The sequence below is a fragment of the Pseudoalteromonas holothuriae genome (assembly GCF_945859825.1).
Classification (GTDB): Bacteria; Pseudomonadota; Gammaproteobacteria; order Enterobacterales; family Alteromonadaceae; genus Pseudoalteromonas; species Pseudoalteromonas holothuriae.
In genome coordinates, this window is the sequence record NZ_CAMAPC010000008.1 from 115,343 (window position 1) to 173,013 (window position 57,671).

The window sequence follows — 57,671 nt, forward strand, 5'->3', positions numbered from 1 at the left end:
TGTGTTGGGGGGTTAGGATTTTTAGGCTATTTAGGGTTGATGTCTGATGTGTTATATGGTCAGTGGAGTGCAACGACGGCGAACATATTTTTAGGCATTCTATCATCGGTCATTGATAATATTCCTGTTATGTTTGCTGTACTTTCAATGCAACCTGAGATGTCGCATGGGCAATGGTTATTGATTACTTTAACGGCTGGGGTTGGGGGGAGTTTGTTATCTATAGGCTCTGCTGCTGGTGTGGCGTTAATGGGACAGGCGAGGGGATATTATACTTTTTTTGGTCACTTAAAATGGGCTCCAGTTATTGCGTTAGGCTATTTCGCCAGTGTCCTAACGCATTTGTGGTTAAATTCAGCGTTATTTTAAGTAGTACGTTAACTGTTCTTGATGGGCATTCACCCAGCCAGTGTTTAGCTGTTTTGGTGTGTTTATCACATCATTAAGTGTTGTTTCTACTACTGTGCCTGAACATTTACCAATCATGATATTGTCTTTGCTATTGAGTATTGCGTCAACTGAAGCAAGGCCTAGTTCAGTTGCAAGGTTTCTATCTTCTGGGGTCGGGCTTCCACCGCGTTGAATATGGCCAAGAATACACATTGCGCTATTTAACTGACCTTGCTTATTTAAACTTTCTTTTAGTGCCTGAGCGCCACCAGGCCATAAGTTTTCGGCAAGTATAATTAAAAAACTACCATGGGTGCTTGCTTGTTTCTCGATTGCTTTGAGTATTTCATTAACTTTTATATTGGCTTGGTCTTTAGAAAAATTTTCAAAAGAAATAATGGCTTCTGCGCCCGTAGCAATACCTACGTTAAAGGCTATATGACCACTGTGTCTGCCCATGACTTCAACAATAAACACACGTTCAAACGCATTGGCAGTATCACGAATTTTATCAATGGCATGGGTCGCAGTGGTAACTGCGGTTGAAAAACCGATGGTGTTATCTGTGCCGTTTAGATCATTATCTATGGTGCCAGGTAACCCTATCACTTGTCGTTTCCAGTGTTGCTTTATTGCTTGTAATCCTTTGAGCGACCCGTCACCACCAATAACGATTAGGGCATCAATATCATGTTTTCGCAAAGTGTTACAGGCTTGCATAACCCCTTCATTTGATAACATGGAATGGCAACGAGCACTTTTTAAAATAGTGCCACCGTGCTGCAGTGCAGAATTAATATTTAAGTTCTGCATATCAACGTGTTGGTCGTCAATTAATCCATTATAACCGTGATAAAAGCCCACACATTGCAGTTGATGATAACCACAGCTCAAAGTGATTGCTCTGAGTGCTGCATTCATGGCTGGTGAGTCACCACCACTGGTAAGTACTGCGATTTTTTTCATACATAGTTCCTCGTTTGAACGTACTATTTAACCTCAGTTCTGAATAAGCGGATTTGTTCAATAAAGCTATTACTGCACAAAGTGACTTGATATTGAACGAAATATTATCATTGGATGAGAAAAAATGTGCGTTATTACGTATTTACTATTTCAAAGCCCTTCTCCAAACCTGATGTTATTAGGTGAGAAATAGAATTATGAACAGCTTGTTTTATTTTAATACATTTTTATGATTATTAGCGAGGAGAGGTTAGAGAAAAGAATCAGATAAGTGGCCCTCGCTTTTATTGCGAGGGAAACCAAACTTTAGCAAATTAATTATTACCTGCTATTTTAGCAAGCTCTTCTTTTTGTGCTGTCGGCAGATTGTCAACAACGATATCATATGATTTATCGATCATATCTTTGATTTTATCTGCAGGCACAGACCCATCTAAAATAACTGTATTCCACAGCCGCTTGTTCATATGATAACCTGGCACAATAGCTGGAAACTCATCTCGAAGTAACAATGCCTCATCAGGGTCGCACTTTAAATTAAGCCACCAGACTAACTCACCGTTAGCATTTACTTGACCTTCTTTACCCTCAGAAAGGGTAGCAAACATCTTGTGTTGCACTTTGTACACATCGGTATCTTGTGCAAATGGCTGTGTAATAAACGTTGCAGGCTTGCTCTGCAAGTAGTCATGTACGCTTTTATGATCCATTGACCGTATCCTTGACGTAACTAAATAAGTTAAAACAACATGGCCTAATTTTAGCAGCAATTGCAAAAATACTGTAATGGCCGAGTTTTAAAACGGCCAGAAAGTCTAATTTAATTAACGCGTTCACTAAGATTTTTGTAAAAAATAGTTAATTCAACTTAGTTAACTTCAATTAGCTGGTGTAGAAACACTTCTTTGATGTGTTTAGTACCAACAGACTTTCATTAAATATGAGCAATGCATAATTTGTTACGAAAGTGCCTAACGCGAGCCTTAAAAATATTTAAGTAGCGCAACAAACATGCCACTGTAAAAAGCCATACCTCATAGTTTCAATTTACAAGACAGTTTAGTTGATTATTAAATAAATTATTTAATAATCAACTGTATATATAATAAATATGAGTTTTTTCGTTTATTACATACTGAATTGTGCTGCTATTAAATTAAATAATGCAATATTTTGCAACAATTAATGTTTAATTGTACAAAAACCATCCTGTTTGGTATGCTGCGCAACCTTTAAAAAGTTGCGTTAGGCTTGTTGAGTTTATGATATGGTTTTTGTTGTCTTTGTTAGGTGCTGTGGTTTTATATATTGAGGCGGTGCGTAAGGGTATGCCTATTAAACGATGGGTGTTTGCAGGTTTGATGTGTGGTCCTTGTGCTTGGTATCTACTCAGTGTTCATTATCGTAGGTTATGGCTTCGCAACCAAATTTCAGAGTATTGTATGTGGCGAGCTTAATTTTATTTAACGACTTTTAATTGCGGTGTTTGCTCGTTCTCTCGGTGTTTTTGTGCTTTTAAGAATGCTGTAAATTCGCTGGCACAAAGTGGCTTAGAATAAAAGTACCCTTGAATAGTTTGACAGTTGAGTTGCTCTAATGTTGTCAGTTGCTCTGCTTTTTCAACTCCTTCAGCGACTACATGAAGTTCTAGGTTATGTGCGATAGTAACAATAGAGTCAACCATGTTTCGTCCACGCTCAGTGGTCATATCATCCACAAATGCTTTATCTACTTTGAGCGTATTCAAAGGAAATTGTTTTAAATAGGCTAAAGATGAATAACCAGTACCAAAGTCATCAATAGCTAAATGTATCCCACGGGCACTTAATGAACGCATGATTGAAATTGCTTCTTGTGGGTCGTCCATAATTGTCCCTTCTGTGATCTCTAATTCAAGAAAGTAAGAAGGAAGTTGATTTTTTTGCAAGATAATATCTATTCGAGTTGTTAGATCTGGCAAACTAAACTGCTTAGCTGATAAGTTTACAGCCACTCGACCATCGAAGAGGTCTTGATCTATCCAACGCTTTACATCTTTGCAAGCTTTATCTAGAACGACTTCTCCAATTTCGATTATTTGCCCAGTCTCCTCAGCAATAGGGATGAACACGCCAGGGCTAATGATGCCTTTTTTCGGGGTGATAAATCGCACTAATGCTTCCATACCAACCAGGCGACCTGTTTTGATGTCCATTTTAGGTTGGTAGTACACCACGAAATGGTCTTCTTTGAGTCCAAAGCGCATCAGGTTTTCTATTTGTAGCCTTTTTACTGCTTGCTCATTCATAGAGTCATTAAAGAATAAGTAATGGTTGCCTTTTTGCTTGGCATGATACATTGCTGTGTCTGCATTCTTTAATAAGATTTCGGGTGTTGAACCATCTTCAGGAAACAGCACAATGCCCACAGATGATGTAATGACTAGCTCATGATTTGCCATTTTAAATGGTGTCGCTATTGCAGCTAAGAATTGTTTAGCTGTGCGAGTAATTGTGTGAATATCGTTAGTACCTGCCATAACCAATGCAAACTCATCGCCGCCAAGGCGGTACAAGGTATCTTTTTGGCGAACAAGTTTATTTAGTCGCATTGCTAATTTGGCAAGCAAGCTGTCACCAAGTTGATGACCCAGTGAGTCATTTATTTTTTTAAAATTATCTAAGTCAAATACTAAAAGTGCATGGTGGGTATCTTGGCAGGCGAGCTTTTTTAAATTAGTGAAGAACAAGTTACGGTTTGGCAAACCTGTCGTTCGGTCTCTGTTTGATAGATTGTGTAATTGAGACTCGGCTTTTTTACGTTCAGTTAAGTCTGAATAAACGACCACATAGTTAGTGATTTGTCCGTGGCTATTTCTTATTTCATCGATTGTTACTTCAATAGGCAATAAAATGTCTTTGTGATTACGAAGTCGTAATTCCTCTTGCCAATGATCTGCTTCTTTAAGGTTGGTCTTTACTTGATTGATGTATCGCTCATCATAACCGGGCAGGCTAAATGCTTTACTAATATATTGGTTTCTGGTGCCACCAAATAGCCCTAAGTAGCTAGGGTTTAAATCAACAAGACGAAATCTATGATCATAAATAGCGATAGCATCAGTGAGCGATTCTACACACTTAGCAAATAAGTTTAGCCGTTCTTCAGTGCTTTTTAGGTGACTAATATCACGAACAGTTCCCGTCATCCTTAGAGGATTGAGGTTTTCATCCTTTTCAATAATCTTACCTTTATCCAATACCCAGTGGTATTGATCTAAATTGTCTTTGAGTCGATAACTGGCTTCAAAAAATGCAGTTTTTTCAGAGAAGTGCTGTTTTAATAACTTATCGACAAGCGCGAGATCTTGTGGATGAATCCGATCTGCATTTGGAATGAAATGTCCAGCTTCGCTTTTGTGCATCATATATTTGTCATTGATGCGCACGACCGCCCCTGTTGCAATATTCCAATCCCACAGGGTGTCACCACTGCCCTCAACGGTGCTTTTCAATCTTTGCTCTGAATGTTGTAAAGTTGTTTGAGCACGCCTGAGTTTATTATTGCTGTATAGTAAATAAAGGATTGACAGGAAAAATGTCAAACAAATACCCGCCCAGAAAGGATCTAGGTGATTTAGCTGTTGACTTAGGGTAAGTGCTACGAGAGGGGCGCTAAGCACTGAGTTCAACAGCATCATGAAGAGTATAGGTTTAATTATTTGTTTTATTATCATAGATGCATAACTATTTATCGCACGCTCTAATCTAAAGGAAGCGAGAGAGTGAGTCAAAGATAATTATGTACTTTGTTACTTTTTTAGGTCCCAAGTCATGTTGAGCTGTCTTTTTTGCAATAGTCTAATTGCTTATTTACGGACTTTAAACGTATAAAACTGTAGTAAACAGCGTTTAAAATGATAACCACTCATGTTAATTGCACCGCAGTGCTATTTTTGGATGAGATGATGAAAATACCATTTTTATGAAGCTAATGAGCTGTTCTTTGTCTAGCGTGTCAATTTGTTTGACTAATCTTTTTTGCATATTGAATTGATGATCATCATTAGTAATTGCAATCCAAAACCTTTGCGCCCTTAGTCGAAGATTTTTGTCTTTTTCTGCAACTTGTAAGCGTAATGCTTGAGAGGCATCTTGCCATATTGCATCGTCAAACAAGTCTAGTTGTTCAATAAATTGAGAGACAAATTGGTCATGCTTTGTAAGTAGCTGTTGGGCGTTAATGTTGGGAGATTGAATATAAAACGCAATGCCAGCACGAGTATTAAAAGGGGCATATCCTGCGCCAACCAAATAACCCAGCTGCTGCTGCGTTCTTAAGGATTCAAAGTACTGCTGGCTAATGAGTTGATTGAGCATCATTAATGCAACCTTTTCAAATACCTTGTCGGTTTGCGCTTGAATATAGTAAACCAGTGCATATTCACAACCCGGCTTTTCAATATGTTGATGCTGGTAGCTGTCTAACACGATAAGAGGACGTTTTAAGTCTTCTAATATCTCACTTTTTGAAAAGAGTGCTCGTAATTGCTTTTGCATGTCTAGAGCGTGCTGTTGCTGCCAGTTACCATGCAAGAAAGCCTTGATATAGACAGAGTCAAAAAACTGATTTCGAAATTGACAAAACTCATTAAAGCTAATGTTTTTAAGCGCTTTTGCTAATGCTAAAGGTTCAGGGTTCCAAGGCATGAGCTTTGCGCCTAGTACACTAAACAGCTCACTCACAGGTTTGTTGTGATTATGATTTTTCCAGTGCCGAATTAATTGTTTTTTATATTCTGCAAAACGCGGTGCGCTGATCACAGCATGCAACATATGTTCAAGTAATTGCAAGGCCAAAGTAATCTGATTGCCTGATAAGCCCGCTGTGTGCAAAGTCAGGCCCCCCTGATGAGAATTAATATGATAGTTTAAACCAGCAAGCTCAGCGGGGTAATATTGCTCAGCCATACTATCCATCAATAAATCAGCAAATAAGCGTGTTAGTGCCATATGCTTTGTATTTTTTATACCCAGTAAAGAGTCAATTTCGATATAGAAGTGGCCCTTTGTGACGCGAAAAGTAGCATCTTGTTTAAACCAAAATGCAAAGCCCGGTTTATCTTTGAGTAAAGTCGGAGTGTGACTTTTTTGCGTAACGTCATATAATTCGTTTTCAACTTGCAGGTATGGGTTTACCTTAGGTAGTTGCATTTCAGGAAGTGGAGTATCAATGTTCGCTAATGCACTGAGCCACTCTGTACTGAGTTGCTCTACTTGGTATGGCGTATGATACCATCGTGCTTTCAATTGTGCGCTTACATCTGGGTGAATTAATACAACACGCATGTTATCTGGAATTAAGAAGTTGCATATACGAGTATGCAGTTGCTCGTTAAAGCCTTGCATAATGTAATCACCATACAGGTAATCATCGGGTTCATAGTGGTGCATGTTTACGCTAATATTACTTACCCACTCAAGTAAACGGCTTGGTTCTTGGTTATTAAAAGCAATATCTAATAAGGTTTTTTTGTCTTTATATAGCAGCGGTAGCGATGATGTTTTAATTTTGATTAAAGCGATATATTCGAACACCATTTCTATGATGTCTTCGTAATAATCAATCCCTTCATCGGTAAGCGCAAAACTTATGTTAAAGTCTTTAAAGTTACTACCACTGACGCCACCACCTGCAGAAAGCGCATTTATCCAGCCTTGCTGTTTTAAGATAGAGTACAGGGACCCCTCACCTTCATAGCCAAGCAGGTGTGCTAAAAAGCTAACGCTTTTGTGTTTATATAAATCGTCAATGCCACCCATTGCAAAGCTGACAATAAGCTTTTGCATATGCTTACGTGGCGCAATATGTAACAACAGCCTCTGGTCTTGTTTACGATAAAGGGGAGTATTGATTTTACACTTTTGTTGACTAGTCCCTTTTATAGGATTGAATTGCTGTCGAATTTGAGCTTCGAGTTCAACAAGAGAGTGGGGGCCAGCTACAACCAAAGTCATCCACTGAGCTTGATAGTGTTGTTGGAAAAACTCACGAACTTCATCAGCAATACATGCATCTCGATTACTTAATGTCTCACTGTTGCCAACAGAAAATTTTGCAAAAGGGTGTAAGGGGTTAACAGTTTCCTTATGTACTTGATAAATTCGTCTACCGTCATCTTTTATTTTCATTTTAAATTCAGCGTCGATAGCATTTCGCTCGTTTTGAGTTTGTGAGGCATCTAATAAAGGCTCCACAAAAAATTCTGCAAACAGTGCTAAGGCATCAAAAAACTGTTGTTGTGCACAGTCAAAAAAGTAACAGCTATGCTCAGTACCTGTCCATGCGTTACTTTGCCCACCTGCTTGACTGATAAATTGTGAAAACTGTCCAGGCTGAGGGTGTTGCTTAGTACCTAAAAATAACATATGTTCTAAGAAGTGGGCCATTCCTTGACGGTCTATCGGATCATCAAAGTGGCCTGCATTGACGGTGAGCGCCGCGGCAGACTTATCACTAGAGTAATCACTCACTAAGAGGGCTTTTAGACCATTGTCGAGTGTGAGCTGGTGATAGGTGCGATTATCATTATTACTAACTTTCAAATTGTTGCCGCCGATATAGAAAATGTAAGCAAAGCATCCATAAATGTTCTATGAATAACGTACACTTTGCTTTAGGTTTAAGGGTCGTTTGTTTTAATATAGCGAACAAACGCAGTAATTAGCTACTGGTTATCTGGCAAATTTAACAAGAACATTCGAGAGTGTAATGAAAACTATCCTAATTATGCGCCATGGTGAAGCTGAACCGGTTAATGCAAATGATGAATCTCGCCCACTTACAGAGCGAGGAGTTAATCAAGCAAAGGAAATGGCGTGGTGGTTGAAAGGGCATTATAAACCTCAAGCTGTATTGGTTAGCCCATATATAAGAGCACAGCAAACGGCTCAGCAAGTATTGGCAATTAATGATGTAACCTATGTAGAAATATGCAAGGACGTAATCCCAACGGGCAATGCTGCGTTTGCGATTGATTATCTTGAGACGTTGATAAGCTTAAATACTCAGCTGAACATATGGCTGATAGTCGCACATATGCCCATTGTGAGTTATTTAGTGGAACAGTTATGTCCACAGCAATTACCTATTTTTAATACAGCTGCGGTTGCGGTAATTGAGTATGATGAAGTTACTCAAAAAGGTGTGTTCAAAAGTATGAACTCACCCTCTCTATAGTGAGAATGATATTTAATTTACGTAGTTTTTACCGTGGTTCTAAAATATTAACGGGTATGCACTTCTAAAATGAGCTAAAAACTAGTGGTGCACTTTTGGGGTTTTTGAGGAAGGACATATGTCCTCTTTATTTTGGTTTTTTGTTGCTAAAAGCTGTGAACGTCGGGGTAATTGTTGCTAAAAATTAAAAAAACTCTGTTTTTTATTGTTGGCTTAGCAGTAATATTTTATTTTGCTGCTATAATGTTTGCGTCACGTTCAGCCTTACAAACTCGCTTTGCACTCTCGATTGTAAGGTCCGCGTAAATATAAACGCGAAAAATTGAACGTACCACGCCAAGTGATACGGCGACCATACATACCGTTGAACAAAAAGAGTGCACATAAAAGGTTAAGCCCCAACATGAATGCAATGAAAAGATCTACGTTAGCGACTTTAATTAATGCAGCGTTGCTCTCTACTGTAGCAGGTACTTCATTTTCTACTCTCGCTGCTGAACAAACCCCTGATGCAAAAAGCAACCAGCTTGAGGTTATCCAGATCACAGCACGTAAGCGTGTTGAGAACGCACAGGAAGTGCCTGTTAGTGTATCTGCACTGCAAGGAGACAACTTAGACGCGTATAGCTCTGCAGGTATGGATATTCGTTTTATGAACGCGAAAATTCCTAGCCTATCTGTAGAATCCTCTTTTGGCCGTACATTTCCGCGCTTTTATGTTCGTGGCCTTGGCAATACCGATTTTGACTTAAATGCATCGCAGCCAGTCTCTTTAGTGGTTGATGAAGTAGTGCAAGAGAACCCAATCCTTAAAGGTTTCCCTGTATTTGACGTTGCACGTGTTGAAGTACTTCGTGGTCCGCAAGGCACATTGTTTGGTCGTAATACACCAGCAGGTCTTGTCAAGTTTGACTCAGTCAAGCCAAGTCAGTCTTTTGATGCATACGGTGCGGTATCATATGGCAGTAAAGGTTCTGTTGACTTTGAAGGTGCGGTGGGTGCAGGATTAACTGAGCGTCTTTCAGCACGCGTTTCACTACTTTGGCAAGACAAAGAAGATTATATTGATATAAAAGCTCCTGGTTTTGAAAAAGCAGATTCATTAGGTGGTTATAATGAAAAAGCGGCACGCGTGCAGTTTTTGTATGAAGGTGACGATTTCACTGGTTTATTAAACTATCATGTACGAGATTTAGATGGTCGCCCAATTGCATTTCGTGCCAACTTAATCGAAAAAGGCACCAATAATATTAACCCTGCTTATGATAATGATGTTGTTTACCATGATGCTGCGTCACGTTCAACACAACAAGTTGACTCCCAAGGTTTAAACCTTAAGCTTGAGTGGGACTTAGCACAACACACCATTACTTCAATTACGGCTTGGGAAAGTGCAGAAATTTATTCTCGCGCAGATGTTGATGGTGGTTATGGTGCGGCATTTATCGGTTTTCAAGGTCCGGGTATAATTCCATTTCCATCAGAAACTGCTGATGCAATTCCTGATCACGACCAGTATACACAAGAGCTTCGCCTTTCAAGTAATTTCTCTGGTGACATCAACTATCAAGTTGGGGTGTTCTTATTTGAAGAAGACTTAACAATCGAGAGTATTTCTTACGACACATTAAGTTATGATGCAGCAGCAAGCAACTTTGGCCTACAAAACGGTTATGCTGTTCAAAATCAAGATACATCAGCATGGGCTGTATTTGGTTCAGTGGATTACACTGTAACTGACAAGCTAAAAATTACCGCGGGTCTTCGTTACTCAGATGATGATAAAGAGTTTTATGCTAAACGTACGAAGAGCCCTACCGGTGCTGCAGATTTATTAGAAGGTCGTGCTAACCCTAGTGATAGCCATGTTAGTTGGGATCTAAGTGCTGCATATAAGTATAGTGATGACATTAACCTGTTTGCTCGAGTTGCAAATGGTTTTCGCGCTCCAAGTGTTCAGGGTCGCATTCTGTTTGGAGATGCGGTAACAGTTGCTAACTCTGAAACTATTAATTCAATAGAAGCGGGTATTAAATCAGACGTTTTAGATGGTCAAGGTCGTGTTAATGCGACGGTATTTTACTTCCAAATGGATGACCAGCAGTTAACAGCTGTAGGTGGTGGTGCAAACTTCAACCGTCTAATCAATGCAAACAAAACCACAGGATATGGTTTCGAGTTAGATACCGAGTGGGTATTAACCGATGAACTAAATGCGACATTTAACTTAAGTTACAATAAAACTGAGTTAGACGATAATGACTTAGCGGTAGCTGTGTGTGGTCAGTGTACAGTGACAGACCCAACCTATGAAATTCAGGGGTCATTTGGTCCTGAAACTAGAGCTATTTTAGATGGCAATAGCTTGCCACATGCGCCAGAGTGGATTGCAAATGCAACACTTCGTTATACTAAAGAGCTAGAAGGAGGAGACTTCTTCATATACGGCGACATGTCATATCGTAGCGAAATTGATTTCTTTTTATATAAATCAATTGAGTTTGAAGGGGAAGCCTTGTTTGAAACAGGTATCCGCACTGGTTATATGTGGGTATCAGGTGATAACGAGTACGAAGTATCGGCATTTGTTCGTAATCTATTTGATGAACAAGTGGTTATTGGTGGTGTAGACTTCAATAACAACACGGGCATGTTGAATGAAGAGCGTTATATAGGTGCTGAGTTTAAGGTTCGTTTTTTCTAAACTAAACACATCACATTATGATGAAAAAGCCCGCTTTTAAGTGGGTTTTTTATTGTCTGTAATGAAAAGCTTCGCCAGAGCTGATACAGTCCCTTACAACACAGAAATAAAGAGAAAGAAGATGTCTGGATTTTGGAATTACCGTATCATTTTTTGTGAAGCTACCAAAGATGAAGCGGAGCTTTATCAAATACATGAAGTTGAATACAACCTCAATGGTAAGGTGACGAACTGGTCAGAAACGGGCGCAGCTCCATTTGGTCGTACAATTGCTGAATTACAAGCCGATGCTGAGAGGTTAAAATCAGCGTTTGATAAACCCATACTCAAAGTTGAGAGAAAGGCTCGCGGCTATGAGTTAGTCGAAGTTGAAAGTGGGCTTGAAGCAAGCGCTGAGCCACCCGCGGGTTTAGCCAAGTAAGTTAACTTTCAAGGAGTGCATTATGAGTTTACAGGCCATTTTATTTGATTTCGATGGAACCCTAGTGGATTCTGAAGTACTCCATTACCAAAGTTGGATGCAAGTTTTAGCGCCTTGGAATATTCATTATGATGAGTTGTCATTTTGTGATGAATTTAGTGGCGTGCCGAGCTTACAAGCGGCTGATATTCTCAACCAACGGCATGGTTTAAATCGGCAACCTGAAGCACTCACTGAGCAGAAAAACCGTTTATTTGTTGATGTAGCGGCTACGCTATCGCCTAAGTTGATGCCTTTTGCTAAAGAGATACTAGCCCAAGCGAGTAAACAGTTTACCCTCGCACTTGTTACGGGCAGTACGCGTGCAGAGGCGCTTCCTGTGCTTGCGCACTACCAGTTAGATAAATTATTTCAATATATCGTGTGTAAAGACGATGTGGCAAATGCAAAGCCCCACCCAGAGCCATATAGCAAAGCGTTGACGCATTTATCATTGACAGCAAGTCAAGCACTCGCCATCGAAGATACACAGACAGGTCTCGCATCAGCCACTTCTGCTGGATTAAAAACGATTGTGGTCCCTAATCATCACTCAAAGCAGCAAGACTTATCCAAAGCAACCTATCAAGTACAAAATTTACAAGCTGCTTGGCAGCAAATACAACAATTGATATAACCAGCAGGCAATTTCAATACAATGCTACCCAGTATGCTTAATAACTAGATATCGGGATATGAAAATTTGCCCGTTCAAGCTTTACTTTAACTTGTAATAGCCTGTTATTAATATATAAAAGCATCAAAAAATTGAATGAAGTATCATCATTGGATTATTTCACGTGAGTCATTTAGCTCGCTAGACTGATCAATGTTTTAATCAAATTGGTATTAAATAATCAATATTTGCAAAAAGTCCGCTGTTCAATAGCAACCTGTGTTATGACTACCCATAAATGAATATTTGTTCTAACTTTAATAGCTCTATTAAGTGCAAGGAGCTTTAAAATGAAAGTATGGATACTATTGTTGTTGGGTTTTATTAACTATGCAGCTGCCTCGGTGGCTAAGATCCCCCAAAAAGTTGAATTAGCAAATCAATACCACAAAGATATTAACCTGACAGACTATTTGGTGAGTGAGAAATTTGATGGTGTTAGGGCAATTTGGAACGGCCATAATCTAATTACTAAAAGTGGGCTAATTATTTCAGCGCCAGCGTGGTTCACTGAGCCGCTTGATAATGAGGTGTTAGAGGGCGAATTGTGGTCTGGCTACAAGCAATTTGCGTTTGTTAGTGCATTAGCACGTAGTAAGAGACAACGAGATGCGGATTGGCAACAAGTGCGCTACCTCGTATTTGATGCGCCAGATCCTGCTTTACCATTTAGTGCAAGGTATCAGCATTACCAAGCAAAAATAAACCGTATGAAAACCACGCATATTCATGCCGTGGAGCAACTGCATTTTGAACATCAACAACAACTTGAGCAATACTATCAGATGGTTTTAATGCGCGGTGGAGAAGGTTTAATACTTCACCAAAAGCATGCATTACACCAAGCAGGTCGTTCTGACCGAATACTAAAGTACAAACCATATCAAGACGCTGAAGCAATTGTGATTGGTTATACCGAAGGTAAAGGTAAATATAAAGGGATGATAGGCGCGCTAAAGGTAAAAAGTGAGCAAGGGCTTGAGTTCAAAATTGGCACCGGCATTAGCGATCAACTCCGTCAGCAACCACCAAAAATTGGTTCGCAAATCACATATCGCTATCAAGGTTTGACTAAATACGGTAAACCACGGTTTGCACGCCTTCTAAGAGTGAGGCCAAAGCTATAATTACGGCTCAGTATATCGGTTGAGGTTTTAGTGGGAGTTATGATAATCTGCGCGGCCTTTTGCTGTTGTTAGGTATGTTAGATGATTGTTGGTTTTGACTATGGAAGTTCAAATTGTGCAATAGGCACGATGGCAGATGATAGACAAGTTAGGTTGTTGGAACTTGAAGCAGGTCGCTGTTATTTACCCTCAACATTATATGCCCAACATAACACTTTGATTGTTGACTTTGTGGCTAAACAATTGGCTAACACTGAATATGGCAACGATTATCGTCAATCACGTTTAGCATTGCTAAATGGTATTGGTGCAATACGTCAAGACTTAGATTTAGCAACTGGTGATACCGGTATACACATAGGCCAAGCTGCGATAGATGAATATATTGACTTTCCCGAAGAGGGTTATTTTGTAAAGTCCCCAAAGTCATTCTTTGGAGCCGTAGGTTTAAAACCACAGCAAATTTCTTTTTTTGAAGATATTGCTACAGCCATGATCATGCAAATCAAGCACCGAGCTGAGCAGCAATTAGCGCAAACCATTACACACACAGTCATTGGTCGACCAGTTAACTTTCAAGCGGTTGGTGGAGAGCAAAGCAACCAACAGGCAGTAGATATTTTAACTGTCGCGGCTAAACGAGCTGGGTTTAAAGAAGTTGAATTTTTGTATGAACCGTTAGCTGCAGGTATTGATTATGAGTCAAGGCTAAACCAAGACCAAAAAGTGCTGGTGATTGATATTGGCGGAGGGACGAGTGACTGCTCGTTTGTGCAAATGGGGCCAAGTTACCGTGGGCGCAGTGAACGCCAGCAAGACTTTTTGTCTCATACGGGTAAACGCCTTGGAGGAAATGACTTAGATATTGCCACTGCGTATCGCAGCTTTATGCCGTTGTGTGGGCTTGACTCTACTTTAAAGTCAGGTTTACCGATGCCTAACCAATTATATTGGCAGGCGTGTAAAATCAATGATCTTCATTTGCAAACCGAGTTTTATGCTCAAGCTAGCAGTCGGCATTTGCAAGCAATGCTTAAAGATGTGAGTGAGCCTGAAAAATTAGCTCGATTATTAACAATTCAACAAAATAAGCTGGGGCACCAAGTAGTGCGCCAAGGTGAGCTGAGTAAAATTGCTTTATCGAGTGATGCGCATTATGTAGCCGAACTCGGTTGCATTGATGATGATTTGACGAAGTTAGTCACGCAGACACAGCTACAAGATGCGATTGCGGATAGTTTGCAGCAAATTTGTATATTAGCGCAAGATGCAATCACCAGTGCACAGACACAACCAGATGTTATTTATTTAACAGGAGGCAGTGCCCAATCCCCACTTATTAAAGCGGCTTTACAACAGAGCCTTGGAGACATTCCAATGCTCAATGGTGATAATTTTGGCAGTGTTACTGCGGGATTAACCAAGTGGGCCACGCAAATTTTCAAGTAGCTCAATATGTTTAGGTAGTGCTGAGCTACCCAAATAAACTCTAGCTAGTCTAAACGTGTCGCTAAGTAGCTCTGGTAGTCAGGTAAGTTGCGAGATACTTCCTGATCCATGACTTGTGAGCTTATTAATATGTCTGCGGTGACTTCATTACAAGCGACTGGAATGTTCCACACCGCCGCTAAACGAAGTAATGCTTTAACATCAGGATCATGAGGCTGCGAAGCGAGTGGGTCCCAAAAAAATATCAACATATGAATTTGGTGCTCAGCAATTTTGGCACCAATTTGTTGATCTCCCCCCATTGGACCGCTTAGTAGCTTTTCTACGCATAGCCCAGTGGTTTTTTCGATTACGAGGCCTGTTGTGCCAGTGGCATATAAGTTATGAGTATGTAAAATACTCTTATGAGTAAAACACCAGTTTTTTAACGCCGTTTTTTTTCCATCATGGGCTACTAATGCAATATTTTTTTGCTTTGGAAGTGTCTGTATTATTGTTTGCATTTTTGAATCTCACAATATCAAGTTTATTGCCAAAGCAATAAAAATTAACCCCGATGCTCTATCTATCCATAAAGGGGCGCTGGGGTGGCGACGGAAATACCCTGCAATCTTGTCACCACCATAGATGTATAGGCAGTCTATTGGAAATGCTAAAATAGGGTATAAAAGGCCAAAGATAGCTAATTGCACCGTTGCGGATGAAAGGCTCGGGTCAACAAATTGCGGAATAAAAGCAATAAAAAAGAGTGCAACTTTGGGGTTGAGCACTTCAGTCATCATCGCTTGAAAAAAAACGTTACCGGATTTTTTGGTACTTACATGAGGCTTTTCTTCACATGAAAGTGGTTGGTTAAATGTTACTTTTAGTGTTTTTAACCCTAAAAATGCAAGGTAGGCAGCACCTAAATATAACACTGAGTTAAAGGCCGTTTCGGAGGCTTTTAATATTGCAGATAAACCGACAACGGCAAATAGGGTATGAATAATGCCGCCTACAGCAAACCCTAGTGCACTTTTCATACCTGCAGCTCTGCCATGCGTAAAAGTTTGTGCCATTAAGAATGCATTTGAAGGGCCAGGTGCGACAGCGATAATGGTACAGGCAACTAAAAACGACACTAAGGATTCTGGGTTGAGCATGATTACATGGTTCTAAATTCAATTGTGTGAATAGTTTATGCTGTTTTGCAATGAAAATATACGCTCTATCAGCGAGACAAAAAAAGCGGGCTAAGTAGCCCGCTTAAATATTAGGTTGGGTTTTTAGAACACAACAGTTTGAGTGTCAGAACATACAGTTGTACTGCCTTGCTCACAAACTTGGTAAATGTAGCTGCCGCCGCCTTTGCCACTGATGCCGTCCGTATATCTATTATCGTTGCTAGTTGTGACAATATTGCTACCGTTGCGATAAATATCTATTTGGCTTGTACTTGCCAGTTTAGGTCAACGTATTTAAGAGCATAATGTGGTTTAGGCCACATTATGGAAGAACTCTTTATGTTTACTTAATAGTAAAACCAGAAAGGGTAAGGCAAATAATAGGTGGAACCCCAATTGATAGGGAGCTGGTAAATGTAGTTGCTGGGTTAACAAAGCTAAAACGCCGGCTCCGCTCATTTGCATAACGCCAATGAGTGCCGATGCGGTGCCCGCTTGTTTCGCGAAGCCAGATAATGCTTTACCTGCGGCAGCACCTAATGAAAAAGCAAAGCCTATTGATGCAATATACATCGGTATCATATAGGCGGCAGGGTGTGAATAGCGAGTTGCCAATAACATAGTGAAGCCGCCAATACAAAATAGCGTTAAGCCGATGATAAGTGAGTTACGACTGTGACGTTTAATAAAAATGGGGGCGCTAAAGCTGGCAATAATACTTAATGCAGCATTGCCAGTGAACCAGCTGGTAAAGTTTGTTACAGAGCCACCTAGGTGGTTCATGATCCATCCCGGTGCAGTTGTCACAAATACCAACATAGCGGCCATACCAAACATGGTGATCGAGCCATTGAACATGAATTCAGCATTTTTTAGCATAGGGTTAAAGCGGCGCAAGTCTAGAATATGACCTTGATAAAAACTCTCTTTAGGTTTAGTTTCTCGATACAACCACAAAACAAGTAATAACCCCAATATTGAGAACCCAGCAAGGAACTCAAAATTGCTTCGCCAACCAAATTTTAGCGTTAACCAAGCGCCTAAGAGTGGTGCCAGTGCGGGAATAAAACACACAATACCGTTTAAGTAGGTGAGCATTTGGCCGCTGCCTTTATGTCCAAAGCTATCTCTGACAATTGCAAATGCAGCGACAAAAGTGGCGCAAGCGCCAAACCCTTGTAGTGAGCGCGCTATCATCATCCAGCGCCAACTTTCAACTGTTGAAGCCATAATAGCCCCGATAAAAAACAGGGTAATACCAGCTGTTGCGATAGGTTTTCTTCCATACTTATCCGAAAGAGGCCCTGCTATAAGTTGTCCTAACCCGACAGTTAGCATGTAAATACTAATGGTTTGTTGAATTTTTGATTCTGATACATTTAAGCCTTGCTGCATGGCCTGAAAAGCAGGCAGGTAAAGATCGATGCCTAACGGGCAAAAGATCACTAAAAGAGCAAGAATAAAGATAAGGGATTTGCTGGTTACTTGGGTATGCGGCATGACTTCTCCTTTTGGCCGATATTCTAATGGGCAAAATAAAAAAGAACAGGACAAAGCGCCGCATCATTAAAATAAAAACGCAAAATTCTCTATATGACTATTTTGTCAACAGGTCGGATGTGTTAGTTTTGTGTATCAATTTGTTTTTAGAGGTACTATTTGTGTCGGCCCCACTATTAAAAATATACAAAAGAATGCAGTGGCTGCCATTTGGGCAGTGGCTTTTTAGTAAAGCGGTATGTCGCAAGGCGCCTTATTTTGGCTCAATTAAACCAACAATCACTACTTTAGAGCCAGGTTTATGCTGCGCAACCATACCAAAGCGCAAAGCTGTGTTTAATCATATTGGTACCATTCATGCGATTGCACAGTGTAATTTAGCCGAATTATGTGCTGGTGTGATGGTCGATGCGACGGTACCACATAAAACGCATCGCTGGATCCCCAAAGGCATGACAGTTCAATATTTGAAAAAGGCAGAAACGAATTTACGTGCCCAAGCAAGCATTGAGTTACCTAGGCAGTGGCAAGATAAAGAAGACTTAATTGTACCTGTTGAAGTGTTTGACGAGCAGGGTAACAAGGTGTTTCACGCAGATATAAACATGTATATTACTGCGCGGTAGTCTTATCTTTTATTGAGGTGATATTTGTCACCTCAGTCTTGTGTGCGAGTTTACCCTCAATCAGCGCACCCGCCTCAATACTTAACGTGTCGTGGGTCACGTCACCGTGTACTTTGGCTGTTTGTTCTAAGATGACCTTGTCAGCATCAATGCAACCATCAACAGTACCTTTTATTCTAATTCGGTGTGCTTTTACATTTCCTTCAATAATACCATGCAGGCCTACAATGAGTGTGTTGACATCTAAATCACCAATTACTTTACCATCTACTTGTAACTCACCCTCACAAAAGATATGCCCCTCTATAACCGTATTAGGAGATATCAAAGCTGGGACACCTGAAGCTGCTTTATTGTTGCCTAGTAAACTATTGAACACGATTAATTACCTTAGTTAACTTAATTGGGTTTATGTGTTTGCCGTTTTGTAGTACTTCATAATGTAAGTGAGTACTTGTACTTCGTCCAGTACTACCCATTAAAGCAATTACTTCAGATTTGCTGATCTGTTGCCCTTTTTTTACTTTAATGGTGTGCAAGTGACCAAAACGAGATACTAAACCGTGTTCATGTTGAATTTCGATGAATTTACCATAACCGCCATTGCTACCAGCTCTGAGTACAGTGCCTGCGGCTGGTGCAATAATTTCAGTTTTATGCCAACCTGCTAAATCGACCCCTTTGTGATAAGCACGTTGGCCTGTTATAGGGTCTTTGCGAAAACCAAACCGACTCGAAATATAATAGTCACTTTTGGCAACAGGCATAGAGTCAGGTAAAGTTGTGATTACCTGTTCTAAATTATTGAGTGTTACTAGGCTGTCGATTGCACTTAGGTAGTCTTGAGGAAGTTGCTCTAACTCAAGCTGATGATAAGGGCCACCTTGTGCCAGTGCTGACCTTTTTGTTGCTGCAATACCGACTTCAGCCAAACCATTAGCAAGTGTATTCGCGCGGTTTTGTATGTTATTAGAAATTAGGTTCAAAAAGTGTTGTTGACTAGTAATTAAGTGCTGTGCCTGTAAGCTAAAGTGCGGTTGTTTTTCTAATGTTACTTCTTGCAGCGTGCGATTATTGCTGGCATTTTTTTGCTCAACTTCAGCTGAGGAGAGAGGTTTTTGAGGCTCAGAAGCGTCTTTATTTTCTTCGCTGGGAAGTTGAGTGGCACTCTCATTTGTTTCGTTTAATGATTCTAATAAAGAACTCGGTAACGCATCCACTAAGCTTTGCAGCATTAACTGTTTTTCAGTGAGTTCGTTAAGTGTTTGCTGTTGTTGTGCAAGCTGCGCTTGCATTTGTTGTTTTTCGCTTAAAAATAACTGTTTGTCAGAATGTGTTTGGGCTTTCAAGACAGAGATATCTGTTTGGTGCTGTACGACAGACTGAGCATTCATGACTGCCCACGCTATAGCACTTGATACTAAAAATAGCAGTAATGGTTGTACCCAGCTTGGCAAGGTCAACATATAAATTTCACCATTTTGGCGTATTAATATTTGCCTTGGCTGGAATAGTATTTTAAATAGGCGATTGATTAGCTTCAACATAATTACAAAAATTCTTAAACAACAGTTCACAATAACAAGATTAATACAAAAATCCAGCATATTTACATAATAAAAAGGTGTGCATTTGCACACCTTTGATTTTTATCTGCTTTTAATTTGGGATTATTTAGCAGGTAGAACTGTGCCTTCAACAGAGCCAAATCCGATGCGATTAAAGCCGTCGGTTTCACACCAACCACGCATAATCACTTTGTCACCATCTTCTAGGAACTTACGCTCTTCGCCATTTGCTAATGTGATTGATTGCTTACCACCACGTGAGAGCTCTAATAAAGAACCCGCTTCTTCGTGCTCAGGACCAGACTGAGTACCAGAACCAAGCATATCACCAGGTAAGAAGTTACACCCATTTACAGTATGATGAGTAACCATTTGTGCTACGGTCCAGTAACTGTGCTTGAAGCTTGATGCCGAGAGTTTAGCTGCAGCTTGTTGAGCATCACGCATTTTTTGTGTCTCTAATGAAACGTCCATTTGAATGTCAAATGCACCTGCTTCACGGTTGTGACTTGATTCAAGATAATCCATTGGTTGTGGATCTTTACTATCTCGATGCCACTGAGTGCGATAAGGCGCAAGTGCTTCAGTTGTTACAATCCATGGAGATACGGTAGAGGCGAAGTTTTTAGCTAGGAATGGACCCAAAGGTTGGTATTCCCACGCTTGTAAATCACGTGCAGACCAGTCATTGAACAAGCAAAAGCCAAACACATGGTTTTCAGCGTTTTCAATTGCAATTTGTTCACCCAGTTCGTTGCCTTTACCAAGGTAAATACCAAGCTCTAGTTCATAATCAAGGCGCTTACACGGCCCGAATGACGGCGTATCTGCGTCAGGTGCTTTGGTTTGGCCTTTAGGGCGATGAAATGCTTGACCTGATACATCGATAGACGATGAACGACCATGGTAACCAATAGGTACCCATTTATAGTTTGGTAGTAATGGGTTATCAGGGCGGAATAACTTACCTACTGCTGTAGCATGGTAAATAGATGTATAAAAATCAGTATAGTCACCAATGTGACATGGCATTGAATACTCAACGTCAGTTTGTGCTACTAATGCACCTTCAAGTGCTGATTTATGCTCAGAGCCTTCACGTAGTGCACGAGATAATGCTAAGCGAAGCGCCGACCAATGCGCTTGGCCTAATCCCATAAATTCATTTAAAGCTTGTGCGTTAGCAGCTTCTGCTGCCTCTTGTGCTTTTGCTGAAAAAATACCTGCGTTTGCAACTACTGCAAGATCCAATACTTGGTCGCCAATGGCTACGCCACCGCGAAACTCTTCATTACTATCTTTACGACGAAATACCGCAAACGGTAAATTTTGAATTGGAAAATCGGTACCGGCTTGGTTTGCACTTGCTACCCAGCTAGTTAGATTAATATCATGCGTTTCATTAATAAAAGACATTGCCTTTCCTTTTTACTTTTGGTTAAAGCTATTTTGCCTTAACTAAAATGGAAAAAGCAGCTTTTAAAAAGCTGCTTGTGAAAATAATAACTTTAAAAAGTTTATAATACGCCGCGACGCTCTTGATCTCGCTCAATTGACTCGAACAATGCTTGGAAATTACCTTCTCCAAAGCCACCATCATCAACACGCTGGATCATTTCAATGAAGATAGGGCCGAACAGGTTCTTCGAGAAAATTTGTAATAGGTAGCAGTTTTCGCTTTGGCTATCTACCAAGATCTGGTGCTTTCTAATTTTCTCTTTATCTTCTTTAACCCAAGGTACTCGGTCAAAAATTGTCTCGTAGTACTCCGGGATGATATCTAAAGTAGCAATCGTTGACTGATCGAGTTGATCAAGAGATGCAACTAAGTCATTCGTTAAGAATGCTAAGTGCTGTACACCTGGACCATTGTACTCATCTAGGTACTCATCAATTTGATTGTTGTTGTCGTCTTTACCTTCGTTGATTGGAATAGAGAAGGTGCCACAAGGCGACTTAAGTGCATAAGAAAGTAGTGCCGTTTTTTGACCTTTAATATCAAAGTAACGTACTTCTTCAAAGCCAAATACGTTTTTGTAGAAGTTAGCCCATGTTTCCATAGTGCCTTTGTAAACATTATTGGTTAGGTGATCTATGCGTAAGAAGCCTTTGTCTTTAACAATGTTTTGTTCTTCTAAATCTACAAAGTCATTGTCATAGATTGAACCTTTATCACCAAATATTTCGATAAAGTAAATTAGGCTATCCCCGATACCGTAGATTGCAGGGTATGGGAAATCTTTATTTGCAGACTCAGTGGCAGGTTTTGCGCCGCGCTCTACAGCAACTTCAAATGCTTTTTGTGCATTCTCTACGCGCCAACCCATTGAGCAAATTGCTGGACCATGGCTTTTTGCAAATGCTGCTGAGAAGCCTTCACGTTCGTTATTTAGTAGAAAGTGAATGTCGTTCTGGTTGTAATATACGACGTCTTTGTCTTTATACTTTTTAAGTTTTGAGAAACCAAAATCGGTGAACACTTTATCCATATAGTCCGCATCTGGTGTTGCGTACTCGGTAAACTCGATACCAACTAAACCTAGTGGGTTCTTTACTTCACTCATTGTCATACTCCCGCAATTAAGCAAATTGGGTTGCTTGTTAGATTATGTATTTTCAGTATGCGAATGATTAATCAAAAAGTGTAATAGGGGAAGAGAGAGAAGATATTTAGATAAGTGCTGCTATGTAAATTTAATGAGACAAAGAGTTTAAAGTGGTACCTATTTAAGGTTTGATAGGTTTAATTTAAAGAAAAGCACCTAGAGCTAGCCTCAATAATGAATGTTAAAATCAATATATTCAATGGTTTAGTTTTGTTTTTCTATGAAATGATAAACCAGATAGTATTCAAATTTACTATTGCATTTGTATAGTAAGGTTTACATTTTACTGTGTCGGTTCATGCTAGGCGACTATCGAACCTTAGGTGTGGATAAGAGTTTTGAAATAGCTAAATACGTAATTATATCAATTTTACTAAAACATTGATGATTCTAGGAGCTAAATGACCCATTAGTGGTGTTAAAAGTGACTTATGTTGAATAACGACATACCGGAATTTTGTTTGGTTACTAAGCCATTTATTTAATGCAATTAGTATAACGCATATTATCAACCATCTAATGATGACAGTTTGTTCAATATCATGGCCGCTTTATGCAGTTATAGCAGGCTAATACAAGTGAAAACAATGCAGATAGAGGGCTAAATAGTTTTATGGAGCAAATTCGCTTATCCTGAGCTGAAGCTCTTTAGGCAAAAAGAGCAAGGTATACTTGCCTTGCTCTTTTTTAATATCGCTTTTATTTAAGCGGTGGTTGTGGCTGTTAGGCCTCGTTTTTCCCAAAACTTAGCTTTGAAGCTCAACAGTACCAAGATGATACCAATACCAATACTAAATAAAGAGATTTGTAAGTATAGCGCTGGGATTTCTTCTACTTTGTTTGGATCGAAGCCACCGGCCAATAATCCTGCGATGATATTACCAATTGAGTAGGTTAATACGAATACGCCCATCATTTGACCTGAAAAACGCTGTGGTGATAAACGGCTTACTGCACTGAGGGCTACAGGGCTTAAGCAAAGCTCACCAACTGTGTGTAGAAAGTATGTTGTGACTAGCCAATACGGTGCAACCTTGAGGCCTTCAGCAGCATAATGTGCGGCCATAAACATCACTAAGAAACCTGATGCCATTATGATAAGACCAAGCGCACACTTTACGCTGTAAGATGGAGAGATCATTTTTTTAGACAGGTTGATCCAAAGTGCTGCAAAAAATGGCGATAACACGATGATAAAAATCGCGTTAAGTGATTGGAACCATGCAGTTGGGATTTCAAAACTGCCGACTAGGCGGTCAGTATAGTCACGAGCAAATAGATTGAGTGATGAACCAGCTTGTTCAAAACCAGACCAAAAACATGCTGAGGCCACACAAACTAGAAATAAAGCCCACATACGGCGTTTTTCGTCTTCGTTTAACTTACCCTTAAAATAAATCATGCCAAAATAGATGAAGAAAATGAGAGTAAATGCGACGGCAACATATTTTGCAATCACGACGGGGTTGATGGTAATCATCCCCGTAGTTGCGGCAATAACGACCGCAGCAGTAGTGGCAATAAAGGCAGCAATACCAAACCAAGTGTTTTTAATCCCTTTTGGTGTTAATGGGTTGGCAGGTGCTGCGCTATGGCTTGGTAGGTGTTTAGTTGTTAGGTAATATTGAATTAGACCAATACCCATACCTACAGCCGCTGCGCCAAATGCCCAATGCCAGCCTACATTTTCCATAAAGTAGCCACAAACATAGTAACCTATGATGGAACCTAGATTGATACCCATATAGTAAATGGCATAGCCACTATCGCGACGCTCGTCTTCACTTGAGTATAATTGCCCCACCATGGCACTAATATTTGGTTTTAACAAACCAGTACCTGAGGCAACAAAAATTAAACCAATAAAGAATGAATAATCGTGTGGTACGGCTAAAATAATATGACCTATCATGATAATGATGCCGCCATACCAAACCGCTTTTTGACCACCAAATAAACGGTCAGCAAGCCAACCACCAGGTAAGCCTAAAAAGTACACAGCGCCAGTATACAAACCGTATATGGCTGCAGCGGATGCAACTGTGAAACCGAGACCTTCTTCTTGTAAGCTTGCTGTCATAAATAAAACAAGTAAAGCTCGCATGCCGTAGTAACTCATTCTTTCCCACATCTCAGTGAAAAATAGAGTCGAAAGTCCTTTTGGGTGACCGAAAAAGCCCCCATTTGAAGATGAACTCATATGTACTTCCTAATTAAATCAAATGTGTTGTGAGGCCTTATAATAATCATTACGTGCAAATAGTTATGTAATTTGAACGGGTGGCCAATGTAAGTAATTACGCAGTATTGAGCGCATATCGCGCGACTAACTATGCATTAAAAACGCGTCAGTATAACCAGATGAAAGAGATTGGGGAAGTGTAACTCGGTAAATAGCATTAAATTTGTTGCAAAAATGTACTTTAGATATATTTTATATTGTATTCATTTGTGTGTTTGCGTAGCACCATCAAAAAGCTGCTATGTGAGAGTATAGGTATGTTTTCTATGTGAATATAGTATGTTATCTATTGGATAAATCATTGGGCAAGTGTGCTTATCTAGGGCGAGTTGAATTTTGAGGTATGAGTTTTTTCAAATCAAAGGCTGTCATTACGCTAAGTGAGCAATGCAGCATAATAGTTTATATCAGTTGCGAATGACAAACTAGTGGAAGCCTTTGGCCAACGCCATTCGGACATTTTTGCTACGTTATCACCTCGCTTACATAGAATCATGATGGATGCAGGTTCTGTCTTGGAGAAATACCCGAATGACTGCTGCAACAAACAGTAAAGATCAACAGCCCTAGAGCGGCTTAAGGTTACAGTCGTTGTAAGTGGTAGTTTATTAATTGTTGAATCTTTAATGTTAATGTATTTAGGGCCTGCAAAAAGCAAGCCCTAATCTTGATAACATATCGCCAGTATTGGCTATGCTCGCTTATTCACTGCAGTAGCTATCTACGAAGGTTAAGTCGTTAATATGTGCAGGACCATCCATCACATAGCTCGCTTCAGCTGTGCTGGGGTTTAGTGTGTAAATTTTGGCATTTTCTGAGCTATTTCGTGCGGAAACATAAATGGTCCCATTGTTTGCTATTGCAATGCCTGATGCCCACTGTAATCCATGGGTACCAATTAGATCTAAACTCATGTTCGCTTCATCCAAAGTATATAGCGCCTGACCTGTTAATACGTAAAGAACGTTATTATCGGCTGAGTATGCAATATCTCCATGCTTAAAGTCTTCACCTGCAAACGTTAATTTGCCAAGAACGGACTTATTACCGGTCTGTAAATCGAAATCATACATGTATGTTTTACTTGTAGAGCGTAGCGATTGACCATCAGGGGTAACGACTGAGCGATAAATTGGGTACGATGTTGTATCCGCAGCGGCGACTTCGCTATTGGTATCAAGGTCATAGGTCCAAAGCTTTGATGCTTTAGTCGCTTTGTCTTGTTGCTCCATAAAGTACAGAGTACCCTCTTTGCTGGCTATATTTGACGCAGTATGAGATAGTCCGGTGAGTATACTGTAATTTGCTGCATTAAGGTCAAAGTAATAAACATAACCTACTTGCTCTGAACCATAATCGTTAATACCAAATAGGCCACCAGAGCAGGTACGAGCAACAGTGCCCGTGACAGAAACGTTATCTATAAACGCCCCATATGAGTTTGACTCACCAGTCCCAGTAAACTTTAATTCTGTAGTTTCAGAACTGGCTGTAACATTAATGCTATAATGTTGCCATCCTCGTTGAGTTGCGTTTAAATTAGCAACTTCATCACCATTCCAAAAAACCTTGGCTTGGTTGGTATCGCTATCACCTTCAACTCTTGGAGAATAATAAAAACTCAGTACATAGCTTTGATTTGGGCTTGTGGTGATATTTTGCATCATGCTGTAGTTAGCGGTTGAATCAAGCTCAATATATTGATTACCATCTTGCGCAGCAATAATATTTAAAGAATTGGTTTGAATCTCAAACTGTGCGCCATCACGTTGCCAGCCAGTTACAGAATTAAGTAAAGTCCATTTTTGTGAAACAACATCCTGTTCAAATGACCCATTGGTCACTAAGTTATTTGCAAATGTGCTGCCTACCGACAGAACAGATGCCACACCAAGCAAGTGATGTAATTTCATATTTAGACTCCTACGACTCAAAAGTAACTAACTCCGATGTCAAAATTTTACATTTACTAATCATATATTCGTATTTTTTGAGGTTTAGATCAATGGCAAGAATAAAAAACAGACGATCTAACTAGGCGAAATTTAAATTACGGCACTTTTTCTAATCCTTTAGCATGTGTTTTTATAGTTAATGAGAACAATATTTATTACTATGAGCGATTGAGCTGCGTTAACACTGTAATCGCCTTTTCTATGGTGATGCGCTGGTTTGCGATATCAGTATACACTTGTTGTGCAGTTTTTTTGCGTTTTACTGTTGCCCCAGCATCTAGAAAAGAATTAACTAGATTCAACAGTACTGCTCTAAAACCTGAGTTTTTCGTGGCATTTTGCGCCTCATATGCCTGCACTTTAGTGCGCTTTAGTTTGTCTTTTATGTGTGTGATTTCAGCTTGACTAAACTCATTTTGCGCAAATGGATGTGCCGCTATTCTATCAAGCGCCTGCTCAAGGTAATCAACCTCTATGAGGCCGAACTTTGCATTTTGAGCAAGTTGTAACAGCAAGGCTTTGAAATCTGATGAATGCACTTGGTCGCTTAATAATTTATCGCAAGTGTTAAGGGTGCGGTTAAATTTTTGCCAAGCATATACATAGTCTAAGCCGGTGCCTTTGATGTTTTGCATACCCACAATGAGTTGCTCGTAGTTATGACATGCTAGTGCAGCAATTTTTAGTGTTAATGCATCAGGACTGATATTTGGGTTGTCCAAGATGATGCATTTTTGTGAAAACAATTCGATGAGCGGTGAGAGCGCTTCTAAGGTAATGTCTTCTTTGTTTAAATCAAATAAAAGCTTGCATTGATTAAATTGTATAAAGTGTTGCATTAGCAAATCTTTTTGCTCAGGTTGCTCGCTTAAGCGTAAGTCTAATGCTTTTTTTAATGTCTCTTGATCAGATACATCCACCAGTGCTAGGGGATGATCAGTTAAGCTCACATTTGCTTTTACCAGCCATTGTTCAATACTTTGACAAAGTTTAAATTGACTCAATAATTGGGCTAAATCAGCGACATCATGATTGTTTGCAATACGTATCAAACGGTCCTCTAAAACTTGTTTTGCGTATGCAAAAAAACCATCGACGTTGGAGCCAATAATTACAACGTAGTCAAACGTTAAGTCGTCAATAAGAATGTGTGCAAATACTTTAGAGCGAGCAACACGGTCATTGCGGTTGTTTATTAGTGCAATAGTTTGTATGTAAGGTAAATTATTTTTTTCATCGAGATTTAAACGTTGCCAATTGTCCAATGTCGCTAAGCGCTCATTGGCAGACATACTATTGATAAATGACTGTTTTATAGTACCTAAAAGTGATCCGGAAAAGTGTTGTAAAACGCCCACATCCGGTATAATCCGCTCTGCAGTTTCTTTATAAACGATGTCTTTATCAATGCCGATATATTGTGCCATTTTTGCCACTAAAGCGATATTATCTGGATGTTCATCATAGGGGTATAGCGCACGAATATCAGGTGGGATTTGAAAGCCATCTCCCCAGTGAACTTGAATAAGTGTTGAGTTATTTGCTACTGCATTTTGGTCAAGTACAGAGTACATGGTTTGTTCAGAGGTAAATACTTGTGTATTTTTACCAATAAATGCAGACATTTCTCGTGCCACATCGAGTCCCGTTGGACCAAGAATATCTTCATGGTCAGGGTAAGCATTAGTGATAGTTGCGAAGTTATCTCTCATCCAGCGTCGTAGTATTTTTACGTATCTAGGCGTTAATCCCATACATTCCCATAAGAATATATCTGCTTTAACGTTACGTGCGAAAGTGAGGATATCATTTTGTTCCCAAATACTGGCTTTGTCGAAAGGCCGATAAATGGGGATTTCAAATTGTTCACCAGAGCTCTTGGTGTAAATCATCATCGCTTCACATCCGGTAGTTTTGGTAATGACTCGCAATGCTAAACTGCTAAATAATGCTGATTTTAGACGTTCTGTACCTGATTTCCCTCGGGTTCCCCAACCGCCAATACTGACTGGAATGGCGTTACGGTTATCATTAATTTTTTTACTAATATAAATGTGTCGGCCCCAAAAATAGGCAATAAAGCCCGTCGTAAAAAAGACCAGTTGGGGTAATGTATTTTGGTATATAGAGTAAATATACTCTCTAAAGCTTAGCCAGACGTTGAACAGTGGGATAGCGAGGTTGGTTCTTTCAAACAGCTTTTTAATTGTGGGTTCAACAGGAAAAACGGCATTTTCTATTTGCCCATAGGCTTTAAATTTGAAGCTAAACCCCAGCTTTTCTAATTTTTTAAGGTAATTCTGTTGCTCTAATTTTTTACCTTTTCTAAGCCCGTCGAGTGTATTGAAATTCAAGGAGATATACCAATAGGCATGAGCACGTTGCCATAGGCTATTGGGCTTTGTGGTTTCCAATATACCATCAGGGGTATAGCTACTTGTAGGGGAGGGTAAATTGTCATGGCTCAAAACAGACAATAAATAATCTAACAGTGGTAAATGAGGTCGACTGCTCAGCTCCTTTAAATGGTATAAAGCTTCACCAGGCACATTAGTTTCACTGATCTCTGCAACCGTGCAACTGGGAACATGTAATTGGGCACTTGGTTTTTTTGCCGTGGTGTGGTTGAAGCTCGGTCTTTTATCGGTACTGGGGCTAAAAAACTCATGCCAAATGCGCCAAAATCGATAGCCAAACTTGTAACCTTTTAATATATGCCAATGTTTGCCTTTTATTTGCCCATTGAAACCAAGCTGTTGCTGAGCTTTAAAGCTTAACACGCGACCAAGAGTGTCTTGTGAAATAGTGGCTGGCAGTACCACCGTGCTATGCATATTTGCTTGCTCATCAATTGCAGAAATTAATGACTGTTGGTAAAAGCTTGCGAGTTGCTCTCTGGTTCTGGTGATTACGCGTTTTATGTCGATGCTATGCTCGTTACACAGCGCGATATTAAGTGTGTCGATAAAACGTTTAAATACACTATCATACTCGTCGCTATATAATTGCATATTGAGCATAATTCGTGCGCTGAGTTCTAGTGCAATACGCTTTAATTGCGTAGCTTGTGAACTGCAGATTGTTTTTTCCCATAGCTTGAAGGCGAAATCAGACTCACAAAAGCGCGTGGCTGAAAGTTGTTTAATGAGTGTAAATTTAATGGCATCACACGACTCCTTGTCAAATCGACTAAGCAGCAGTGATGTGACAAATTCATAGGGCATATTGACCGTTTGCTCAATTAAAGCTTGGCGCACTCTAGGGTAAGGGTGTGCACTGAGTGTCTGTAATAAACGCTCATCAGATTGATTTATGGTGTACTGCTTACAAATTATTTTTGCAAAGGCGCTGATGATAAACAATATGCTGTTGTTTTTAGGTTTATCGCTGTACATACTGATTGACTCATCAAGTTCGGCCCAGATATAACTACGTATAAATGTTGGGCGTTGGTGAATCAAAATTTCGCAAATATCTATCACAGCCAAATAGGGCGTGTCGGTGCTTTCAAGCTGCTCAACAAGTTTGGCAACCAATTCAGAGTTTAAGTCTGGATCAACGTTGGCTTCGGTAATTATAGAAACCTGGTTTACCAGGGCACGTATCATGCCATGACGAACATGAGAATTATTACTCGCATCAAGTAAAGATAAGAAGAATGGCTGTAAGTCGAGCTTTTTCCATGTGTCTATTAAGGTTGCTTCATTACTTTTTAAATAAGTGCGAGTCATAGACCCTAGTTTACTTATCAAAAACTTCAGGCTTTGCTCTATATCCGAGACTCTATCTTGATAGCGAGCAATGACAGCACCTTCATCAAACCACCTTGAAAATGCCTCTTTATCTGCTTTTAACTGTTTTCCCTTCGCACCTAATTGCTTCGCGTACGTCAAAATATGCAGCTCTTTCTCTGCTTTAAAGTCGGCTTTTGCAAAGCGCTCAACAAAATTATTGTGCCCAATTTGTAATTTGCGTAATGAATCATGTAATTGTTCTATTTTATAGCGCAAAAAGGCGATTGTTTGCAGTTGTAACCAATCTACTTGTTCTTCATGTTCAGGTTTATTTTTAATGAGTTCCCAATTACTTAGTTCATCGACTAATACGCTATATTTGTGATGGTATAAATTGAGCCAAAAGCGTTCAATATCAGCAAAGAGCAATTGTTCTAATTGGGTTTTTAATTTATTGGTTGTCATATGCGCTTTGCTCTATAAATGAGGATAGTTGTAACGATTCAAACAAAATCTCATCATGTGCAAAAGTTGTAAACCCAGTCGTTTGCAAGTTGCCTAACCTAACCTCAAGGCTGAGCGAACTTTGTACGTTAAACCAATCTTTTGTCCAGCTCAAAGCCAGCCAACCTGCAGTGGTGTCGGTAAACGTAAATAGGGTCTGCCAGCTAAATTTTGTGAGATATTGCCAAGTGTCATTAGGTCGATCTTCATCGGCAAATTTGTATCTACTTTGCAACTGAGCAGCAAAAATTTGACCTTGATAAAATTGCTCCATAGTCGAGCTGAAATATATGCTATCTAGGGTTTGCCAGTCTTGATTAGAGATGGTGCCTGAAACAAAGCTTATTTGGTTATCTACCCAAGGCTGATAACGATACTTATACTCAGCTTGCCAGCCATGCATGTGATCTTGACGATAAAAACCAAATATTTGAGGGTTTATTTTAGAGTCATCAATAAAGGTTTGTGTGTCTACACTTGTATAGTAATAAAACGGTTGCCACCACCATTGGTGTCTATGGGTCGTGTTATTACGCCAAATTTCACCTATTCGTAGCCTGGCTAATCCTGCATATTGGCTTTGCGTTTTGGCACGGCCACCTTGCCAGCGATTGAACAATGCAGCTTCACTAAACCAGTGACTATCATTATCTTGCCAATTGTGGATAGCATTAAGAGAAAGCGTATCATGGTTGTTGCTATTCATAGAAACAGCACCTTCTAGGCGATACCAATGTTGTTTGTCTTTGTTGCGCACTCGGATACCTAAATCTAGCGTATGATCTGGGTTAAGAGACTCGTTTATTTCAACTAAATTTGAGCGTCCATAGCGCATGAAGGCTTCAGTATGCGTTGAGTTTTCATCAAACGAAGGAGCATTGTTGAAAAACAACGGTTGATTGTCATTATGCTTTGGTTTGGGTTGTTTAGTGATAATGGGTTGAACGGGGTTAAAAATTGCTAATTTGGTATGAGTTGGCTTTAAACGCCAATGAAACACTCGTGTATACTGTGCGTAACTATCAGGTAAGGTGACGGTGCCAGAAGGGTGAAAGAGGGTGCGTTGTACACGTTTATTGTTTTTAATTGACTCAACTTTTAAGAGCTGATCGCGTTTTATTTTTAATGTTATAGGGTACTCATTATTTGCACTGTAAAAAAGCTGTTTGGTATCCAGTGGAATATTGACCCATTTACCTCCTTGGTGGCTGAGTAAGCGTACAGTAACTATTTGGGCAATGTAAGGGTTTAACCAGCGCAGGGAAATAAAACGATTTACTTGGTCTTGCATTTTAAGCGCATAGTCAATAGTTGGACCTGGTTCTACGGGCCATAATACCTGTTTATCCCCTGCCTCTATTGAAATGTTGGCATGTTCAGAGGGGGACCAGTCTGCATTTGAAAAGTTAAATTGTAGCTTTAAAGGGGACTTGGACAGCTCACCGATATCTAACGTTAACGTGTGGTTAGCCCTTAAAGTAACACCGTTTAAGCTAGGGTTGGAACTGGCATGAAAGCTGATTTGCTCTGTTAAGCTGCGTTTTAACAAAGGCGCTAAATCAATCAATTTCGTACCAGCATAAGTTACATAGTCTTTGCTTGCTTGCCAATCACCAAAGCGTTGTATTTTTTTATACAACAAGTCTAATGATTCTGGTATTTCCTCGTTTGTTAAGCGCGCAAAAAGCATCGTAAATTCGTGCTCAGATACGCGTTGCATCTCAAGTTGCCAAAGTGCATTAGTCAGTAAAGTCGCTAATGAAATATCAGGGCTGTTAATAAGCGCTAACAGTGATTTGTTAGGGTACAATTGAGTATTCGTATTTAACGTGGCAGAGTCATCGGGTAATAAGTTTAGGCTAAGGTATGTTTCTGAGGTACTACTTAACTTTAACTGATGGCCTTTTCTCAACGTAATAATGCGATTGCTTGCTACACAAAGGCGAGTGTTCTGATCGTATAAAAATGTGCTGGATGCAATATCGGCAAAGATAGGGCTGGTGAATTTTCTATCTTGAGTATTAAGGTACAACCACTCGGTATGGTGTGTATTTTGATTGTGCCAGTTGACTCTAGAACGGATCTCTATGGTTAAGTCTTGTTTTGCTGTTAGCGTTAACGGGTGATCGGGAGACACTAAATACTGTGCATATAAGGTATTGTCTGATTTAACCGTTGTCACCCCATGGTGCTCTAAAAAGTAGTGCTCTTTTGGCTGAAGGTGAGTTTGACCGAATATCTTGTATTGTAGTGCTTGAAATGAAACAGCTTTTTTGTGAATTGAATTCGGTTGGTCGTGCAATTGCCAAAGGGTTTGCAAGTACTTCTTTTGAGAAAGTAATATTGAAGCTGTTTGCTCGTTGCATGTACTGAGGAATGACTCTGCATAAGCACATAAGCCCAGTAGTTGATGATCACTTTGTGCTTGTGTGTATGTGTCAAAGAGGGTGTGTGCTGCGTATTTTTTCAGTATTAAGTCATCAGAGCGAAGCAGCCCTTCCAAATAACTTTGGCTGAGTAAATATTGTTTAAGTTTATTTAGTGTATTTATCCTCAGTGGCCAAGCACGATGCCTAATTGTTAGGAACGTACTAGAAACCAACTTTTTTAACAGCGGCAGTGCTTTTTCTGGCTGTGAGTCAATAAAATGTAATGCTTCACCTAGCATACGTTGTTCGTTCACTAATTTGAGCTGTTTATTATGTACAGCTGTCGTATCAACGTTGGTCAGTATCTTATTCTTATAAGGCTTAAGCCTATTAATATAGCTTAGTGATTCAATCTTCCTTTGATTTAAAAAATGTTGCATGAGTGCGGGCGATTTTTGCTGCAATAGACTTGGTTGTCCAAATAGCAGTTCATTATTGGGGTATGTAAGTAAATCATCGGCTTTGAGGGCAATGTCGACTTGTGCATTATGGTTTTTTTGTATGTGTAACTGTTTACTGTTAAGAGGGACGGGTAAAAGGATTCGGTTTAGATAGTTACTTTGATTAAGTGCAATAACATGCTGCTGTTTACCTGTTGTCACGACAAGTTGGGTTTGTTTATCTGTTCGAACCAGCAAAGTTATAAAGTGACGTATCCGTGTTAAGTGTGACCAATTGAATGTTAGCGCTGTATCTAAAGAGTGGACTAGCACATCATCAGTGCTTTGAATGGGGTAAAGTTGGTTATTAGCAGTACGTACACCTAAATTAATTTTTTGTGTAAATAGGTTAGACGACATAGAACTTCCATTGTGTGTCGGTATCAATGAACGAGGTGTTGAAATAGTACTTAATAGGTTTTGGTAACGTTTTTTCTCAAGATCTGATGTATTTGCAAAGTCAAATTGAGTAAGCGCTTCGTAATTATTATGTAGATAAATTTGTGCAAAGCTCTGATCGAGGTTATTTACCCAAAAAGGATTAAATAATTTGTCTTTGTACTTCAGTGCGGCATCTGTATCGACGATCCCTCTGTGTAATTGCTCGAGCTTAATGTATGCATTACCATGACTTTTTATTGTCAGATAACTATTTTTGGGCACATCAATATAATCAGTGTTAGCAATGCTGATGTTGTGTTCGGGATATTCTATTGCTTGAGCATTAGGTAAATTTAGTATGCTAATAGGGTGTGTACCAAGCCAAGCACTTACGCTACTTCGTTGCTCTAGCTGGTGGTCTAGATCTTTTCTTACGGTCAGTTTTAATTTTTTTGCGTGTGCAAAAAATAGCGTAGTGTGTGTGTTTTGAGCTAAGAAGTACATACGCTCTTTTATTTGAGCTTGCGATAGCCAAATTACGGGAAGAGATAACTTTAAACTTCGTCGAAAAGGTGAACGGTGCGCGTGAGTTTGACCTAGCCAAATATCATAATGCTGTGTGTCGTCACTTATATTACTAAACTTGACAAGCTGTGTTGTATTTATTGCGCGAAGCTGACAACGTTTTGTTTGACAGATAAAATCATTTATTGTCAGCTTTCGCATAGCAGCTTGTGTTTGGCCTTGCCATATATTTGTTGTGGTAAACGTATCTTTGCTTATATCTACCCACGCACCCGCAGGAACATAGGCGGTGCGGTGCTGCTGGGGATTTAACGTTACTTTTTTTGACGCTACCAGCAAGGGATTGTTATCAATGCTGTCGAGCCAAAGCATTGCGCTATGGATTGGCGTTGTAAAAGCAGTTGCTTGAGTGCAATATGCCAAAATAATAAAGGTTAAAGTAAGTGCTTTAAGCATAGTGTTATTTTTCTTAGTAATATGGGTTTTTGTACCAACTGTTTACGTGTAGTTCGGTTCATTTCTAAATGAAAAAAGGAAAAGGGTGTAATGCCGAGCTTATGAATAATATTGGTTGTGCCTCCAAGTTCGTATATTGATTTTCCATAGAGGTAGGTTTTAAAACCGGCTTTATTTAAACACTGTGTAAGGCGTTTTCCGTCTTCATTAAACTGTTTACCTTGGCTAATTATAATGTCGGCTTGCTGCGCAATTTTTGACTTTCTTTTTGTATTGCTAAAGCCATGAAGCTGAAAAGTTTTGGCATTTGGGTTGATGCTATAGTATGCCTGTATTGCTGAATTATGGATGCTATGATGGCGTTTAGCCAAGTCCATTGTTTCGCCATCAGGGCTATCTGCATTACGGTGTTGTGTGTTACTGAGTAATACCTGACATACATGCGCATAAATACTCTGACCGATGGTAAGAGTGTCAATATCATAAAAACGATGGGGTACTGACACAATACAAGGTTGTCTATTTGGGGTCTTATATACATTACCGCCACCAAGATAAGTAGAGCTGGCCACTAGCATAGCCTGTTGATTTAACGATTCAAACTGCCAAGGTGGTATCGCTTGTGGAGAATGAAACCAGTCAGTCATTTCCTTAAACAATTGTTGATTGGCCTCGCTTGGTGCGCGTGCACAGGTAAAATTGGCCAGCAATACTATTAGCAGCATCATCGTAAGGTTAATGTATTTCATCGCGCCACCAGTCACTGTCTAGTTGTGGCTCATCAATTTGTTCAAATATGCTAAGCCAAATATCCTGCTCTGATTCAATTGTAATGCTTTGTAGCTGTTTTACATCATTATTAATCGGTATTGTTATAGCTGGGTAGCTATAAAGTGCACTGCGCGAAGGATGAAGCATAAATGCATCATTCGGTTTTTGCTCAACTAATGCATAACGCCTTTTCATTATTGTATACTCATCGGTGAGATGTTCGACAATATTGCCAGATAACTGGGTATCTATCAGTAATGGTTCATCGAGCAACGTTGTTGCATATGTTTTAAGGACGATAGAGTGTGGCCGCTGACTAAATACCAATCGTAAAGGGGTGCTTTTTTTGAGCATAAATAGCCGTTGTTTGTGCCAATGGCGCTGCTTGCCAATATTGCTATAAAGAACAGCCTGTTTAGCGCGTATTTCATCGTATAGATTATTATTAAGCTCACTCAGTTTATATTCGGTATAATAGGGAACCTGAGGGGATTTTATAATTAACCTAAACCGAGCCGCGAGGCTTGGTTCTAAGCTGTCTAAGCTAAGGTCTTCAATACTTACAGGCCTGAATTGATAATCCTCATATGGCTGTTGTAAATCAAAGTAGTTAGGTTGATTTTGCACTAACGCTACATTGGAACGAGGTAGCTTTTCAGACAGGTCATAGCCTGTATAAAAAGACATTTCAGGTGGTGGCTCTGGGGGAGACTCAAAAATACGTACACTCATCAATCGTTGTTGTTGTGCAAATTCAAAATCGTTATGTGCTTTTTGAGAAAACCATGCACCAACTTCCGTAAAGTCATTCACAGTTAAATTGCAAATTGAGTGGCACAGTAGTTGTTGATAATTGAAAGTGCGCATTCTGGCCTGAAGTTTTACTCCGACTAATTGTTCACCCATTGAGTGACCGGTTATTGAAACGGTGTGTGCGTTACTGGGTAGTCGTACATAAAAGCGTTCAGCTTCGGTTATTGGCAAGCGCAGAGTATCGGAGGCGATGGCTCTATCGAACGTTGACTCTAGCCCTTCTAATTTAATCGAAAATGATACGGTATGTCGTTGTTGTTCGTCAAAAACTTCAATATTAGCGCTATCGCCCTTGTTACCTCTAAACTCGATACTTAAGTCGCTATTTGGCGTCACTTTAAAGTGTGCAGGTAGATTTGAATCAATGGCATAATAATAGCTATGAAGCGGCAATACGGGCATGTCGTCATTGAGCCACCAACGTGTTTGAATGACTGATGATGAACTTATAATGATTAAACCAGGGGCAACATCGTTAACACGAATACGGTTAGGAGCAGCTTGTTCAATAGTGAGTATTTTGGGAGGTAGTTTTTTTGCTAAATCTATCCATGTGAGAGTCAAATTTGATATTTCCCCTTCAATACGGGCACTGATAGTGCTCTTTTCGAGTATTCTAAAAGAGGCATTAAAATTTGGGTAGGTATAGAATTTGTCTAACGCGATGTGCTGCGATTCAAAATCGTAAGATAGAATATGATAAGGCAGAGTTTCATAGAGTGTATCCGTTTTAAAATCGATATCAGGGATCCCTTGAGGCGCTAATTTTAACCAATCAAAAGTGACCGCGTTATTCATCTCTTGCTCTGAAAGCGCATTCACACCGATGGTATGATAGTTGATTGTACGTTCCCGCCATTGAACGGGTAATTTAAGCCAAGCTCTGTTTTTATCATCAACACTATTGCTAATTTTTGCATGCAATCTCACAACGACCCCAGTCAAGCTTTGATCTTCTGGTATTAAACGCAGTGCTATGCGACTGGCTTGTTTTAGCTGTTCTGGCTTAATATAAAATGATTGTCCAGATGAAACTGCAAGCGACGTTTTATTTTCTATGATTTGCTTCACTTTTTGTTGCTCAGCGTCCAGTGCAAGTTTTGATGTATGATGGTAGGTGTGCTTTGTGATCACCTTATTAGAATCATTAAGCAGGGTATATTCAATAGCATAATCTGTTGTTAACTCAGAAGTTAACTCTAACGCAGAATATTGCTTAAAAATCGCATTGGTTAACACTCTAAGGGACAGAGTTTGTGAGGCAGATACTGTATAAACTAACGGTTTTTCAGGGTCGAGCCAGTGTACATTAGAACGCGTTTCTTGCGCGGTGTTTGGCGTGATAGGTTCTGCAGTACTAAGCCAAATGTAAGCCCGAAAGCCATACCATATCAGGCATGCTAATAATGCTAACCAAACACACAGTTGGAAAAATAATTTAGCGTAATACATGCTCGCCTCTAATCATAGCCTCTTTAAACGAAGTGTAATCAACTAATTTGTTTCGCAGTGGAAAGTAAATCATGGCAATTTTATCCTGTTGTTTAATCAACAAGGCAAGCTCATGACTGGGGACTAACCTTATCACCTGTAACGCACATTCAGCGGCTTCTAAACAGTAACTTGATAGCAAAGGCAAGTGGTGCGAAAGCGCATAATCACTTGCTAGTTTTTTTATTTTTTCTGATTGTGTGTGGGGTAGTTCAGACCAATCATAAGGAGCCAAAGTAGATAATCTAAGAAGTACAGGTTTTGGCTGCTCTGATATAGCACTGAGTCGTTCAAGTAATGCTTGCTCAGAAATTGCAAAGTGCTGCTTAAAGTCAGAGGCAAGCCATAATGTTGCTAACTCGCTGTTAGGGGCAAAAATTTGATAACCAGTTTGAGGAGAAGACCCGAGTTCCAAACCTCGAGTTGTATCTTCTCCGCTGACTATTTGGTACTGCACGCCAAGCCTAGAAAGCTGTGTATATAATTGCTCTAATGTTGCTGCATGATTTTTATCAGCTTGAGTGAATTGAAAAGCAAGCGCGCTGGGGCGTATTCTTGAGGGGGTACTGTGGCTACGTATCTGTAGGTTCACAATACCGTACTGGCTGTTATATCTGAGAGTGCTTTGATGCACGACATTAAATAGCGTTTTAACATTGGTTGCTGCTACAACATTAGCATGTGGTGCAGCAAATGGGTGAGCGCCGGCGACTAACAGCACTTTCCCCTGAATGTTTGAATATAATTGAGCAGAAAATTTAAGGGTATTACTCTCAAAAAGAGGCCTAGGTACTTGTACAGTGATGGCACTAGTTGGATTTAAATTAATCAGATAAAGGCCTTGTCCTTGTTTATAATACTGCGGTTCTCCAATAGGCGCTATTTTTAAAAAGTGTCCCTGCTCAGAGGTTATAATACTCAGTTGATAACCTACAATACGTGCTACATCATTGATCTGATTTAACCGGTTTAAGACATCTTGATTTAGGTTATTACCGCTGAGCGTATCAATGAGCGTGAATAAAGGGCGAAGTATTTCAAATTCCCATAACGATGCTTCGCTGTCTGTGAGGAGTTTAAAGTCATTACTACCTTTGGCACTAATAAATGGGTTAAAATTATCAACGGCTTGTTGTGGCGTTTCTTCTTTTACTTCAATTGAAACCTTATCTAAACGATTATTAGCCAGTGTCACTTTGGAAATGAGAGACGTAAAATTTTGAGATGTGAGAAAAATCTCTAAAAACTGACCACTAGTATGACTATTGGGCAGGCTTTCAGGGGTCATGAGACCAAAGGTAATGTTATCACAGTTTAATAGGTTACTAAGCTGTGTTTGTTTGACTGCCTTTGGTAGTTGGTTGTATATCCAAAACTGACATTTTTGCTTGAATGGACTATCGCTGAGTATCTGAGTATTAAAGCTATTTATTGCTCGTACTTGCAACACTTGGTTCGATGCCAGTGCAGCAATAAAAGCATAGTAATACTTACTTTGTTGGCTTAAAGAGTCGTCATTCAAAAACTGTGTTTTCTGTGTGCCTAAAGCCATAGCACTTGCTTTTAAGTGAGGAAGTAGTAATCCGGCTGCGTCACTCGCTAAGCGCTCTGATGACGGGTGAGGTACAGTTACAATTAGGTTTGAATGAGGCTCTTTTGTTATTACAAATAGCCCTCTGGGAGTGCGCTTACGAGTATCATGAATATATATAAAATGCGTGTCAGATGAAACGGTAAAGTCTAGTGATTTTAGATGTTGCACTGCATGACGATATTGGCTGCTGTCTATCTTTAATTGGCTAATAACATCAATTGCAGCTTTGAACTTTTCAATGTCTTGTTGTTGCCTAAATTGCTCAAGTTGCATTTGTGCTGGTGCAGCAGTATATAAATGGCTCTTATATTGAGTAATTGCTTGGCTGAGACTTGCTTGCTGCATATGTTTTTGCGTTTCATTTATGCCATTATTTTTAAACAGGGAGGGGATGTACATGATGATAAAGCCAATCGAGATAGCAATACCACCACCGATTACTGATGTTTGTAAAGTGGCTCTTATCACAAATCCAAGTGCATTTTTTTGGTAAATCTTTAGTGCTAGTAATGTGGACAGCATATAACCAAATGCGAATGTATCTGTTACCTTTACTGTCGGGTAGTAGTGTAAAATGACATAATTTAACAGCAACTTATAAATAAAGCCGATATTAAAGAAAAACAATAGCAGCCTCGCCCCTTCAAAGTTTGCATGACGTAGTTTAGTGTAGTGCAGTAAACCACTGCCAATAATTAATATGATGGCAGTTTCAATAAATGAAGTAAGTAATTTGCTGGGCTGCATTAATTGCAAAGCTAGCAGTGCAGGGAGCAAAATACCATTAAATTCCCAGCCATATTTGATATTTGCTCTGGATGCGATAAAGGCAGTTATGACTAAAATAATGTATGCTTTTGGCGCTGCGATGATTGATGCTGCCACTGCCTCATACATAATAGCAAGGTTGGCAATACTGAAGTTGGTAAATGGCATTAAAACAAAGCGAACAATAATGTAAGTTATCGTCAGTTGTACTGCGGTGACTTTTACACCATACCTAAAGCCTCCGTTCCACATGACATTAGCAGTCAATGCGATGATTATCAGTCCAAGGCTATATAATTGGGAGGCGTAATCAAAGGAAATGTCCCATGTTGACATAATACCTGCGATAGGAGGCCAAAATAATGTGTCCATAGTTACACGGACCAAAATACTGATAAGAATAATGGCAAAAAAACGGTCTCTGCCAAACATTTCAGCAAAACCGAAGTGTTCAAGGAGAGTTTTGGCACTGACCTTCATTACAAAATAAACGATCACAGCTTCTACTAGTATCACAATGGCTGATGTTGGAGATACAATAAGCAAAGGGACTATGTAACCGGGTACTACAAGTCCTGTAAGAGGAAAGCCAAAGCGTAAGTTTAAAAAGCCAATAACGGCAATACCTACCCAAACGGTGGTTATTACAGATTGCCCTAACCCGCCGCCCGATGGAAATATATTTAATGTTAAATCAATCAATGACTGACTCTGCTGTCTTGGTGCACTGTAAGCTGTTGAAGTAGTTTACTGGGGTCATCTAAGTGACAGATTAAGTCTGAAATATTAATGAACTCGAATAAGATACCGCCGATTTCAAAAGGGTTGTTAGAACTGTCCTTTACGTCCGAAGCATTAATAGTTCGCACTGCTAAAATATAAACCTCATCTTGAAGTTCAACGGGCAAGTGCAATTCTCCTTTATGTAGAGTAACAAACCGTAGCTTTCCTTTAGCTGTGTCTATGGGCATATTGGTCACAAGGCTTAATAAGTCAAGCGCGGTGATATCAAATATCGCCAAATTCAGTTTCTGGGCCAAATTTTCAAGAGCATGATTGGTTTGTATTACATGGCCAAATAGGTTAAACAAAATAGAAGCGGACCCAACTTGATTAAATACGTGCTCAAGAGTCATTAATTTTTGTTCCATTTCTTTAATTGAGTGTTTAACACGTTGGCTCAAAGGTTTTTGAATATTTAAAGTCAAAGCTCGAGTGATAATATTATTGGCATTTTTTTGTTGGGTTAAAAATATGTTGTGATGAAATAATAGTTCACCAATTTGATTTGCAAACTGATTTACATTGTGGGTAAATGCCCCTTCATCAAAAGCATTATTTTGCTCAACTGTCATAGCCCAAAAGCCGCGAACATCGCCTGCATACATTAAGGGCACTAAATATTGGCTCTCGGACTCAGGTAAGTTTTTAAAAAAGGGTCTTGTAACTTTAACCGTACCAAATTGTTTTATTGCATCAGAGTAAGGTGCGCGCTGGTAATCGCGTCTCATTTCCTGAATGTGTGACAATTCACAGTTAGTTGCACGTATTTCTTTTAGTCGGTGATCACCTTCCTCCCTTGCAAAAAAAATACTTCGTTTTAATGCCAGTTGTTGTTTCACTAATATTAGAATAGGGTCCCAAGGATCGCTTTGGTTGATAAATGATTTCGGTAAATAGCGTCCCAACATACGTTGCTGGATATTACCAATGATATTAAGGAGATTATCTTCTTCAACCCATTTTTTTGCAAAAAATATCCAAAATAGCACCCCATATGTAATAAAAATAAATTCTCCTACAGGTATTAGGATAAACCGAAGTTTAAACAGGAAATAGCCTACTGTTATCCATATTAAAGTTAGTATAGATGCGATTACTAGACTTAGATTAATAGAGAACCGTTGATAAATAATGATTAAAGCTGCTATAGCAATCAGATGTAGTAGGGTTGACGATTGAACATCGAGAGGGTTAATCAGTGTGTTTGTGTCCAAACTGTGCGCAACATACGCATGTAGATAAGCAGGGTTAAAGTAAGTATCTAATTTTGGTGCTGAGATGGCTGGAATATATTCGTTAGGGCGTTGAGTAATAAAGATAATTTTGTTTTTTAATTGGTCGCTCAAGATATCATCTGAAATAATTCGTTCACTGGTAAATTTTGGCAGTGCATGGGGAGCTAACGAAAAGTTGATCAGTTTGCTACCCACATTCGTTTGCTCAGGAAAAATACGCTGCCAAATAGCAATGCACTTACTTGAATTTAGGTTTTTTAGAGTTATATTGTATCCCCCCCAATTAGCGATTGAAGGCAAGCATTGTTGACTGTCTTGGTGGGGGTAAAATATATCTTTGTTTAAATGCTCTTGGGGTTGTAAATATATATTGGAGAATATAATAACGGCTTTGGGTCTATGCTGATTGATTTTAGTTAATAAGATGTCGTGCTCGCTATATAAGTTAGCACTTTCTATCAGGGTTACATTGGTTGCCTGTACGGAATTTAACTTGTTAAACAAACTTAAAAATGGGGTATTTAGGCTCTGCAGCACGCCAAAAACATGTAACACAAGGGTCATAAGTAGTAATGTCAGCAGTGACCAAAATGCTTTGTGACTACGAATAATGAAATATTGTTGTTTTAACTGCATTCAGAGCCCAATTTTATATGGTTAAAAGTAGCTATACGACATTGTTAGGGTAACAGGTTTACTTGCGTTTATTTTGATAAAATCCATCCCATGCATTTTATTATTCTGCCAGTGGTTATCAACAATATTAAGGGTCTTTTGCCACGAAACTAACGCTATTTGGTCTAAACTAAGTGTTGCCTCTCCAGTTTCTGGCGGTGAGTGTGTAAAGGCAACATTAACTCCGCGAGCTGGTAAGTTTTCTGGCCCTAATGTTTGGTTATCATCAGGAAGCTCAAAATGATATGAAAATGCTTGCCAGTCGTAACTACCAGCATTTATCAACGGTGTGCGGGTATTACTAAATTCAAGTCCATCTTCGGCTGTTCTAATGCTCAACTTAGCTTTGAAGTCTCCGGCATTATCTGCTTTAGCATAACCGAAGAGTGTGAAGTCATGATATGCCAAAAGCGTATTATCTGCGGGCGTGATGGGCATGGTTCGAATGGTCTCGCGAAACGTTAGTGTTAATGGCGTGTTGTCAAATTGTGTTCTGGATAGGCAAGCACCTTGCTGATGTTGATAGGCACCGCTAATGCAAGTAGAAACATCTTCATCACTTAATTCCCATCTGGCTACCTCGCCAAACTCTTCATCATTATCCCAGTCTTCAAAGTCACCAAAAATCATTAAGTCTCTACCAAGTGTTAACTCTGCACTTTCGTCAATGTGTAGTTGCGATATAAATGCGTTGCTGGGGGCATATTCCCTTAAATCTACAACGTGTACCCCCGATGGCACTGTTACGGTTTTCGTGATGATCTGAGGTGTAATTTGTGTATTTGAAAAGTATACATCTGCGTAGCCGTTACGAGGTATGATGGTTACATTATCGTCAGAAAATTCAGCTATGCGTCTCACTAGATAGTCACTCAAAAAGCCTGTTACTAGTTGAGGCTCATAGTTTTCTAGGTATATTGGGTAGGCACGTGCAAATTGTGTCGCTGGAGTTTGGGTTTTATCAATTGTTACTGATACAGCAAGGCCCAGTAGTGTTTCTAATCGATTTTGATCAAAGATGAGATTACCTAGACCTAAAATTGCAGGGGTATTTTCAAATACAGCAAACCCTTGTGCTACATGTGGGTGGTGAGCTATGGCTAAATCAATATTACGACGCGCGACAAATTCAAATCGGTTTCGGATGTAGCCTGTTGGAGCAAAAGAGTATTCATCGCCGCCGTGCATTTGTGCAATAACATAATCACTGTTACTTTTGGCAGCTACCAAAGCTGCATTCAACTGTGTGTTGTTGGTAAGGTCTGCAGCGCCTCCTTTAGTTTCCTGAGCAATATAATCTATGGGGTTTGCTTCTCCTGTAATTGAAGTAGCCGAGACTAAAGCCAACGAAGTTCCATTCACTTGAGTATAAAGTGGTGCATATGCTTGTACGTTGTCAAAGCCTGCTCCACTGTGTAAAAGTCCTGCGCTATTAACATAATTCAATGTATCGCTTAATCCTTGCTCAAGGTAGTCGTATACATGGTTGTTGCCTAATGCCACATAATCAATACCCATACTCTGTATACCAGCAAGCGTGTCAGGTAACGAGAAAAATGCAAACTCTTTGGTTGGGTGGACACTCGTAGGGGTTTCTAAAATAGGAGACTCTAAATTGACGGATGCAAAGTCAGCACTACTAAATAGTTGCTTGAGATACTTTGCAATACTCACAGCGCTTGAAGCGGCTGTTTGTGGTTGGATAAGCGCATCATCAATATTTGGCACGTTATTGGACATAGTGGTCAAACTAGGGTCCATGAAGCGCCGACCAAACATAGTATCTCCACCAAAAATTAATGTTGCTTGTTGGGGGGATTTTTCGGTCATACGAATAGAGTGAGTTGTTGCGTTAGGTAATACCCTAATGGTGGAGGTATTGGTAAAAAAGCCAGGTTTTACGACATGAACTGTGTAGTTACCCAAAGGTAAATTATTAATCTTTACGTTACCCAAAGCATTGCTAATAAATACTTGGTTGGCAACGAATACCTGCGCCTCAGTAACATGTGTACCTGTGGTTTCAGTTAGGGTGATGTCAACGGTCAGTGTTTTTTCTTGCTGTTCTTGCTGTTGTGTTTGCTCTTGCTGTTGTTGCTCTGATGGGCCTGTTTCATACGCATCTTCAACAGAGCAAGCCGATAGAAAAAGGCATACAGCAATAGTAATGCTGCGACTTATAAGGAAAAAAGGCAGGGTTTTTTGCATATTGACTCCCCCTAATTTTGTCTATTAAAGATGATCTTATCTCACTATCATGAGGGTAATCTATTCTAAAAACAATGCTTTTTATTCAATTAGTTATTACACCACGATATTTTAGAATAGCAGATGAATTGTTATTTATTATGAGCTTTATGCTTAAAAATTTATATTTATACAAACTGAACGAATATATTTTATATAGCGCGATGGTATTAGCCATCTTCTTAAAAAGTAGTAGGGGTGTCACACTAAAGCATACAAAATTAAGTCTTTTTATAGATAAAAACTATTTTGTTCAAAATTGTTTACATTATTCTAGTCCAGTGGCTATTCTTAGAGTATGATTGCCCTAAGTTGTGCCACCCCCTTTGAGGAACAAATGCGTCTTGAAATTCATTGTGCAGACCGAATCGGTATTGCCCAAGAAATACTTAACATCTTGGTTAGTTATCAAGTGGATTTAAAAGGTATTGAAGTTGATTCAATAAATTGTCGTATGTACGTTAGTTTTCCCCCTATCGAATTTGAACAATTTCAAAAAATAATGCCAGAGATTAGGCTTATTGATGGAGTTGAAGATGTTAGAACGACAGCATTTTTGCCTTCAGAAAGAGAGCATAATGAGCTATATACATTGCTAAGTGCGCTGCCTGACGGTGTTATTTCTATTGATGCTAAAGGCTGGGTTCGCCATTGCAATGATGCTGCGTGCAAAGATTTAAACCACCTTGAATCAGAAATAATTGGTTCTAATATTAATAATTTACTAAAAGGTTTTAACTTTACTCGCTGGCTAGAAGGCAAAGAAGTGCTTGGCCAAACAACGCGGGTTGAAGTGGCAGGTGAAGACTATATTGCTGATATTTTACCGATAGCCGTTCCTCAAGGTAATGAAAATGATGTATTAGCTGGTGCGGTGATCAACATTAAGTCTCAAAGCCGACTCGGACAGCAGGTCAGTGCATTTCGTCGCTATGGGCAAGAGAGTTTTGCGACGATTCATAACCACAGTACGGCAATGCGCAGGGTGGTGCGTGAAGCACGTAAGATGGCTCAGCTTGAAGCACCAATTTTAATTACGGGTGAAACGGGGACTGGCAAAGAACTACTCGCCAGAGCGTGTCACTATGCATCTAATCGCTCACTAAAACCATTTATTGCATTGTCATGTGCTTCATTGCCAGATGATGTGGCAGAGTCAGAGCTATTTGGCTACGCAGGATATGAAGATAATGCAGCCCCCAAGCGTGGCGTTTTAGAGCAAGCTGATGGTGGTACAGTATTCTTAGATGAAGTTGGTGAAATGTCTAAGCAGTTACAAACTAAACTACTGCGCTTTTTACAAGATGGGACCTTTCGTAAAGTTGGCGATGAAAATGAAGTTAAAGTTAATGTACGTATAGTTGCCGCAACGCAAAAAGATTTACCCGCAATGGTGCAAGAGGGTAGCTTTAGAGAAGACTTATATTATCGGATCAATGTTCTGACTTTAGAGATAGCACCTCTGAGAGATAGAAAAGCAGATATAGGACCATTAGCTGAACATTTTATTCAAAAATATGCACAGCAAAATGGTCACCCAGCACCAAAGTTGTCACAAGAATGCTTAGAGTTTTTAGAGCAATACCCATGGCCTGGTAATGTTCGCCAGTTAGAAAACTCAATTTATCGAGCGGTTTCTTTGTTGGACGATCAAGAGTTACGAGTTGAGCATATGCAGTTGCCTACCTTTACTCATGACTTAGGTTACTTAGAGTCAGACTTTGAAGGGTCATTAGAGCAAGCTGTAAAACGCTTTGAGGCTACATTGCTAAGAAAACTATACCCTGCATACCCAAGTTCAAGGCAATTAGCTAAACGTCTAGGCCTTAGTCATACAGCTGTTGCAAATAAATTGAGGGAGTACGGTATAAACCGTAAAACTGTAAAGGTTTAAAACTTATAGTATCAAGTAGTTGGGCATTAATTCTTAATGCCCATGTCTTTGGTGACTCCATCAAGTTTTACCCTATCAATGCCATCTTGATTAAACGACACCTCAACGCTGACATTTGGGCGAGCTAAAAAGTAGTCTCGCTTATTAAAAGTAAGTAAGTAATTACCTAAGACATTGTTGTTAAGGTCTTGTTTTTTTAGAGACAACTTGTGTTTACCTAATTGCCACTCAAACCCTTCAATAAATCCTTTATTAAATTCCTGCACCCAGATCTTAGTGCCATCTTTACTCAAAGTGATGGCGATTGAATATGACTCAGGCAGCTCAGACATCTCATAACTTTTGTCGCCGATGCGAAACTGCTGTGTGCTTGCTTGCCAACCGAAGCCAAATTTGAAGTCTTTTTCCACTCCAGTTGGATAACGTAAAGTACCCTCACCTGGTAAGTCAAAATCGGCGATGCTCATACTTGAAAACACTAAGCAAAAAGTAGCAAAAAGCGCTTGGAGGTTGTAACTGTTTTTCATTGTGATCAATCCGTTAGGCTTTACTGGAAGATTAGTTTAGCACGTCTTAGATGGCAAGTATTTGTTGTTCAGTAAGTGTTCTATGTTAAACTCACTCACAACAGCAAACTGGTTGGACCAACTAATATGAATCTATATTTTCGACTTCTATTGATGTTTTGGAAAATAAAAAAGAATAAGCAATATCAATCACTTTTAGAGCCAATAGAGTGTCACTTTAAAGTGTTACCGAGCGACTGCGATATTAATTTTCATTTAACTAATTCTAGATACTTAGCATTTATGGACTTAGCAAGGACTTGGATGACTGAACGTATTGGCTTGTTTAAAGCGATGATGGCGAGGCGCTGGTTCCCCATTGTAAATGCGACTGCAATTACTTACATCCGAGATATAAAGCCTTTTGAATCATTTACCGTAACGACTCGTTTAGTGGGATGGGACCATAAGTATTTTTATATTGAGCAAAAATTCCACTCAGCTCGAGGGCTACATGCTATTGCATATGTGCGCGGTGTTTTTCGTAAAAAGACAGGGGTTGTGAGCGTTGAAGAAATGCTTGAAGTGGCTGGTTTTGATGGTGAGGCGCCAATTTTGCCGATAGAAATTATGCATTGGAAAGCGATGCTTGAAGAAAAGAAAAATAGTAATAAATAGCAAAAGGCCACAAAGGGTGGCCTTAGGGGCTGAATGAGAATTAAAATACTAGAATTTGTATTTTACACCGAACATTGCCACGACTGGGTCTAGCTCAACATCTGATGTCAGTGCTTTAGTGCCATTGGCATAAACAGTGGCATCGGTATTGATATCCATTTTAGAGATCATACCGTGCAGGCCCCATTTTTCATTGAGGTCATAATTAAAACCAACTTGCAGCGCAACACCAAATGAGTTGTCTAAGTCTACCTTTACATCATCTGTACCAAGGGTAGTGCGAAGTGCCTGTGTTGCTTCCTCATCAAAAAACACCGTGTAATTAAGGCCTGCTCCAACAAATGGACGAAATTTCGCATCTGCTGCAAAAAAATGATACTGAGCAAGCAATGTTGGTGGTAGATGTTTTATTTTTGCTATTTCAGCACCTTGCAAACCACCAGCACCATTAACAGTGTGTGAGAAAGGCGTTGCAGCGATCAGCTCAAATGTTATGTGCTCTGAGTATTGATAATCGAATGTCACGCCTAGCTGAGTGTCAGAGTCTGCGACTAATCCAAGTGCTGTGTTTTGATCAATATGCGATGCTGTATTACCTGGATTAACATTAATTGCCCCCACATTTACGCTAAATTGTGCTTGAGCAAATGGGGCTGCAACCAATAGAGCTGTAAGTAATGCTGTGCTAAGTGTTTTCATTGTCATCTCCTGAACCTATACGAGGTATATCTTTTTGATGGGTTTAATAATAAGAGTTGCTCGAATAAAAAAGCTGTTCTAGATCAATATTTGCGATTGGATGTTTCAGAATTTTTTGAAACTTTGATTTAGATTAAGTTTTATTGATTAAAAACTTTGATTTTGGATTGCTAATAAAGTGTATTGTCATGAATGTGACGCATTATTGCCATGAAATCGCAATGCCAACTCGTTGTAATTGACAACCATGTTCAAGTATAGAGCTTAAAATAATGGCGCAACACCTAGCGAGCATTGCAAATCTTCCTTTAAACACTGTTGAAAAGCTGCAAAAGCTGATCCAAGCCCCTTCTGTCACCCCAAGTGATGCCGGTACACTGTCATGGCTAGCGACGAGGTTGCATGAACTTGGCTTTGAAATTTTATTACATGAAGAAGTACATGGTGTTAAAAACTTAGTAGCAAAACGGTGCTTTTCAACTGGGCCTAATTTTGCCTTTGCAGGGCATGTTGATGTTGTACCAGCTAATGATAAAGGCTGGTTGGCTTCCCCCTTTAGTGGCGATGTCATCGATGGCTGCATAATAGGTAGAGGCGCCGCTGATATGAAAGGAGGCATTGCCGCGATGCTCAGTGCAACTGAACAAATGTGTGCACATGACTTTCAATATCAAGGTACTTTCTATTGGTTGCTCACCTCTGATGAAGAGGGGGAGGCTGAATATGGTTCTAAGCGAATAGCGCAGTTTTTAACTGAACAAAACATTGCACTTGATGCGTGTTTAGTGGGCGAGCCAACATCAGATAAGACGGTTGGTGATACAATTAAAAATGGCCGTCGTGGCGCACTTTCTGGCAGAGTACAAATCAATGGTAAAGCAGGGCATGTTGCTTATCCTGAAAATACGGTCAATGCGGCACATATTGCAGGTGAAATTGTCGCTGCTTTAACGCAGCTGGTTTGGTGGAAAGATGAGGCTGGGTCAAAAACGCATTTACAAGTAACGGGTATTACGGTCCCCAATATTGTTGATAATTTGGTACCTAGTGAGTGTGAGATTACTTTTAATATTCGTTATAGTCATGCTTATCGTAGTCACGCGGTGTGTGAGCTCGTTGAGTCTGTGTTAGAAAAGTGGCAAAACCATTTAGCGTTTGTGTGGGAGAGGCCATGTGAACCCTATTATACAGGTGCAAATGAACAGAATTGTTTTTTATCTTTAACTGAAAAAGCAATTTATCAAGCAACAGGTCAATATCCAACTTTGAGTACATCAGGAGGTACGTCTGATGGGCGATTTTTTGCTTCATCATGTACACAAGTTATAGAGTGCGGCGTACGTAATCATACTATTCATCAAGTAAATGAGCATGTCCCGATCTGTGACTTACAAATGATAGAAGAGATTTACCTCAATGTTTTAAAAGAATTTTTTGTAGCTTAATGTGATTTCTTATCAAAAAAATTAAGGTTTTCACTTGAAAACAATTTTGTTGACCATAAATAAGTATGTGAAGACGCCGAAATGGGTTTTTAACATATAACAAACTGTTTTTTAAATAAAAGTAGTTAACTGGTTCTTAAAGAAGAGTTAATCACTTATATCGCTTAATTATGAGGATATCATTATGCGCACTGTAGATTTATCACCACTTTATCGTTCATTTATCGGTTTTGACCATTTGGCATCATTAATGGACGCCGCTGCTCGCACAGACAAACAGCCTAGTTTCCCTCCGTACAACATTGAACTATTAGATCAAGATAAGTATCAAATTACCATGGCTGTGGCCGGTTTTAGTGAGCAAGAACTGAGCATAGAATCACAAAGTAATACGCTAAAAGTATCTGGTACAAAAGCACAAAAGAGTGCGCAACCAGAGCGACAGTTTATTCATCAGGGTATTGCTGAGCGAAGTTTTGAACGTAAATTTCAACTAGGTGATCATGTTAAAGTAATCAGTGCTGCCCTTGAGCACGGATTGTTAGTTATTAATTTATTGAGAGAAGTACCTGAAGCCCTTAAACCTCGCAAAATAGAGATAGGGACTGGCAATGTGTTAGAAAGCAAATAATAGCTTTGCGCAGCTCTGCCTAAATATAGTTGACCGTCAATGAGTAATAACAAAGCCGCTTAGAGCGGTTTTGTTATTTGTTCAAACATGAATGATGTTCCCATAAACCAATTCGTACCTATATTTAATTAATGCGATTGGTGCAATGTATATTTAAGCTAAACAGTAAGCCAACTGCATCAGTCAGTGTGATGAGACTACGGAGAAACTACCAGTTCTTGTTGTAGCTTTTTACTCATTTCCCTGATCCCTGCTATTTTCTCTTGTGCAAATATTAATTCGTCAGCACTAATACCCTCTGCTTTGCCGCGCTTTAACAGTGCTTCTAAACGTTCAATTTTATGCTTTGCCGCTTTAATAAATGCTTGTTTGAGCTTCCTTTCTTTAGCATCACCATATGCTTGATAACTCTCATGGTCGTTTAGGTCACCCTGATATGGTTCACTGGTGATAGGTTTGCCAATAGGAGGAATATAGATGTCTGTTTCATTCGTTTTAGTATCAAGCGAGACAGCGCTATTTTGTGCCTTATGCTCAATGATGGTTGGTACTGAATTGTTATTAGATTGCATTGTCACAGAGACAGCTTTTACAGCCATTTGCTCGCTGGACTGAGTGATTGGCATGGTACTGCTGATTTTTGATTCAGGCCCATACCAAATATGCAGAGCTACCCAGATGCTTATAGTGATACCTAAAATAGCTAAAATGTATTCTTTTTTCATAGCGTTATATTATTACTTTTAATCCATTTAGCTTTGTGTTTTTGGTAAGCATTTTTGGCCAATACTTCAGTCAAAGCAAGCTTTGCTTGATACTTTACTGTTTCACTCTCTTTATCATAGTAATCATAAAATCGTGACAGAGTTTGAGCTACGAACCATTGACCTTGGGGTGTTCTAATTGGTTTTGACAATTGTTGTGGCTGTAGACTAAACGCGACTTGATGTGCCCATGAGCTTTTATTTTGGCGTTCGACAATGCCTTGAGTTTTAGCGAATATATCATTTTGTTTAAAGTGGGTAACAGCACGTGCAAAGTCATACTTTAGAGCATACTTGTAAAACTGTTCAGCCTGAACTTTGCTTTTAAAAAATACAGCATTGGCTTTAACCTTCTTGATATACTTGAAACTTTGCTTATTTGCTTGGAAATAATCGTTTATTTGCCTATTGGTAATACTTTGTTGTAATGCTTCAACATAAGCGCTGCGTGCTCCGTGCATACTATGCAATACACCGAAGTATGAAAGCATAACAGGTCTGAGCAGCTCGGCTTTAGCAATGTGCTCTAGTTTTTGTTGAGAAAGCCCTTGTGCATTAAGTGAAGTGGAGAGCGTTTGCATAATTAGGTTAAATCGATGATGTTCATTAATGAGTGATTTGAACAAATTAATGTCGCCTTGATGTAATCTATAACGATTTTGCATCGATTGTTCACTCATTAGCAAAGCTAAAGTCAGTGGTTTCTTAGCTAAGTGACTTAAATCTATTTTGTCTAACTTTGCCAGTTGATCAGTCGTGTAGGTATTATTACTTGGGTAAGCAGGTAAATTGCTTTTTAGCCATTTTGCGGAATAAGGTTGCCACATCTTTGCGTTTATTTTAGTGCCAGTGGGTAAGTTAAACTGACCCTTAAGCAAAGATAAAGTATACCTTCTTGCATGGTGATCACTACTAAAACCCACGGGAGATTGCCTTTTTAGAATACTAGGGTGAAGTTGTGTTGCTTGCTCTAGTAAAAAGGCGTTTTCAACCATACGATACTTTGTCTGTTGCAATGTGATGTTGGTGTCTTTTTCTCTAAGCACGCTATGAACTAGCTTGATTTCAGTGTCGCTAAAACTAGTGTTTGCATAAGTTGGCAAGCTTAAAAAGCTTGCCAACAATAGGACTAAACTACGCATTAACGCGCCACCATAGCATGATTTAGTAAGTGAACGACCATGGCAATAGAATGTGGGATAACAAGTTTTGCAGTGTTTAAGCGGTCATAATGATCTTTAGAATTGAGCACAATACCGCCTTGTGCGTAAGAAAATGCGCCGCCTTGCGTGAGTAGAGGACGAATATCTTGAGCATTGTCAGATAAAGGGGAAAAGCTATTTAATGCTTCTCTCACTAGTTGTGTATTGTTTAAATTCTCTGCATCATAGTAGTCTTTTACCCAAGACTCCCAGCTAGCGTGGTTAAGGTCTGAAGTTGTCCACGTATGATGAGGTTGTAAAAGATCCGTGGTGTGAAATACGAACCCCAGAATTTGTGGGTTACCACTTTGAAGATACTTCTGATACCAATACTGACCCAAGTTATCAATGGGTTGAAATGGCATTTCTTCAAAGTCGTCATACATACTGTATGTTGAATGGCTATCAATTCGATAATTCGCTTCTGTAATACCGTAACTGTTATACTCTGTATCATCGGCTCTAAACCACCCTGTTTCTCCTCCTCGGCCATCATCAAGGTAATCACCTTTTAGCCAAGTTGAAGCAATTGAGTCTACACTGCCCCAAACGGTTAGTTTCTCCCAGTTATATCCACCAAAATCATTACCATGTACATCTGCACCTTGGGTATGATTTTGAAAGTGCCAATAACTCGTATATTTTACTATGCTCTGTGCTGCGCCCCAAAGTGGTGCTTGTACACAATCTCCTGTGATAGCCCCACAGAAAAATGTATCTTCAAAGTCATCTACATCAAAGGCTGCTTGGCCAAGCAGCTGTGCAAGTGAAGCAACACTCATATTATTGGCTTGCGCGTACTGAGAAAGTTTTTGGTACTGTGTGGAGCTTGGATTTTGTGCCATATAATTTACTGCATCGACAACAATACGTTTATGTGTTTCTTGACTAAAGGCATGCACATTGAGTGCTAAAGTGCCTAATAATGCGCAGAGTATGATTTTTTTCATAATTATCCTGTGGGTAAAGTAATCACTCTAGATGTAAAAACGGTATTTGACACTTTTATTGTTACTTTTTAATTTCAATTAGGTTAATTTTTAGTTTTATAAGAAAAGGAATATGTGTTTGTTGGTTGCGTTTAGGTCAGGTATCATTAGGTAACAATTTCGGCACAAATAAAAACGTAAAGAATAATCATAGATTATGAATAACATAAAAATAATAATGCTGGTGCTATTGTTTTGTATTTCAATACGCGCAGAGGCACAAACAGAGTACGAAAATAGTGATGAATTGTATTGGCAGCTTAGCTTAGGCGCATTTTGGGTTGATATGACTTTACCCAAGTTAAAAGGAGCTGACTCAAACCTTGGTGGTGTCAGTATTTTGGCTGATGCACGCATCGAATATAAAAATTTTTATTTTCGTGTTAACTCAGGTGATTTTTTTGGTGGTGCAGATATTGGTTATCAAGTTTGGAATGATGATCAACAAGGAGTTGATATTATATATGGTAATTATCAATTAGGATTTTCTCAAAATGGTTATTTCGATGATGATGACCCTGTTCCTGAGTTAAAGGGAATTAAAGAACGTCATCAAGATCAATCATTTGGCTTGTCATATTACCGCTCTATTGGCCAATACAACGCAGCAGTTGAGCTTGTCTATGATACTTTTGGTGATAGTGGAGGCTGGGTTATCCACGCTGAAGCAACTCGAAATTTTGAGTTACGAAATTGGGATGTATGGTTTAATTTTGGTGCTAATTATTACTCAGGTAAATTCATCGACTATTTTTATGGTGTTGATGTTGATGAACAGTCCACTCATTTGCCACCTTATGAAATTAATGGAGCCGTTTCAATTTTTGCACAAACACAAGCTAATTACCCAATAGCGGTTGATTGGGTATTCAGCGCTGGTGGCTCTGTGTTGGTAGGGTCTGCGAACGTAACGAAAAGCCCATTGATTGGCTCTCGTTTCGCAACAGCAGTCTTTGCTGGAGTGAAATATGTATTTTAAATCAATATCTGCAAAGTGTTTGCTAGGAGCAGTTTTAGGTTTTGTGATGTCAGATTTACACGCTGAGGCACAGGTGCCAAGCCAAATTTTACATGTAACTCCAAATAAGTGTGTTGCACTACACCAAGGAAGAACTTGTTATACCGATGCGATATTCAAGATCAATACCCCGGCAATAGGTGACTACTGCATTCGACAAAGTCAGTCTAAACAAATTTTACAGTGCTGGGCAAATACACAGTCTTTTACATATACACTTTACTTTGGTTCTTCAGATAGCTTGAGTTATGAGTTAATTTCTCAAGCCTCTCATGATGTGTTAGCTGTGACGACGATTGATGTGAACTGGGTACATAAAGTACAAGTTAAAAAGCGTCGTTGGCGGTTATTCTAGGGGTTGCTGATCTTTGCTGTGTGTTTTTGCAGTAGTCATTCGGGTGTTTTCCCAAGGCAGAACCTGCGTCGCATAGTTATTCTATGTAAGCCAGGTGATAACGTAGAAAAAATGTCCGAATGACGCTACCAAAGGCTTCCAGTACTTTGTCATTCGCAACTAACATAAATTATTATGCTGCATTGCTTATTTCGCGTAATGAAAGCCTTTGATTTGAAAAAATTCATACCTCAAAGAGCAACTGCCCCTAATATCGGCAAGTGCTTAAATACCACAAAACAATAAAAGGCCTAATTTGGCCTTTATTGTTTTGTGGTTTCGCATTGTTCAATGAGCATGCGTAAATGCTCTCCGATACTTTGACTCTTATTATAACTGTCTTGCATTAACTGTTTGGACTGCTGTTGTAATTCACTGAGTTCATAGTTACTCAATAAAGTACGTAAATAGTTAACGGTATCGGCACCTTGACGTAATAATTGTGGAATGCTTTCAAGGCTAATTTCTTGTTCACTCAAACTTTCAATAGTACTGGCAAAGTTTTCAAGACTAACCGAGTCTTGAAGAGCACCTTCTACAGCGATTAATGCCCCCATAGGATCACCTTCTAGCTGTGTTGCTACACAGGCCGCAACGCTACCACTTTTAGCTGTGGCTGAGATATTATCGAGTCCATGCTCCCGAATCGTTTCTATTGCGGTTTTTAATTCTTGGTGCTGAGATAAATACTGTGCTTCGATTTGGCTTTTTGAGCTCTCAAATACATCACACCCAGTAACATTAAGGCACAGAAAAGAACTAAAAATTAATGCTTTTTGCATAGATACACCTAAATAATAATTTATATTTTTAGTGTACTTAATGGCGATGAATAAGTCACCTCAAGGTTGAGGTACGCTGCTGTTTGTGTGTTTTAAAATGGGCTAAAGACACGACATTATTTGAGCCAAATAGGACACTTTTTATTATGTTCGCAAAAATGTGCAATGCTTTACGCCACGCGTTGCGCAAAGCCAAAGTAAATTGCGCACCAAGATGAAGCTGTAGTGTTGATATCATAGCATTACAAAGCACACTAATATCCCTTTCATTTGGGTTGAGTGATGACAATTGACATGCGTGTAAACGTACAAACCCAGTTAGCTGTTCTTGCTGAGGTAGTAAGTAAAGTGCTTCTTGGATAAATTGACTAACTCTATGTTCAACGCAAAGAAGTTGTTCATTATTTTGTGGTAACAGTAGTTGCATTTCATAGCGATTTAACTGAGTTTTTAGACTAATGCAAAAACAATGAAAATTAGGTTGCAGTGTTGAAAATGACTGCGTCAATAACTGATATTGATAAGGAGAAATACTCATAATCGCCTCGTTGTCGATTAAGAGCGCATCCGTTTGCTCGAACTATATTAAAACAAGCAAAACTGCATACTTGCTACTGACTGCGCTAAGAACTATTTATAAATTGGCAGTGTTATACTTTTAATAATTATAGTGCGGATAAGCAAAGATGCGAGATGGTTGAATAAAATGTAGGAAAAAATTACTGCAAGTGAGATAAAGCTTACATTTCCTTTACATTTCTGGTTGACGTAACGCTGCAGACCAGTACTACATTTTTTTATGAGAAAATAACAGACGATAAGCAATAAATATTCATTATGCCATCTATTGGTGTGTATTTATTTAACTCTATGGTTGCTTATTAATGGAACTGTCCTTATAATACAGCGCATATTTTGCAGTGCATGCACTGCTATTATTGGCGCGGGATGGAGCAGCCTGGTAGCTCGTCGGGCTCATAACCCGAAGGTCGTCGGTTCAAATCCGGCTCCCGCAACCAAATCTGGAGTAGCGTGCTATTCCTTTATGGTTTCGCGCATTCATTGTAATGCGCGTTTTGCGTTTAAGCATCAGCTTATTTTGCTGCAGTCTTACGCAACCAAGCAAGGCCTTTGGCCACACAGTTTTGCTTTAGGTGTGACGCCCCGCTTGGT

The 57,671-nt window shown here is 39.5% G+C and carries 42 protein-coding genes and 1 tRNA gene (1 of these 43 cut by a window edge); 16 read left to right on the plus strand and 27 right to left on the minus strand.

Annotated elements, in window-relative coordinates; genetic code table 11:
- A protein-coding gene (gene nhaD, locus OCI93_RS12070; RefSeq protein WP_261594390.1) for a sodium:proton antiporter NhaD crosses the window boundary here: on the plus strand, positions 1–369 show its final stretch. Its footprint begins 1,017 nt before the window's first position; 369 of the gene's 1,386 nt are visible here — the last part of the coding sequence; its start codon lies off the left edge, out of view; it ends in the stop codon at positions 367–369.
- On the opposite strand, the gene OCI93_RS12075 is transcribed toward nhaD, so the two are convergent.
- Complete coding sequence (locus OCI93_RS12075; protein WP_261626493.1) at positions 361–1,356, minus strand: ATP-dependent 6-phosphofructokinase; 996 nt, start codon at positions 1,354–1,356, stop codon at positions 361–363. The two genes, nhaD and OCI93_RS12075, sit on opposite strands and share 9 nt — an antisense overlap.
- A gap of 314 nt (positions 1,357–1,670) precedes the next feature.
- A complete protein-coding gene (locus tag OCI93_RS12080) occupies positions 1,671–2,066 on the minus strand; it encodes an MmcQ/YjbR family DNA-binding protein (protein WP_261594388.1) in 396 nt (131 codons plus the stop codon).
- A 552-nt stretch (positions 2,067–2,618) separates the two neighbouring features.
- Here OCI93_RS12080 and OCI93_RS12085 point away from each other — a divergent pair.
- Complete coding sequence (locus OCI93_RS12085) at positions 2,619–2,813, plus strand: hypothetical protein (protein ID WP_261594387.1); 195 nt, start codon at positions 2,619–2,621, stop codon at positions 2,811–2,813.
- 2 nt (positions 2,814–2,815) lie between these two features.
- Here the strand turns inward: OCI93_RS12085 and OCI93_RS12090 are convergent, their stop codons facing one another.
- Positions 2,816–5,035: a putative bifunctional diguanylate cyclase/phosphodiesterase gene (locus tag OCI93_RS12090; RefSeq protein ID WP_410007633.1), complete on the minus strand. Its 2,220-nt coding sequence runs from the start codon at positions 5,033–5,035 to the stop codon at positions 2,816–2,818.
- A gap of 232 nt (positions 5,036–5,267) precedes the next feature.
- A complete protein-coding gene (locus tag OCI93_RS12095; RefSeq protein WP_261594385.1) occupies positions 5,268–7,940 on the minus strand; it encodes an insulinase family protein in 2,673 nt (890 codons plus the stop codon).
- A gap of 166 nt (positions 7,941–8,106) precedes the next feature.
- On the opposite strand from OCI93_RS12095, the gene sixA reads away from it, so the two are divergent.
- The 6 genes from sixA to yegD all read left to right on the plus strand — a co-directional run bounded on the left by sixA (position 8,107) and on the right by yegD (position 14,990).
- Positions 8,107–8,574, plus strand: coding sequence for a phosphohistidine phosphatase SixA (gene sixA / locus OCI93_RS12100; protein ID WP_261594384.1), 468 nt, complete (start codon positions 8,107–8,109; stop codon positions 8,572–8,574).
- Positions 8,575–8,977: 403 nt separating this feature from the next.
- Positions 8,978–11,278: a TonB-dependent receptor gene (locus OCI93_RS12105; RefSeq protein WP_261594383.1), complete on the plus strand. Its 2,301-nt coding sequence runs from the start codon at positions 8,978–8,980 to the stop codon at positions 11,276–11,278.
- 121 nt (positions 11,279–11,399) lie between these two features.
- Positions 11,400–11,699, plus strand: coding sequence for a PepSY-like domain-containing protein (locus OCI93_RS12110; RefSeq protein ID WP_261594382.1), 300 nt, complete (start codon positions 11,400–11,402; stop codon positions 11,697–11,699).
- 22 nt (positions 11,700–11,721) lie between these two features.
- Positions 11,722–12,375 carry an HAD family hydrolase gene (locus tag OCI93_RS12115; protein WP_261594381.1) on the plus strand — a complete coding sequence of 218 codons (654 nt, stop codon included), beginning with the start codon at positions 11,722–11,724 and terminating at the stop codon, positions 12,373–12,375.
- Positions 12,376–12,704: 329 nt separating this feature from the next.
- Entirely contained in the window at positions 12,705–13,541 is an 837-nt protein-coding gene (locus OCI93_RS12120) for a DNA ligase (RefSeq protein ID WP_261626494.1), read from the plus strand.
- 81 nt (positions 13,542–13,622) lie between these two features.
- On the plus strand, positions 13,623–14,990 hold the full coding sequence (yegD, locus tag OCI93_RS12125; protein ID WP_261626495.1) for a molecular chaperone: 1,368 nt from the start codon (positions 13,623–13,625) through the stop codon (positions 14,988–14,990).
- Between the two features lie 44 nt (positions 14,991–15,034).
- On the opposite strand, the gene OCI93_RS12130 is transcribed toward yegD, so the two are convergent.
- The 3 genes from OCI93_RS12130 to OCI93_RS12145 all read right to left on the minus strand — a co-directional run bounded on the left by OCI93_RS12130 (position 15,035) and on the right by OCI93_RS12145 (position 17,653).
- A complete protein-coding gene (locus OCI93_RS12130; RefSeq protein WP_261594378.1) occupies positions 15,035–15,493 on the minus strand; it encodes a methylglyoxal synthase in 459 nt (152 codons plus the stop codon).
- Between the two features lie 9 nt (positions 15,494–15,502).
- Positions 15,503–16,132 (minus strand): LysE family translocator, encoded by a 630-nt coding sequence (locus tag OCI93_RS12135; RefSeq protein ID WP_261594377.1) that lies wholly within the window; start codon positions 16,130–16,132, stop codon positions 15,503–15,505.
- Between the two features lie 333 nt (positions 16,133–16,465).
- On the minus strand, positions 16,466–17,653 hold the full coding sequence (locus OCI93_RS12145) for a multidrug effflux MFS transporter (RefSeq protein ID WP_261626496.1): 1,188 nt from the start codon (positions 17,651–17,653) through the stop codon (positions 16,466–16,468).
- A 161-nt stretch (positions 17,654–17,814) separates the two neighbouring features.
- Here OCI93_RS12145 and OCI93_RS12150 point away from each other — a divergent pair, with 161 nt between their 5' ends.
- Positions 17,815–18,279, plus strand: a complete 465-nt coding sequence (locus tag OCI93_RS12150; protein ID WP_261594375.1) for a hotdog fold domain-containing protein — start codon at positions 17,815–17,817, stop codon at positions 18,277–18,279.
- Here the strand turns inward: OCI93_RS12150 and OCI93_RS12155 are convergent.
- The 13 genes from OCI93_RS12155 to OCI93_RS12215 form a co-directional block, all read right to left on the minus strand.
- Positions 18,266–18,658: a bactofilin family protein gene (locus tag OCI93_RS12155; protein WP_261594374.1), complete on the minus strand. Its 393-nt coding sequence runs from the start codon at positions 18,656–18,658 to the stop codon at positions 18,266–18,268. The two genes, OCI93_RS12150 and OCI93_RS12155, sit on opposite strands and share 14 nt — an antisense overlap.
- Positions 18,648–19,745, minus strand: coding sequence for a M23 family metallopeptidase (locus tag OCI93_RS12160; RefSeq protein WP_261594373.1), 1,098 nt, complete (start codon positions 19,743–19,745; stop codon positions 18,648–18,650). Before OCI93_RS12160 ends, OCI93_RS12155 begins: the two co-directional genes overlap by 11 nt.
- 204 nt (positions 19,746–19,949) lie before the next feature.
- Entirely contained in the window at positions 19,950–21,263 is a 1,314-nt protein-coding gene (fahA, locus tag OCI93_RS12165) for a fumarylacetoacetase (protein WP_261594372.1), read from the minus strand.
- A gap of 101 nt (positions 21,264–21,364) precedes the next feature.
- Positions 21,365–22,411, minus strand: coding sequence for a 4-hydroxyphenylpyruvate dioxygenase (hppD, locus tag OCI93_RS12170; RefSeq protein WP_261594371.1), 1,047 nt, complete (start codon positions 22,409–22,411; stop codon positions 21,365–21,367).
- 745 nt (positions 22,412–23,156) lie between these two features.
- Positions 23,157–24,653 (minus strand): peptide MFS transporter, encoded by a 1,497-nt coding sequence (locus OCI93_RS12175; RefSeq protein WP_261594370.1) that lies wholly within the window; start codon positions 24,651–24,653, stop codon positions 23,157–23,159.
- 743 nt (positions 24,654–25,396) lie between these two features.
- Positions 25,397–26,608, minus strand: coding sequence for a DUF642 domain-containing protein (locus OCI93_RS12180; protein ID WP_261594369.1), 1,212 nt, complete (start codon positions 26,606–26,608; stop codon positions 25,397–25,399).
- 200 nt (positions 26,609–26,808) lie between these two features.
- The gene (locus OCI93_RS12185; protein ID WP_261626497.1) at positions 26,809–30,849 is read right to left on the minus strand and encodes a poly-gamma-glutamate synthase PgsB; all 4,041 of its coding nucleotides are present in this window, start codon (positions 30,847–30,849) and stop codon (positions 26,809–26,811) included.
- Positions 30,836–35,119, minus strand: coding sequence for a hypothetical protein (locus OCI93_RS12190; RefSeq protein ID WP_261626498.1), 4,284 nt, complete (start codon positions 35,117–35,119; stop codon positions 30,836–30,838). The genes OCI93_RS12185 and OCI93_RS12190 overlap by 14 nt, the downstream gene beginning before the upstream one ends.
- Positions 35,098–35,868, minus strand: a complete 771-nt coding sequence (locus OCI93_RS12195; protein WP_261594366.1) for a hypothetical protein — start codon at positions 35,866–35,868, stop codon at positions 35,098–35,100. The genes OCI93_RS12190 and OCI93_RS12195 overlap by 22 nt, the downstream gene beginning before the upstream one ends.
- Complete coding sequence (locus tag OCI93_RS12200; RefSeq protein ID WP_261626499.1) at positions 35,855–38,155, minus strand: hypothetical protein; 2,301 nt, start codon at positions 38,153–38,155, stop codon at positions 35,855–35,857. The genes OCI93_RS12195 and OCI93_RS12200 overlap by 14 nt, the downstream gene beginning before the upstream one ends.
- The gene (locus OCI93_RS12205; RefSeq protein ID WP_261626500.1) at positions 38,142–41,258 is read right to left on the minus strand and encodes a poly-gamma-glutamate biosynthesis protein PgsC/CapC; all 3,117 of its coding nucleotides are present in this window, start codon (positions 41,256–41,258) and stop codon (positions 38,142–38,144) included. The genes OCI93_RS12200 and OCI93_RS12205 overlap by 14 nt, the downstream gene beginning before the upstream one ends.
- Complete coding sequence (locus OCI93_RS12210; RefSeq protein ID WP_261594363.1) at positions 41,255–43,210, minus strand: hypothetical protein; 1,956 nt, start codon at positions 43,208–43,210, stop codon at positions 41,255–41,257. Before OCI93_RS12210 ends, OCI93_RS12205 begins: the two co-directional genes overlap by 4 nt.
- Positions 43,211–43,231: 21 nt before the next feature.
- A complete protein-coding gene (locus tag OCI93_RS12215; protein WP_261594362.1) occupies positions 43,232–45,457 on the minus strand; it encodes a CapA family protein in 2,226 nt (741 codons plus the stop codon).
- A 376-nt stretch (positions 45,458–45,833) separates the two neighbouring features.
- Here OCI93_RS12215 and tyrR point away from each other — a divergent pair, with 376 nt between their 5' ends.
- Positions 45,834–47,390 carry a transcriptional regulator TyrR gene (gene tyrR / locus OCI93_RS12220; RefSeq protein ID WP_261594361.1) on the plus strand — a complete coding sequence of 519 codons (1,557 nt, stop codon included), beginning with the start codon at positions 45,834–45,836 and terminating at the stop codon, positions 47,388–47,390.
- Between the two features lie 26 nt (positions 47,391–47,416).
- On the opposite strand, the gene OCI93_RS12225 is transcribed toward tyrR, so the two are convergent.
- Positions 47,417–47,917 (minus strand): hypothetical protein, encoded by a 501-nt coding sequence (locus OCI93_RS12225; RefSeq protein ID WP_261594360.1) that lies wholly within the window; start codon positions 47,915–47,917, stop codon positions 47,417–47,419.
- Positions 47,918–48,043: 126 nt separating this feature from the next.
- On the opposite strand from OCI93_RS12225, the gene OCI93_RS12230 reads away from it, so the two are divergent.
- The gene (locus OCI93_RS12230; RefSeq protein WP_261594359.1) at positions 48,044–48,574 is read left to right on the plus strand and encodes a thioesterase family protein; all 531 of its coding nucleotides are present in this window, start codon (positions 48,044–48,046) and stop codon (positions 48,572–48,574) included.
- A gap of 48 nt (positions 48,575–48,622) precedes the next feature.
- On the opposite strand, the gene OCI93_RS12235 is transcribed toward OCI93_RS12230, so the two are convergent.
- A complete protein-coding gene (locus OCI93_RS12235) occupies positions 48,623–49,273 on the minus strand; it encodes an OmpW/AlkL family protein (RefSeq protein WP_261626501.1) in 651 nt (216 codons plus the stop codon).
- A gap of 272 nt (positions 49,274–49,545) precedes the next feature.
- Here OCI93_RS12235 and dapE point away from each other — a divergent pair, with 272 nt between their 5' ends.
- The gene (gene dapE / locus OCI93_RS12240; RefSeq protein WP_261594357.1) at positions 49,546–50,718 is read left to right on the plus strand and encodes a succinyl-diaminopimelate desuccinylase; all 1,173 of its coding nucleotides are present in this window, start codon (positions 49,546–49,548) and stop codon (positions 50,716–50,718) included.
- Between the two features lie 184 nt (positions 50,719–50,902).
- Entirely contained in the window at positions 50,903–51,349 is a 447-nt protein-coding gene (locus tag OCI93_RS12245) for an Hsp20 family protein (RefSeq protein ID WP_261594356.1), read from the plus strand.
- A 197-nt stretch (positions 51,350–51,546) separates the two neighbouring features.
- Here the strand turns inward: OCI93_RS12245 and OCI93_RS12250 are convergent, their stop codons facing one another.
- The 3 genes from OCI93_RS12250 to OCI93_RS12260 are packed head-to-tail and all read right to left on the minus strand — an operon-like array spanning position 51,547 to position 54,265.
- Positions 51,547–52,074: a hypothetical protein gene (locus tag OCI93_RS12250; RefSeq protein ID WP_261626502.1), complete on the minus strand. Its 528-nt coding sequence runs from the start codon at positions 52,072–52,074 to the stop codon at positions 51,547–51,549.
- Positions 52,071–53,255 (minus strand): peptidyl-prolyl cis-trans isomerase, encoded by a 1,185-nt coding sequence (locus OCI93_RS12255; protein ID WP_261626503.1) that lies wholly within the window; start codon positions 53,253–53,255, stop codon positions 52,071–52,073. The genes OCI93_RS12250 and OCI93_RS12255 overlap by 4 nt, the downstream gene beginning before the upstream one ends.
- Positions 53,255–54,265, minus strand: a complete 1,011-nt coding sequence (locus OCI93_RS12260; RefSeq protein WP_261626504.1) for a phospholipase C/P1 nuclease family protein — start codon at positions 54,263–54,265, stop codon at positions 53,255–53,257. Before OCI93_RS12260 ends, OCI93_RS12255 begins: the two co-directional genes overlap by 1 nt.
- Positions 54,266–54,461: 196 nt before the next feature.
- Here OCI93_RS12260 and OCI93_RS12265 point away from each other — a divergent pair, with 196 nt between their 5' ends.
- Both OCI93_RS12265 and OCI93_RS12270 read left to right on the plus strand, forming a co-directional pair.
- The gene (locus tag OCI93_RS12265; protein WP_261626505.1) at positions 54,462–55,283 is read left to right on the plus strand and encodes a MipA/OmpV family protein; all 822 of its coding nucleotides are present in this window, start codon (positions 54,462–54,464) and stop codon (positions 55,281–55,283) included.
- A 46-nt stretch (positions 55,284–55,329) separates the two neighbouring features.
- Complete coding sequence (locus OCI93_RS12270) at positions 55,330–55,677, plus strand: DUF3019 domain-containing protein (RefSeq protein WP_261594351.1); 348 nt, start codon at positions 55,330–55,332, stop codon at positions 55,675–55,677.
- 302 nt (positions 55,678–55,979) lie between these two features.
- Here OCI93_RS12270 and OCI93_RS12275 read toward each other — a convergent pair whose 3' ends face one another.
- Positions 55,980–56,498 (minus strand): hypothetical protein, encoded by a 519-nt coding sequence (locus OCI93_RS12275; RefSeq protein ID WP_261594350.1) that lies wholly within the window; start codon positions 56,496–56,498, stop codon positions 55,980–55,982.
- A 55-nt stretch (positions 56,499–56,553) separates the two neighbouring features.
- The gene (locus OCI93_RS12280) at positions 56,554–57,036 is read right to left on the minus strand and encodes a globin family protein (RefSeq protein ID WP_261594349.1); all 483 of its coding nucleotides are present in this window, start codon (positions 57,034–57,036) and stop codon (positions 56,554–56,556) included.
- A 404-nt stretch (positions 57,037–57,440) separates the two neighbouring features.
- Between OCI93_RS12280 and OCI93_RS12285 the strand changes: the two genes are divergently transcribed.
- A tRNA-Met gene (locus OCI93_RS12285) sits at positions 57,441–57,517 on the plus strand.
- Positions 57,518–57,671: the final 154 nt, after the last annotated feature.

Coding starts and splice junctions, on each gene's coding strand:
- OCI93_RS12090 (WP_410007633.1), bottom strand. CDS start 5,035: ATGATGCTGTTGAACTCAGTGCTTAGCGCCCCTCTCGTAGCACTTACC.
- OCI93_RS12130 (WP_261594378.1), bottom strand. CDS start 15,493: ATGCAAACAATAATACAGACACTTCCAAAGCAAAAAAATATTGCATTA.
- OCI93_RS12255 (WP_261626503.1), bottom strand. CDS start 53,255: ATGCGTAGTTTAGTCCTATTGTTGGCAAGCTTTTTAAGCTTGCCAACT.
- OCI93_RS12145 (WP_261626496.1), bottom strand. CDS start 17,653: ATGCCGCATACCCAAGTAACCAGCAAATCCCTTATCTTTATTCTTGCT.
- OCI93_RS12175 (WP_261594370.1), bottom strand. CDS start 24,653: ATGAGTTCATCTTCAAATGGGGGCTTTTTCGGTCACCCAAAAGGACTT.
- OCI93_RS12185 (WP_261626497.1), bottom strand. CDS start 30,849: ATGACAACCAATAAATTAAAAACCCAATTAGAACAATTGCTCTTTGCT.
- OCI93_RS12275 (WP_261594350.1), bottom strand. CDS start 56,498: ATGCAAAAAGCATTAATTTTTAGTTCTTTTCTGTGCCTTAATGTTACT.
- OCI93_RS12250 (WP_261626502.1), bottom strand. CDS start 52,074: ATGAAAAAAGAATACATTTTAGCTATTTTAGGTATCACTATAAGCATC.
- OCI93_RS12105 (WP_261594383.1), top strand. CDS start 8,978: ATGAATGCAATGAAAAGATCTACGTTAGCGACTTTAATTAATGCAGCG.
- OCI93_RS12225 (WP_261594360.1), bottom strand. CDS start 47,917: ATGAAAAACAGTTACAACCTCCAAGCGCTTTTTGCTACTTTTTGCTTA.
- OCI93_RS12260 (WP_261626504.1), bottom strand. CDS start 54,265: ATGAAAAAAATCATACTCTGCGCATTATTAGGCACTTTAGCACTCAAT.
- yegD (WP_261626495.1), top strand. CDS start 13,623: ATGATTGTTGGTTTTGACTATGGAAGTTCAAATTGTGCAATAGGCACG.
- OCI93_RS12110 (WP_261594382.1), top strand. CDS start 11,400: ATGTCTGGATTTTGGAATTACCGTATCATTTTTTGTGAAGCTACCAAA.
- dapE (WP_261594357.1), top strand. CDS start 49,546: ATGGCGCAACACCTAGCGAGCATTGCAAATCTTCCTTTAAACACTGTT.
- OCI93_RS12080 (WP_261594388.1), bottom strand. CDS start 2,066: ATGGATCATAAAAGCGTACATGACTACTTGCAGAGCAAGCCTGCAACG.
- OCI93_RS12075 (WP_261626493.1), bottom strand. CDS start 1,356: ATGAAAAAAATCGCAGTACTTACCAGTGGTGGTGACTCACCAGCCATG.
- OCI93_RS12280 (WP_261594349.1), bottom strand. CDS start 57,036: ATGAGTATTTCTCCTTATCAATATCAGTTATTGACGCAGTCATTTTCA.
- OCI93_RS12230 (WP_261594359.1), top strand. CDS start 48,044: ATGAATCTATATTTTCGACTTCTATTGATGTTTTGGAAAATAAAAAAG.
- tyrR (WP_261594361.1), top strand. CDS start 45,834: ATGCGTCTTGAAATTCATTGTGCAGACCGAATCGGTATTGCCCAAGAA.
- OCI93_RS12215 (WP_261594362.1), bottom strand. CDS start 45,457: ATGCAAAAAACCCTGCCTTTTTTCCTTATAAGTCGCAGCATTACTATT.
- OCI93_RS12245 (WP_261594356.1), top strand. CDS start 50,903: ATGCGCACTGTAGATTTATCACCACTTTATCGTTCATTTATCGGTTTT.
- OCI93_RS12270 (WP_261594351.1), top strand. CDS start 55,330: ATGTCAGATTTACACGCTGAGGCACAGGTGCCAAGCCAAATTTTACAT.
- OCI93_RS12085 (WP_261594387.1), top strand. CDS start 2,619: ATGATATGGTTTTTGTTGTCTTTGTTAGGTGCTGTGGTTTTATATATT.
- fahA (WP_261594372.1), bottom strand. CDS start 21,263: ATGTCTTTTATTAATGAAACGCATGATATTAATCTAACTAGCTGGGTA.
- OCI93_RS12160 (WP_261594373.1), bottom strand. CDS start 19,745: ATGTTGACCTTGCCAAGCTGGGTACAACCATTACTGCTATTTTTAGTA.
- OCI93_RS12190 (WP_261626498.1), bottom strand. CDS start 35,119: ATGCTTAAAGCACTTACTTTAACCTTTATTATTTTGGCATATTGCACT.
- OCI93_RS12200 (WP_261626499.1), bottom strand. CDS start 38,155: ATGTATTACGCTAAATTATTTTTCCAACTGTGTGTTTGGTTAGCATTA.
- hppD (WP_261594371.1), bottom strand. CDS start 22,411: ATGAGTGAAGTAAAGAACCCACTAGGTTTAGTTGGTATCGAGTTTACC.
- OCI93_RS12135 (WP_261594377.1), bottom strand. CDS start 16,132: ATGCTCAACCCAGAATCCTTAGTGTCGTTTTTAGTTGCCTGTACCATT.
- OCI93_RS12180 (WP_261594369.1), bottom strand. CDS start 26,608: ATGAAATTACATCACTTGCTTGGTGTGGCATCTGTTCTGTCGGTAGGC.
- OCI93_RS12210 (WP_261594363.1), bottom strand. CDS start 43,210: ATGCAGTTAAAACAACAATATTTCATTATTCGTAGTCACAAAGCATTT.
- OCI93_RS12120 (WP_261626494.1), top strand. CDS start 12,705: ATGAAAGTATGGATACTATTGTTGTTGGGTTTTATTAACTATGCAGCT.
- OCI93_RS12115 (WP_261594381.1), top strand. CDS start 11,722: ATGAGTTTACAGGCCATTTTATTTGATTTCGATGGAACCCTAGTGGAT.
- sixA (WP_261594384.1), top strand. CDS start 8,107: ATGAAAACTATCCTAATTATGCGCCATGGTGAAGCTGAACCGGTTAAT.
- OCI93_RS12265 (WP_261626505.1), top strand. CDS start 54,462: ATGAATAACATAAAAATAATAATGCTGGTGCTATTGTTTTGTATTTCA.
- OCI93_RS12195 (WP_261594366.1), bottom strand. CDS start 35,868: ATGAAATACATTAACCTTACGATGATGCTGCTAATAGTATTGCTGGCC.
- OCI93_RS12235 (WP_261626501.1), bottom strand. CDS start 49,273: ATGAAAACACTTAGCACAGCATTACTTACAGCTCTATTGGTTGCAGCC.